Annotated in this window: 53 protein-coding genes (2 of these 53 only partly in view); 23 read left to right on the top strand and 30 right to left on the bottom strand. The window is 69.1% G+C overall.

The features are described from left to right. Nucleotides 1–254: 254 nt before the first annotated feature. The 3 genes from ACFWN2_RS27905 to ACFWN2_RS27895 all read right to left on the bottom strand — a co-directional run bounded on the left by ACFWN2_RS27905 (nucleotide 255) and on the right by ACFWN2_RS27895 (nucleotide 2,482). The gene (locus ACFWN2_RS27905) at nucleotides 255–1,226 is read right to left on the bottom strand and encodes a tetratricopeptide repeat protein (protein ID WP_382432247.1); all 972 of its coding nucleotides are present in this window, start codon (nucleotides 1,224–1,226) and stop codon (nucleotides 255–257) included. Further along, nucleotides 1,223–2,047 (bottom strand): hypothetical protein, encoded by an 825-nt coding sequence (locus ACFWN2_RS27900; protein ID WP_382432245.1) that lies wholly within the window; start codon nucleotides 2,045–2,047, stop codon nucleotides 1,223–1,225. Before ACFWN2_RS27900 ends, ACFWN2_RS27905 begins: the two co-directional genes overlap by 4 nt. A 129-nt stretch (nucleotides 2,048–2,176) precedes the next feature. Beyond that, the gene (locus tag ACFWN2_RS27895; RefSeq protein WP_382432244.1) at nucleotides 2,177–2,482 is read right to left on the bottom strand and encodes an MTH1187 family thiamine-binding protein; all 306 of its coding nucleotides are present in this window, start codon (nucleotides 2,480–2,482) and stop codon (nucleotides 2,177–2,179) included. A 51-nt stretch (nucleotides 2,483–2,533) separates the two neighbouring features. Between ACFWN2_RS27895 and ACFWN2_RS27890 the strand changes: the two genes are divergently transcribed. The 3 genes from ACFWN2_RS27890 to ACFWN2_RS27880 are packed head-to-tail and all read left to right on the top strand — an operon-like array spanning nucleotide 2,534 to nucleotide 5,169. Continuing rightward, entirely contained in the window at nucleotides 2,534–3,031 is a 498-nt protein-coding gene (locus tag ACFWN2_RS27890; protein ID WP_382432242.1) for a MarR family winged helix-turn-helix transcriptional regulator, read from the top strand. A gap of 42 nt (nucleotides 3,032–3,073) precedes the next feature. Then, the gene (locus tag ACFWN2_RS27885; protein ID WP_382432240.1) at nucleotides 3,074–4,129 is read left to right on the top strand and encodes a phosphotransferase; all 1,056 of its coding nucleotides are present in this window, start codon (nucleotides 3,074–3,076) and stop codon (nucleotides 4,127–4,129) included. Then, nucleotides 4,126–5,169 (top strand): phosphotransferase family protein, encoded by a 1,044-nt coding sequence (locus ACFWN2_RS27880; RefSeq protein WP_382432238.1) that lies wholly within the window; start codon nucleotides 4,126–4,128, stop codon nucleotides 5,167–5,169. The genes ACFWN2_RS27885 and ACFWN2_RS27880 overlap by 4 nt, the downstream gene beginning before the upstream one ends. On the opposite strand, the gene ACFWN2_RS27875 is transcribed toward ACFWN2_RS27880, so the two are convergent. The 6 genes from ACFWN2_RS27875 to ACFWN2_RS27850 all read right to left on the bottom strand — a co-directional run bounded on the left by ACFWN2_RS27875 (nucleotide 5,141) and on the right by ACFWN2_RS27850 (nucleotide 12,940). Next, entirely contained in the window at nucleotides 5,141–5,464 is a 324-nt protein-coding gene (locus ACFWN2_RS27875; RefSeq protein WP_382432236.1) for a DUF3817 domain-containing protein, read from the bottom strand. The two genes, ACFWN2_RS27880 and ACFWN2_RS27875, sit on opposite strands and share 29 nt — an antisense overlap. Before the next feature lie 59 nt (nucleotides 5,465–5,523). Continuing rightward, nucleotides 5,524–6,567: an ABC transporter permease gene (locus tag ACFWN2_RS27870; protein ID WP_382432234.1), complete on the bottom strand. Its 1,044-nt coding sequence runs from the start codon at nucleotides 6,565–6,567 to the stop codon at nucleotides 5,524–5,526. After that, nucleotides 6,564–7,475, bottom strand: a complete 912-nt coding sequence (locus ACFWN2_RS27865) for an ABC transporter ATP-binding protein (protein ID WP_382432232.1) — start codon at nucleotides 7,473–7,475, stop codon at nucleotides 6,564–6,566. Before ACFWN2_RS27865 ends, ACFWN2_RS27870 begins: the two co-directional genes overlap by 4 nt. Before the next feature lie 77 nt (nucleotides 7,476–7,552). Continuing rightward, nucleotides 7,553–8,347 carry a hypothetical protein gene (locus tag ACFWN2_RS27860; RefSeq protein ID WP_382432230.1) on the bottom strand — a complete coding sequence of 265 codons (795 nt, stop codon included), beginning with the start codon at nucleotides 8,345–8,347 and terminating at the stop codon, nucleotides 7,553–7,555. Nucleotides 8,348–8,439: 92 nt separating this feature from the next. Next, on the bottom strand, nucleotides 8,440–10,680 hold the full coding sequence (locus ACFWN2_RS27855) for a LuxR C-terminal-related transcriptional regulator (RefSeq protein ID WP_382432228.1): 2,241 nt from the start codon (nucleotides 10,678–10,680) through the stop codon (nucleotides 8,440–8,442). A gap of 28 nt (nucleotides 10,681–10,708) precedes the next feature. Beyond that, nucleotides 10,709–12,940 (bottom strand): GH92 family glycosyl hydrolase, encoded by a 2,232-nt coding sequence (locus tag ACFWN2_RS27850; protein ID WP_382432267.1) that lies wholly within the window; start codon nucleotides 12,938–12,940, stop codon nucleotides 10,709–10,711. Between the two features lie 351 nt (nucleotides 12,941–13,291). On the opposite strand from ACFWN2_RS27850, the gene ACFWN2_RS27845 reads away from it, so the two are divergent. The 8 genes from ACFWN2_RS27845 to ACFWN2_RS27810 all read left to right on the top strand — a co-directional run bounded on the left by ACFWN2_RS27845 (nucleotide 13,292) and on the right by ACFWN2_RS27810 (nucleotide 22,837). Further along, nucleotides 13,292–14,275 carry a LacI family DNA-binding transcriptional regulator gene (locus ACFWN2_RS27845; RefSeq protein WP_382432226.1) on the top strand — a complete coding sequence of 328 codons (984 nt, stop codon included), beginning with the start codon at nucleotides 13,292–13,294 and terminating at the stop codon, nucleotides 14,273–14,275. Between the two features lie 29 nt (nucleotides 14,276–14,304). After that, nucleotides 14,305–15,294, top strand: coding sequence for a class I mannose-6-phosphate isomerase (locus ACFWN2_RS27840; protein ID WP_382432224.1), 990 nt, complete (start codon nucleotides 14,305–14,307; stop codon nucleotides 15,292–15,294). Nucleotides 15,295–15,298: 4 nt separating this feature from the next. Next, nucleotides 15,299–16,063 (top strand): ATP-binding cassette domain-containing protein, encoded by a 765-nt coding sequence (locus ACFWN2_RS27835; RefSeq protein ID WP_382432222.1) that lies wholly within the window; start codon nucleotides 15,299–15,301, stop codon nucleotides 16,061–16,063. After that, complete coding sequence (locus ACFWN2_RS27830) at nucleotides 16,063–17,100, top strand: ABC transporter permease (RefSeq protein ID WP_382432220.1); 1,038 nt, start codon at nucleotides 16,063–16,065, stop codon at nucleotides 17,098–17,100. The genes ACFWN2_RS27835 and ACFWN2_RS27830 overlap by 1 nt, the downstream gene beginning before the upstream one ends. 16 nt (nucleotides 17,101–17,116) lie before the next feature. Further along, on the top strand, nucleotides 17,117–18,091 hold the full coding sequence (locus ACFWN2_RS27825; protein WP_382432218.1) for an ABC transporter substrate-binding protein: 975 nt from the start codon (nucleotides 17,117–17,119) through the stop codon (nucleotides 18,089–18,091). Nucleotides 18,092–18,266: 175 nt separating this feature from the next. Beyond that, the gene (locus ACFWN2_RS27820) at nucleotides 18,267–19,793 is read left to right on the top strand and encodes an alpha/beta hydrolase (RefSeq protein ID WP_382432216.1); all 1,527 of its coding nucleotides are present in this window, start codon (nucleotides 18,267–18,269) and stop codon (nucleotides 19,791–19,793) included. A gap of 15 nt (nucleotides 19,794–19,808) precedes the next feature. Beyond that, nucleotides 19,809–21,323, top strand: coding sequence for an alpha/beta hydrolase (locus tag ACFWN2_RS27815; RefSeq protein WP_382432213.1), 1,515 nt, complete (start codon nucleotides 19,809–19,811; stop codon nucleotides 21,321–21,323). Next, on the top strand, nucleotides 21,320–22,837 hold the full coding sequence (locus tag ACFWN2_RS27810) for an alpha/beta hydrolase (protein WP_382432211.1): 1,518 nt from the start codon (nucleotides 21,320–21,322) through the stop codon (nucleotides 22,835–22,837). The genes ACFWN2_RS27815 and ACFWN2_RS27810 overlap by 4 nt, the downstream gene beginning before the upstream one ends. A gap of 1 nt (nucleotide 22,838) precedes the next feature. Here the strand turns inward: ACFWN2_RS27810 and ACFWN2_RS27805 are convergent, their stop codons facing one another. From ACFWN2_RS27805 to ACFWN2_RS27785, 5 genes are all read right to left on the bottom strand, one after another. Further along, nucleotides 22,839–23,492: a response regulator gene (locus tag ACFWN2_RS27805; RefSeq protein WP_382432209.1), complete on the bottom strand. Its 654-nt coding sequence runs from the start codon at nucleotides 23,490–23,492 to the stop codon at nucleotides 22,839–22,841. Next, nucleotides 23,483–24,994 carry a GAF domain-containing protein gene (locus ACFWN2_RS27800; RefSeq protein ID WP_382432207.1) on the bottom strand — a complete coding sequence of 504 codons (1,512 nt, stop codon included), beginning with the start codon at nucleotides 24,992–24,994 and terminating at the stop codon, nucleotides 23,483–23,485. The genes ACFWN2_RS27805 and ACFWN2_RS27800 overlap by 10 nt, the downstream gene beginning before the upstream one ends. A gap of 407 nt (nucleotides 24,995–25,401) precedes the next feature. Next, nucleotides 25,402–26,010 (bottom strand): hypothetical protein, encoded by a 609-nt coding sequence (locus ACFWN2_RS27795; protein WP_382432205.1) that lies wholly within the window; start codon nucleotides 26,008–26,010, stop codon nucleotides 25,402–25,404. Further along, complete coding sequence (gene meaB, locus ACFWN2_RS27790; RefSeq protein ID WP_382432203.1) at nucleotides 26,007–26,957, bottom strand: methylmalonyl Co-A mutase-associated GTPase MeaB; 951 nt, start codon at nucleotides 26,955–26,957, stop codon at nucleotides 26,007–26,009. Before meaB ends, ACFWN2_RS27795 begins: the two co-directional genes overlap by 4 nt. 9 nt (nucleotides 26,958–26,966) lie before the next feature. Continuing rightward, entirely contained in the window at nucleotides 26,967–28,157 is a 1,191-nt protein-coding gene (locus ACFWN2_RS27785; RefSeq protein WP_382432201.1) for an acetyl-CoA C-acetyltransferase, read from the bottom strand. 125 nt (nucleotides 28,158–28,282) lie between these two features. Between ACFWN2_RS27785 and mce the strand changes: the two genes are divergently transcribed. Then, the gene (mce, locus tag ACFWN2_RS27780; RefSeq protein WP_382432199.1) at nucleotides 28,283–28,723 is read left to right on the top strand and encodes a methylmalonyl-CoA epimerase; all 441 of its coding nucleotides are present in this window, start codon (nucleotides 28,283–28,285) and stop codon (nucleotides 28,721–28,723) included. On the opposite strand, the gene ACFWN2_RS27775 is transcribed toward mce, so the two are convergent. Both ACFWN2_RS27775 and ACFWN2_RS27770 read right to left on the bottom strand, forming a co-directional pair. After that, a complete protein-coding gene (locus ACFWN2_RS27775) occupies nucleotides 28,692–29,252 on the bottom strand; it encodes a TetR/AcrR family transcriptional regulator (protein WP_382432197.1) in 561 nt (186 codons plus the stop codon). The genes mce and ACFWN2_RS27775 overlap by 32 nt on opposite strands. 61 nt (nucleotides 29,253–29,313) lie before the next feature. Next, nucleotides 29,314–29,673 carry an SPW repeat protein gene (locus ACFWN2_RS27770; protein WP_382432195.1) on the bottom strand — a complete coding sequence of 120 codons (360 nt, stop codon included), beginning with the start codon at nucleotides 29,671–29,673 and terminating at the stop codon, nucleotides 29,314–29,316. A gap of 163 nt (nucleotides 29,674–29,836) precedes the next feature. Between ACFWN2_RS27770 and ccrA the strand changes: the two genes are divergently transcribed. The 4 genes from ccrA to ACFWN2_RS27750 all read left to right on the top strand — a co-directional run bounded on the left by ccrA (nucleotide 29,837) and on the right by ACFWN2_RS27750 (nucleotide 33,804). Then, nucleotides 29,837–31,150, top strand: coding sequence for a crotonyl-CoA carboxylase/reductase (gene ccrA, locus ACFWN2_RS27765; RefSeq protein ID WP_382432193.1), 1,314 nt, complete (start codon nucleotides 29,837–29,839; stop codon nucleotides 31,148–31,150). 36 nt (nucleotides 31,151–31,186) lie between these two features. After that, entirely contained in the window at nucleotides 31,187–32,497 is a 1,311-nt protein-coding gene (locus ACFWN2_RS27760) for a chromosome segregation protein (protein WP_382432191.1), read from the top strand. Nucleotides 32,498–32,569: 72 nt separating this feature from the next. Then, complete coding sequence (locus ACFWN2_RS27755) at nucleotides 32,570–33,112, top strand: GNAT family N-acetyltransferase (RefSeq protein WP_382432189.1); 543 nt, start codon at nucleotides 32,570–32,572, stop codon at nucleotides 33,110–33,112. Then, entirely contained in the window at nucleotides 33,112–33,804 is a 693-nt protein-coding gene (locus tag ACFWN2_RS27750; protein WP_382432187.1) for an alpha/beta fold hydrolase, read from the top strand. The genes ACFWN2_RS27755 and ACFWN2_RS27750 overlap by 1 nt, the downstream gene beginning before the upstream one ends. Here ACFWN2_RS27750 and ACFWN2_RS27745 read toward each other — a convergent pair. Beyond that, the gene (locus ACFWN2_RS27745; protein WP_382432185.1) at nucleotides 33,801–34,094 is read right to left on the bottom strand and encodes a hypothetical protein; all 294 of its coding nucleotides are present in this window, start codon (nucleotides 34,092–34,094) and stop codon (nucleotides 33,801–33,803) included. The genes ACFWN2_RS27750 and ACFWN2_RS27745 overlap by 4 nt on opposite strands. Before the next feature lie 33 nt (nucleotides 34,095–34,127). Between ACFWN2_RS27745 and ACFWN2_RS27740 the strand changes: the two genes are divergently transcribed. Beyond that, the gene (locus ACFWN2_RS27740; RefSeq protein ID WP_319987431.1) at nucleotides 34,128–34,334 is read left to right on the top strand and encodes a zinc ribbon domain-containing protein; all 207 of its coding nucleotides are present in this window, start codon (nucleotides 34,128–34,130) and stop codon (nucleotides 34,332–34,334) included. Between the two features lie 6 nt (nucleotides 34,335–34,340). Here the strand turns inward: ACFWN2_RS27740 and ACFWN2_RS27735 are convergent, their stop codons facing one another. The 5 genes from ACFWN2_RS27735 to dhaK form a co-directional block, all read right to left on the bottom strand. Further along, entirely contained in the window at nucleotides 34,341–34,946 is a 606-nt protein-coding gene (locus tag ACFWN2_RS27735; RefSeq protein ID WP_382432182.1) for a DUF3558 family protein, read from the bottom strand. A gap of 44 nt (nucleotides 34,947–34,990) precedes the next feature. Then, entirely contained in the window at nucleotides 34,991–36,766 is a 1,776-nt protein-coding gene (locus tag ACFWN2_RS27730; protein ID WP_382432180.1) for a 3-hydroxyacyl-CoA dehydrogenase family protein, read from the bottom strand. Between the two features lie 586 nt (nucleotides 36,767–37,352). Then, nucleotides 37,353–38,075 (bottom strand): dihydroxyacetone kinase phosphoryl donor subunit DhaM, encoded by a 723-nt coding sequence (dhaM, locus tag ACFWN2_RS27725; RefSeq protein WP_382432178.1) that lies wholly within the window; start codon nucleotides 38,073–38,075, stop codon nucleotides 37,353–37,355. Beyond that, a complete protein-coding gene (dhaL, locus tag ACFWN2_RS27720; RefSeq protein ID WP_382432176.1) occupies nucleotides 38,072–38,698 on the bottom strand; it encodes a dihydroxyacetone kinase subunit DhaL in 627 nt (208 codons plus the stop codon). The genes dhaM and dhaL overlap by 4 nt, the downstream gene beginning before the upstream one ends. Nucleotide 38,699: 1 nt before the next feature. Continuing rightward, nucleotides 38,700–39,692 carry a dihydroxyacetone kinase subunit DhaK gene (dhaK, locus tag ACFWN2_RS27715; protein WP_382432174.1) on the bottom strand — a complete coding sequence of 331 codons (993 nt, stop codon included), beginning with the start codon at nucleotides 39,690–39,692 and terminating at the stop codon, nucleotides 38,700–38,702. Nucleotides 39,693–39,836: 144 nt separating this feature from the next. Here dhaK and ACFWN2_RS27710 point away from each other — a divergent pair, with 144 nt between their 5' ends. After that, entirely contained in the window at nucleotides 39,837–40,829 is a 993-nt protein-coding gene (locus ACFWN2_RS27710; RefSeq protein WP_382432172.1) for an ABC transporter substrate-binding protein, read from the top strand. A gap of 22 nt (nucleotides 40,830–40,851) precedes the next feature. Here ACFWN2_RS27710 and ACFWN2_RS27705 read toward each other — a convergent pair whose 3' ends face one another. From ACFWN2_RS27705 to ACFWN2_RS27690, 4 genes are all read right to left on the bottom strand, one after another. Further along, nucleotides 40,852–42,357 carry an aldehyde dehydrogenase family protein gene (locus ACFWN2_RS27705; RefSeq protein WP_382432170.1) on the bottom strand — a complete coding sequence of 502 codons (1,506 nt, stop codon included), beginning with the start codon at nucleotides 42,355–42,357 and terminating at the stop codon, nucleotides 40,852–40,854. Between the two features lie 74 nt (nucleotides 42,358–42,431). Beyond that, the gene (locus ACFWN2_RS27700) at nucleotides 42,432–43,442 is read right to left on the bottom strand and encodes a DUF3558 family protein (RefSeq protein WP_382432168.1); all 1,011 of its coding nucleotides are present in this window, start codon (nucleotides 43,440–43,442) and stop codon (nucleotides 42,432–42,434) included. A 228-nt stretch (nucleotides 43,443–43,670) separates the two neighbouring features. Then, nucleotides 43,671–43,907 (bottom strand): hypothetical protein, encoded by a 237-nt coding sequence (locus tag ACFWN2_RS27695; protein ID WP_382432166.1) that lies wholly within the window; start codon nucleotides 43,905–43,907, stop codon nucleotides 43,671–43,673. A gap of 11 nt (nucleotides 43,908–43,918) precedes the next feature. Beyond that, nucleotides 43,919–45,610, bottom strand: coding sequence for a sodium:solute symporter family protein (locus ACFWN2_RS27690; protein ID WP_382432165.1), 1,692 nt, complete (start codon nucleotides 45,608–45,610; stop codon nucleotides 43,919–43,921). Between the two features lie 187 nt (nucleotides 45,611–45,797). Between ACFWN2_RS27690 and ACFWN2_RS27685 the strand changes: the two genes are divergently transcribed. Further along, nucleotides 45,798–46,364, top strand: coding sequence for a hypothetical protein (locus ACFWN2_RS27685; RefSeq protein WP_382432163.1), 567 nt, complete (start codon nucleotides 45,798–45,800; stop codon nucleotides 46,362–46,364). Nucleotides 46,365–46,395: 31 nt separating this feature from the next. Here the strand turns inward: ACFWN2_RS27685 and nucS are convergent, their stop codons facing one another. After that, nucleotides 46,396–47,055, bottom strand: a complete 660-nt coding sequence (gene nucS, locus ACFWN2_RS27680) for an endonuclease NucS (RefSeq protein WP_382432161.1) — start codon at nucleotides 47,053–47,055, stop codon at nucleotides 46,396–46,398. A gap of 54 nt (nucleotides 47,056–47,109) precedes the next feature. Here nucS and ACFWN2_RS27675 point away from each other — a divergent pair, with 54 nt between their 5' ends. After that, nucleotides 47,110–47,646: an NUDIX domain-containing protein gene (locus tag ACFWN2_RS27675; RefSeq protein WP_382432159.1), complete on the top strand. Its 537-nt coding sequence runs from the start codon at nucleotides 47,110–47,112 to the stop codon at nucleotides 47,644–47,646. Between the two features lie 11 nt (nucleotides 47,647–47,657). Here the strand turns inward: ACFWN2_RS27675 and ACFWN2_RS27670 are convergent, their stop codons facing one another. Then, on the bottom strand, nucleotides 47,658–48,575 hold the full coding sequence (locus ACFWN2_RS27670; protein WP_382432157.1) for a GlxA family transcriptional regulator: 918 nt from the start codon (nucleotides 48,573–48,575) through the stop codon (nucleotides 47,658–47,660). A gap of 106 nt (nucleotides 48,576–48,681) precedes the next feature. On the opposite strand from ACFWN2_RS27670, the gene ACFWN2_RS27665 reads away from it, so the two are divergent. Both ACFWN2_RS27665 and ACFWN2_RS27660 read left to right on the top strand, forming a co-directional pair. Further along, the gene (locus ACFWN2_RS27665) at nucleotides 48,682–49,260 is read left to right on the top strand and encodes a DJ-1/PfpI family protein (RefSeq protein WP_382432155.1); all 579 of its coding nucleotides are present in this window, start codon (nucleotides 48,682–48,684) and stop codon (nucleotides 49,258–49,260) included. Continuing rightward, nucleotides 49,257–49,664: a hypothetical protein gene (locus tag ACFWN2_RS27660; protein WP_382432153.1), complete on the top strand. Its 408-nt coding sequence runs from the start codon at nucleotides 49,257–49,259 to the stop codon at nucleotides 49,662–49,664. Before ACFWN2_RS27665 ends, ACFWN2_RS27660 begins: the two co-directional genes overlap by 4 nt. On the opposite strand, the gene ACFWN2_RS27655 is transcribed toward ACFWN2_RS27660, so the two are convergent. Beyond that, complete coding sequence (locus tag ACFWN2_RS27655) at nucleotides 49,661–50,359, bottom strand: SDR family oxidoreductase (RefSeq protein ID WP_382432151.1); 699 nt, start codon at nucleotides 50,357–50,359, stop codon at nucleotides 49,661–49,663. The two genes, ACFWN2_RS27660 and ACFWN2_RS27655, sit on opposite strands and share 4 nt — an antisense overlap. A gap of 102 nt (nucleotides 50,360–50,461) precedes the next feature. On the opposite strand from ACFWN2_RS27655, the gene ACFWN2_RS27650 reads away from it, so the two are divergent. Then, a protein-coding gene (locus ACFWN2_RS27650; protein ID WP_382432149.1) for a helix-turn-helix transcriptional regulator crosses the window boundary here: on the top strand, nucleotides 50,462–51,288 show its 5' portion. The gene runs 28 nt beyond the window's last position; only the first 827 of its 855 coding nucleotides appear in the window; the start codon lies at nucleotides 50,462–50,464; its stop codon lies off the right edge, out of view. Continuing rightward, on the bottom strand, nucleotides 51,231–51,288 hold the 3' end of the coding sequence (locus ACFWN2_RS27645; RefSeq protein ID WP_382432147.1) for an enoyl-CoA hydratase-related protein. 701 nt of this gene lie beyond the right edge of the window; 58 of the gene's 759 nt are visible here — the last part of the coding sequence; the start codon falls outside the window, past its right edge — the gene reads right to left on this strand; it ends in the stop codon at nucleotides 51,231–51,233. The genes ACFWN2_RS27650 and ACFWN2_RS27645 overlap by 86 nt on opposite strands.

Raw genomic sequence — 51,288 nt, 5'->3', positions numbered from 1 at the left:
ACTCGACACGCTTTTCGTCGAGTTGACACCCCTACTCACATGTGGCCCGCTCTTGGTGCGGCTCGTGATGGGACCCCACCGCCACCGCAACCTTCAAATCAACGTGCAGCCGCTCTAAGCAACAGGCGTGCCATCAACCTGCCCCCAGCGCTACCCCCATTTCAGATTGCCGGGGTCTGGGGCAGAGCCCCAGGGGAAGCACGCAAGGCAACCAGGCCGCACGCAAAAGGCGACCACGAGAAACAGGCGCGGCGTCAGTAAAGCGCAGAAGCCAACAACCGCCGAGCCGCAGCAACCCGAGGATCATCGGCCGGGAACAACTCGAACAGCCCAACCAAATGGGCCCGAACCCGATCCCGATCATCCCCGTAAACCCGCCGAACGGTGTCAACCAACCGCCGGAAGGCCTCCTCAACCATCTGCCCGGCAACCTGAGCATCAGCAGCGGCCAACTGAGCGTCAATATCTTCAGGCGCCCCATCAGCCTTGGCAATCACCGCAGGATCAACGGCTTCAGCCCGCTCAGCAAACCGAGCCTGCGCCAACCCTTCCTTGGCCAACTCATTGGAAGGCTCAGAAGCAAGAATCTCCGAGTAGAACCCCTGAGCGGCAACGTAGTCGCCAGCCTCAAAGGCCTCCTCAGCAGCAACGATCCGAGGATCCTCAGGCAACTCCTCAACCTCGACAGGCCCCCCGGCCCGAGCCTCCCCGGCCCGAATCCCAGGCAACCGGTCCCGCAACGCATCCAACAACCGAGCAATCCACTGCGACAACTCAGCGTCAGCGATGGGCCCACCAAACGCATCAATCGGCTGACCAGCGGCAACGGCCACAGTCGTGGGCACGGACTGCACCCCGAACGCCTGCCCGATCCGAGGCGCGGTCTCCAGATCGACCCGCGCCAGGATCCAAGAACCACCGGAAGCCGAGGCGAACCGGGTCAGCGACGCGGCCAGTTGCTGCGACTCCGGGCTGTAGGAGGCACCCAGCAGCACCACGACGGGCACCTGCAGGGACTGCTCGACCACGGCCTGGAACGAGGCTTCGGTGACGTCCACGATCCACGGCACCGAGCCGTTGTCGGGCGCGGGGGCTCCGGCAGGGGCGGCGGGCGCGGCTGCGGCGGTGCGAGCGGCGTCGGCTCGGGCCTTCAGGGCGCCCAGGTCGACGGCGCCCGAGAGCGCGGCGGACAGTGCGGCGGTCTTGCGAGGATCAGGCCTTGTCACGTGTTCCATCCTGGCACGGCTAGTTCCCGGACCGGGTCCAGGGCCATCGGGTTGACGCGCATCGCCTCGTTGGCCGAGGCGATGCGTAGAGCGAGCGGTGTCATCAGGTCGATGAACCGCGATGTGCGTTCCGCGCCCAACGCCTCCCACGGTGCGAGAGCGGCCTCGTCGGTCGCTCGTTCCACCGCGGGGAGGTCGCCCGGCAGGTCCGCGACTTCTTCCCACTCTTCGACAGTCCAACCACGCGCGGTTCGCATGTATGCCGGATCGAGGGAATGCTCACGCGCGTAGAGCGCAAGCGCTTGGCACGGGCCCACCCCGGACGCGACCAGTGCGGCCACGTGGCCGTCGCCGCGGGCCTCGCGCAGGATCGTGCAGGCGTGCCAGAGCGCCAGGTGGGGTGGATCGGGCCACGGCAGCGCGCGGTTCGCGGCGGCCAGCGGGCGGCCGGCCAGTGGAGCGGCCAGTGCCGCCTCACGGGCCAGAGCGGCGGCTTCGGCGATCTCGGGGGTGTCGACGGAGCCCAGCAGGCGTCGCAACGCCCCGTCCACGCCCTCCAGCCGGACGTCCAGATAAGAAGACGGCGAAGCCACCTCCCACGCGTCCGGCAGCGCACGGCGGACCATGCGCGGCGCGAAGTTGTAGAAGACCGCCGTGACCAGTTCCGACGACGCGGCGCCCAGGGGTGCTGCGCGCATGCCGAAGTAGCCCATCCAGCAGCCCTTGCAGCCCAGCGCGTCGGTCGCCGCGCGGGATTCGGGCGTGAAGTACGTGACGTCGTGGTAGGGCTCGAACCTCAACCACAGCTGCCTCGCGTCCACGCCCGACACGCTAGCCCAGCCAGGGCCGCCGCACGGGTCCACTCACCGTGGCGGCGTAGAGCGTTCGGCCATCCGAGGAGCGCCTCACGGCGTGTCGGCGAAGTGTCCCCCGATCCGCCGAGGAACGGCTCACGGCGTGTCGGCGAGGTGTTCCTCGATCCGGTCGACCTTGGCCTTCAGCTGGCCGGTGTGGCCGGGCCGGATGTCGGCCTTGAGCACGAGGGACACGCGCGGCGCGGCGGCCTGCACGGCTTCCGTCGCGCGCTTCACGACGTCCATCACCTCGTCCCAGTCGCCTTCCAACAGAGTGAACATCGCGTTGGTCTCGTTGGGCAGGCCGGACTCCCGCACGACCCGGACCGCCTCGGCCACGGCCTTCGCGACGCCTCCCGACGAGTCCGAACCGGACGGAGCAACGCTGAACGCGACAAGCACACGAGCCTCCTGCTGATCCACGAGTTGTACTGACTGGTAGCTTCGTTGCCCATGACACCGCTGCCGTTCGACCCGATCGCCCGCGCGGCCGAGCTGTGGGACGACCGGGTGGGTTCCTCCACGTCGATGGCCGCGGTCACGAGCGTCATGCGCGTCCAGCAAATCATCCAGTCCGCCGTGGACGCAGCCCTCAAGCCGCACGGGCTCACGTTCGCGCGCTACGAGGCGTTGGTGCTCCTCTTCTTCTCGCGCAAGGGCGCGCTGCCGATGCGCGTGATGGGCGAGCGCCTGCAGCTGCACCCGACGAGCGTCACGAACATCGTCGACCGACTGGAGAGCGACGGCCTCGTCCGCCGCACACCGCACCCGACCGACCGCCGCACCACGCTGGTCGAGATCACCGACGCGGGCCTGCAACGCCGTGAGAGCGCGACCGCGGCCGTCATGGACGTCAACCTCGGCCTCAAGGGCCTCACCGACCGCCAGACCGAGCAGCTCACCGACCTGCTCGCGAAGGTGCGCAGGGCCAGCGGCGACTTCGAGGATTAATTCGGTTGGGCGGTCCGGCGGGTCTGTGGCCTGATGGGGCCCATGTCGGATCGACCGGAACGCTCCATCGTCGCGCTCGTCAGCACCCCGGCCGGGTTCACCGGACGCACCGGGGTGATCCCCGTCGAGACCCCCGACTGGAACCACGTCGAACCGGTCAACACCGCCCTGCGCGCCCTGCTGGGCGTGGAGACGAGCGTGCTGCGCCTGCTCTCGGCCGAGGGAGGCTCGGTGCCGTTCGGCGGCGTCGTCACCTACCACGTCGAGGCGCACGACGAGCCGGACCACAGCCTCCTGGAACCCGCTGAGGCACCGGCCCCGGACGCCGAGCACCGGTTGCCGTGGGCACGCCTCGGAGGCCCGTCCGAACTGGTCGGGTGGGCCGACTCGGTGATCACCCGCACCGGCCCGGCCGCGCAGGTCCGCACCTGGAACCTGTCGAGCGTGCACCGCCTCCCCACCGCGAACGGACCGGTGTGGCTCAAGTCGGTGCCGCCGTTCTTCGCCGACGAGGGCATGGTGATCAAGATGGTCGCCGCCCACGACCCCGCGCTCGTGCCCGAGGTGCTGGCGAGCGCACCGCACCGCGTGCTGATGAGCCAGGCAGAGGGCACCAAGTGCTGGCCGGTCACCGCCGAGCACGTCGAGGAGGTCGTGCCGCGCTGGGTCGCCGTCCAGCACGCCCTGGCGGGAGCACCGCGGCTGCGGCCGTCCGCCGTGCCGTTGCCGGACTTCGGCCTGCCCGACACGCTGACCCACGGCGACTTCCACCCCGGCAACTGGCTCAGCAGCGGGGTGCTCATCGACTGGTCCGACGCCGTCTGGGGGCACCCGGCGCTCGACGCGTGCCGGCTCATGGAGTACGCCGAGCCCGAACTGCACGACCTCATCCGTCGCGTGTGGAGCGAGGCCTGGCTGCGCCACCGCCCGGACAGCGAACCCCTGGAGGCGCTGAGGATCGCACCGCGCGCGTCCCGGCTGCACAACGCCGTGAAGTACCAGGAGTTCCTCGACAACATCGAGGAGTCCGAACGGATCTACCACGAGGGCGATCCTCAGATCGAGCTCCGCGAGGCCCTGCGACTGGTGAGCGGATGAGCGAGCGGTCGATCATCGCCCTGGTCAGCGCTCCGAGCGGGTTCGCGGGCCGCACCGACGCGCTGCCGGTCAGCTCGCGCTGGTGGGCCGACGTCGAACCCGTCAACGAGGTGCTGGAACAGCTCCTGGGCGTCCGGACGAGCGTGCTCAGGCTGGTCTCGGTCGAGGGCGGCCGGCGGCCCGGCGGCGGCCTGGTCACCTACCACGTCGAGGCGCACGGCGAGCCGGACCGCACCCACCTCCACCCGGCGGAGGAACCCGCCGCGGACGCCCCGCACCGGCTCCCGTGGGCGCGGCTCGGCGGACCGTCCGAGCTGGTCGCGTGGGCCGACGGGCACGTCGACCGCACCGGCCCCGCCGTCCAGGTGAAGTCGTGGAACCTGTCGAGCGTGCACCGGCTGCCGACCGCGAACGGCTCCGCGTGGCTGAAGACCGTCCCGCCGTTCTTCGCGGACGAGGGCGCGGTGATCGCCGTGGTCGCCGAGCACGACCCCGGCCTGGTGCCACAGGTGATCGCCGAGGGACCGCGCCGGATCCTGCTGGCCGAGGCGCCGGGAACGGCCTGCTGGGACACCGAACCGGACCACATCAGGGAGATCGTGCCGCGCTGGGTGGCCGTGCAGAACGCGCTGGCCGGTGAGCCGCGGGTGAAGCCGTGCGTCGTCCCGATGCCGGACTTCGGACTGCCGGACACCTTGGTGCACGGCGACTTCCACCCCGGCAACTGGTTCGACAGCGGCACGGTCAACGACTGGTCCGACGTCGTCTGGGGCCACCCGGCGCTCGACGTGGGCAGGCTCGTCGAGTTCTGCCGGCCGGAACTGGGCGACCTGATCCGTCAGGTGTGGAGCGAGGCGTGGCTGCGGCACCGGCCGGACAGCCGCCCGATCGAAGCACTCGACACCGCGCGCCGCGCCTCACACCTGCTGGGCGCGGTGCAGTACCAGGAGTTCCTGGACAACATCGAGGACTCCGAGCACGTCTACCACCGCGACGACCCGGCGCGAGAGCTCAGAGCTGCTCGGCGGCAGGTTCGCTGAGGCGGCCGGTCTTCGACGCCCAGCGCTCGAAGAGCACCGTGCCGAACGGCGGGATGCTCGACAGCAGGCCGAGGACGAGCGTCCGCGCGTCCCACTTCAGCGGCTCCTTCGTCATCAGCGTGACGAGGATGAAGCCGACGAAGACGATGCCGTGGATCGGGCCGAAGATCTTCACGCCGATCTCGTTCTGCACGACGACGTACTTGAAGAACATCCCGAGCAGCAGGCCCGCCCAGGAGATGGCCTCGGCCAGGGCGAGGATGCGGAACCGTCCGACCACGCTGGAGAACGTCATGGCTCCCCATCATGAACCGTGACGGGGAGCACACGACCACCGGGCCTGCCGGGTGTGTCCTATTCCTCCCACTTGAAGACGCGGGAGGCGATGAAGCCGACCACGAGCGAGAACCCGACGAGCACGGCCGCCGGCACCGCCAGCGCCTCGATCCCCTTGCCGCGCACCAGCACGTCGAGCATGCCGTCGTTCATGTGCCGCAACGGGAACGCCTTCGAGACGGCCTGCAGCCACGCGGGCGCCTGGTCGACGGGGAAGAACGTGCCGGACAGGAACGCCATGGGCAGCACCACGATGTTCGCGGCGGCCGACGCGGCCTCCTCGGTCTTGGCGAACGCGCCGACCAGCATGCCGAGCGCGAAGAACGCGATGGTTCCCAGCAGCAGCAACGGGATCGCGAGCCACCACGCCCCGGACAGCCGCAACCCGAACACCGGCAGTGACGCGATGCCGATGAAGGTGGCGCCCTGGATCAGCGCGACACCGGCGCTCACGAGGATCCGCGACGACAGCACGGAGGTCGTCGAGATCGGCGCCAGCCGGATGCGCCGCAGCACCTGCTTGCGGCGCCACGACACCAGCGTCAGCGCAGACCCGAACACCGCCGACACCGCCACACCCCACGACAGGATGCCGGGCGTCAGGTACTGGATCGGCTTCAGCGAAGCGTCCTCGACCTTCTCCGCGGCGAACGTGAAGGTCGGCGGCTGACCGGTCGCGGCGAGGTTCGCCTTGTCCACGAACCCGTTGACGATGCCGACGACGGTCGCGGACTGCACCTGGTCGCTCTGCGCGAACCGCAGGTCGAGCTTCTGCCCGCGGACGATCAGCGCGGCGGGCAGGTCACCGTCCTTCACCTTCTGCACGGCGGCGCTCTCGTCGTTGAACGACTCGAACTCCAGCGCGCCGCTCTCGCGCAACGCCGAGACGATCGGGCCGTCGCCGACGAGCGCGATCTTGGTCTTGTCCGTGCCGGCGTCGCGCAGGAGCAGGCCGAAGATCACGAGGAACATCAGCGGAAAGATGAAGGTGAAGAACAGGGTGGCCTTGTCCCGGACGAAACCCTTGAGCATCGCCACCGAGAGCGTCTTGAACGCGGTCATGCTCGGTACTCCCGCCCGGTCAGGTTGAGGAAAACGTCTTCGAGGGTGGCCGTGCGGACCTGCAGCCCGTCGAGCGCACCGCGTTCGGCGAGCGCCGACAGCACGGGAGCGGGACGGCGCGTGGAGATCGTCAGCGACACCTCGTCCTCCTGCGCCTCGTCCACGCCGTCGAGCGCGGCAGCGTCCACAGCGGACAGAAGTCCCTTCTGCAGCGTCACGTGCGTCGGCGCGTCCAGGCCGCGCACCAGCACCGCGGGCCGGTCGAGCGCGAGGATCCGGCCGGTGTCCATGATCGCGACGCGGTCGCAGAGGATCTCGGCCTCGTCGAGGTAGTGGGTGGTGTAGACGATGGTCTTGCCGCGTTCCTGGATGGCGCGCAACACGTCCCAGAGGTTGCGGCGGGCCTGCGGGTCGAGCGCCGCCGTCGGTTCGTCCAGGAACACGATGTCCGGGTCGTGCACGAGCGCGCACGCGATCGAGAGCCGCTGGCGCTGCCCGCCGGAGAGCTTGTTCTCCTGCTCGTTCGCCTTGTCCGCCAGGCCGACCAGCTCCAGCATGTCCGCGGCCGTGCCGGCGCTCACCCCGTAGAGCGCGCCGAACGTCTGCAACTGCTCCTTCGCCGTCAGCTTGTCGAAGAACGACGTCGCCTGCAGCTGAACCCCGATGCGTGGCAACAACTTCACGTTGCGCGGCCACGGGCTCTCACCGAGCAGCAGCACCTCACCGCTGTCGGGCTTGCGCAGCCCCTCGACGATCTCCAGCGTGGTGGTCTTCCCGGCGCCGTTGGGCCCCAGGATGCCGAAGAACTCGCCTTCGGCCACGGTGAACGAGACCCCGTCCACCGCCTTCAGCTCGCCGTAGCTCTTGCGGATGTCCCGCACCACGACCGCGGACCGTTCCTCCGTCATGGCCGAGACGGTAGGTCAGCGGATGATGGTCCGCGTCGCGAAACGACTAAAGTCGCCGCGAAGTCGCGACGAACGCATCAGCCGCCGGCGGCGAGCAACGGGCGAGTGGTGTAGACGTCGTTCAGCCTTCGCAGCGCCGCGGTGAACTGGTCGAACCGGGCGCGCGGAACCGCCGCGCGCACCTCGCCGACCACCTGCCACAGGTACCGGTGCTCCGCCGTCTCCACGACCGGCGCCGGCACCTCGCACGGCACGTCGGCGGCGAACACGAGCGCCACCGCCGCGGCGCGCAGGCACGCGGTCGCGAGCGTCACGCAGTCCTCGACGAGGGTGCGGTCGTCCTCGGCGCGCAGGACTCCGTTGACGGCGAACCGGACGGCCTGCATCAGCGCGAGGTAGAGGCGCTGGCCCGCCAGTGCTCGTTCGAGCGGCAGGTTCTCGGTGCCGCGGGCGGGCGTCACGACGGTCATGCCGACCTGGGGGCGGCGCAGCACGTGGTCGAAGAGGGCGGTGGGGGCCCAGAGCAGGGTGCGCCAGGAGTCCTCGGTGATCGAGGTGCCCATCCTGGCCGCGTTCTCCAGCACGTCGAGGTAGGCGATCAGGACGCCGGACAGGAACACGCCGCCGCGGTCGCCGCCGACCCGTTCGATGCCGAAGCGCTCGTCGACGGGGCATTCCTGCACCCAGTAACCGGGCGACCACTCGATGACACCGCTGCTCGCGAGCACCACCCTGGCAAGTCGTTGGTGCACGGGCGACGCCGAGAGCACCGTGTCGTCCAACCCCATCTGCACGAGCGTGGACGCGGCGTGCTGCAACCCCTCGCGCCGTTGGGGCACGAGGTCGGGGTGCAGCAGGCGGAACGGTTCCACGTCGCCCCCTTCTCGTCGTTCCGACCACGATGAACGGCGAGGGGCGGGAAGTCATCCGGGGGCAGCGCAGCGTTACGTCTCAGTTGGACGCATTACTGCGTTCGGGCCCAGCCGGCGAGCTGTGCCCGAGACGAAAGGTTCAACGTGGTCTTCACGTTGCGCACGTGGGATTCCACAGTTCTGTGCGAAATACCGAGTTTGGCGGCGACCTGCGCGTTCGTCAATCCCTGCGCCACGAGCTCGACGACCATGCGCTGCCGGTCGCTCAGCACCGGGTCCCGCACGATCTCCTTGCCCAGCGCGGTTTCCAGGGCGTGCCGCGCGTCCATCGAACGGCCGGCGGCGAGCGCGCGCTGGAATGCCGCAGGGGAAAGGGATTCCCGCGCGAGGTCCAGTGCGACGGCCATCTTCCGCTTCCACCACGGTTCCGGCGGGACGACCCACGTCGTGCGCATCTGCTGGCAGGCGACCAGAAGCCGCACGCCGAGCTCGTGCCGTCCGGACGCCATGGCGACCAGGCCGCGGCCTTCGATGGACTCGACCGCCGCTCGCGGGGTGTCCGTCGTCATGCCCGCGCTCTCGGCGAACCGGGCGCCCGCGGCCGCCAGATCCCCGCGCTCCAGGGCGATGCAGCCCGACGTGTGCACCGCGATGGCCACGACGTCCTGCCGCGCATGGACTCTGAGCACCGGCAACGCGCTGTCGACGAGGTGGGCGGCCCCGTCCGCGTCACCGTCCACGAGCAACCGCCAACTGAGATTCTGGCTCGACACCGCGACACTCACGCCGTTTCCGTTACGTGCGCCGTACTCGATCGATCGGCGCAACGCCCCTGCGGCGTTCGACGGGTCGCCCACGCCGTCGTAGGCGTGCGCCAGCGTCCGGTAGAGACGGCACATGATCAGGTCCTGCCCGCAGGCCTCCGCCGTCGCGACCGCTTCGAGAGCGTGCTTCACCGCCTCGTCGTGCCGTTCCTCGTGGACCGCCAGGAGGGACGCGTACTCCAGCGCGAGGATCCGGTAGCGGGCGTCGGCGGGCGACTGGTGCAGCACCTGCATCAGCACCGCGCCGGCCTCGGCGAAGTAGCCGCGGTCGAAGCAGACCCGGAGCAGCATCGTGGCGAGCATCAGCCGCCGGTCGTCCCGCGGTGCGACCAAATGGGCGAACACGTACGCCACGTTGTCGTATTCCCGGTGCTGCGCCCGCACCTGTTCGGGCGTCAGGATCGACGAGGTGACACCGGGTTCGCCCTTCTCGCACAGCCACGCGATGATCCGCTCGGCCGTCACCTCGCGCTCGCCGTGCTCTTCGAGCCGCTCCTCCGCGTAGAGCCGGATCGACTCCAGCATCCGGAACCGGCCGTCGTCCTCCCGCACCACCAACGACTTCGCCTGCAACGCCGTGAGCAGCCCGATCACCGTGCGGCCGTGCACGACCTCGGCGATCTCCAGCCCGAACCCGCCCGGCAGCAGCGCGAGCCGCCGGAACAGCTCCTTCTCCTGCGCGGTCAGCAGGTCGTGGCTCCACGTGATCGCCGCGCGCAGGCTGCGGTGCCGCGCCTGCTCGCCGGCGTCGCTCAACAGGTCGAGCCGCTGGTCGAGGTGGTCCGCCAGCTCGTCCGGCGACGACGAGAGCCTCGCGGCCAGCTCCACGGCCAGCGGCAGGCCGTCGAGCCGCGCGCAGAGCGCCTCGATCGTGCTGTGGTCGCCGCGTGACCCTGCGCGTTCGACGAAGAGCCTCGCCGCGTCGGCTCCCATGCCGCGCAACGGGTAGACGGCCTCGCCGATGGACCTCAGCGCCTCCCTGCTGGTGGCGAGGACCTGCACGTGGGGGCAGCGCGACAGCAGGGTGTCGACCACCTCGCAGCACTCCTCGACGAGGTGCTCGCAGTTGTCGACCAGCACCAGGATCCGCCGGTTGTTCAGTTCGTTGACCAGCGTCGTCCGCAACGCGACACCCGCGTGCTGGTACACCCCAACGGCTTCCGCGAAGGCCTGCACGACCTGGTCCGGCCGGCTCAGCCTGCCCAGCTCGACCGTTCGGACCTCGCTCCGCCGGGAACGCCGGGCCAGCTCGACCGCGAGACGCGTCTTGCCGACGCCGGCCGGTCCGGTGAGCGTGAGCATCCTGTGCTTGCGCAGCAACGGAAGCAGCTCGGCGAGCTCGCTCTCCCTGCCGACGAACGCGTCGCCGTAGCCCGGTAACTCCGCGACCACAGTGGACGTACCGGCCGAACGCCGGCGGTAGGCGCGCTGACGGCACGCGTTCGAGCAGTAGCGCGCCCGCGACGGCAGCGGCGCGTACTCCGTGCCACAGCTCGCGCAGGTGCCCATCACAAAAGCGTACGACCGATCCCGCGTCTCAATTGGAAAGTGTGTGGAGGTCGACCTCCAGCGTGGTTCCCGAACGCAGCTCCGCGAGCTCGATCCTGTCCTTGGCCTTTGAGAGCCAGCCGCTCCGAATGCTCTGCACCACCTGCGTCTTCGTGACGTCGGCCTGTTCGGCCTTGATCACCACGTCCTTGCCGTTCTCCAGATGGATGACGGCTTTGGTGAACTTCGGCGCGTGCGGCACGAACTCGCCCGTCCCCGGCACGGCCGGGTACATCCCGAGGGCGCTGAACACGTACCAGGCCGACATGGTGCCGAGGTCGTCGTTGCCGGTGACGCCCGCCGGTCCGTTGACGAACAACGTCTGCGCGGCGCGCACGACCACCGACGTCTTCTCGGGTTTGCCGATGAGCGCGTACATCCACGGCGCGTGCAGATCGGGCTCGTTGTTCGGGTTGTACCTGAACTGGTTGTAGTAGTCGTACGGCCCTACAACCCACTTCTCGCGCACGGTCCGCTTCGGGTCGACGAGCAGGTCCTGGTACGCGAAGAAGTCGTCCAGCCGCGCCTCGGCCGCCGCCTTGCCGCCGAGTGCCGTGAGCAGCCCGGTGATGTCGTGCTGCGCCAGCCACTGGTACTGCCAGGCCGTGCCCTCGTGGAACCCCTCCGGCCCCTGCGGCGTGTACGGGTTGAGCCACGCACCGCCCTGCAGCTTGGGGCGCGGGAATCCGGAGAAGCCACGGTCCGTGACGCTGGAGTCCCAGAGGGTGCGGTGGTTGAGGCCGCGCAGGCGCAGCCGTTCCGCGTCCTCCTTGTGCCCCAGTTCCTCGGCCATGATCGCGAGCGTGGCGTCGGCCAGCGCGTACTCCAGGGTCGCCGACGCGCCGTGGTGCGGGTCGGTGTCCTGCCCCTTCTTGGGGAAGCGCTTGTCGTACTGGACGAACCCGTGCGCGAGGTAGTTCGGGTTGCCGGACCTGCCCTGGAACCTGCTGGCGGCGGGCGGGACGCCGTCCACGTTCTGCAGCAACGCCCGGTACGCCTGCTCCTCGAAGCCCTTGAGGTGACCGAAGCGCCACAGGTCGACCAGGAACGGCGTGACCGGGTCGCCGGTCATGCAGTTGGTCTCCTGGTTCGCGAACGCCCAGCGCGGCAGCCACCCGCCCTGCTCGTGGATCGCCAGCACGCTCCTGCCGATGTCCTGCGACCGCTTGGTGCGGAGCAGCGCGAGGAGCTGGTTGTGCGCGCGGTAGGTGTCCCACAGCGAGTAGTACTCGTAGTAGGTCCAGCCGTCCGCCTGGTGCACCTGGTTGTCGAAGCCGCGGTACCTGCCGTCGGCGTCGCTGCCGGTCAACGGCTGGAGCAGCACGTGGTAGAGCGCGGTGTAGAAGACCGCGCGCTCGTCCCAGTCGTCCGTCTCGATCTCGACGCAGCCCAGCTCCGCGCGCCAGGCGTTCTGCGCCTCGTTGCGGAGGTCGTCGAAGGTCCTGCCCGCGGTCTCGGTCCCGAGGTTGTTCGCGGCACCCTGTTCGTCCACTTGCGACAGTGCGGTCATCGCCGTGACAGGACCGGGGGTGAACGTGACCCAGGCGCCCCTGAGTCCGGCGCCGCCCGCGGAATCCCGTTGTCCCGGCTTGGGTCCCGTGGGACCCCACGTGCCGAACTGCTGGAACGGGCGGTCGAACCTCGTGGTGAAGTGGGTGAGGTACGGGCGGCCGCCGCAGAACGCCTGCGTCTCCACGGTTCCGACGATCGTGCGGTCGTCGACCACGCGGACGGAGCTGGCGCTGACGGGTTCCTTGTCGTTGGCCTGGCCGACGTTGACGAGCAGCGTGCCGTTGACACCGCTGGGGAACGTGTACCGCTCGACGCCGGCCCGCGTGGTCGCGGTGCACTCGACGGTGATGTCGCGGTCCAGCCGGACCTTGTAGTAGCCGGGCTTCCCGATCTCGCCGTCGTGCGTGTACGCGCTGGCGTACCGCTTGTGGTCGAACGTCTGCGGCAGTTGCGTGACCGGCAGGATCGGGACCAGGCCGCCCTGCTCCCAGCAGCCGGCGCCGGACAGGAAGAAGTGGCCGAAGCCGCGGATCTGCTGGTCGTCGTAGCGGTAGCCGGCGTAGTGGGAACCGACCGGACTGCTGTGGGCCTTGCCGAACGGCATGGACGCGCCGGGGAACGTGTTGCCCTCGTCCTTGGTGCCGATGAAGGTGTTGACCGACTCGATGGGATCCAGTGCGTCCACGCTTTTCACCCTAGAGGCGTTCAGGGTTCCCGGCCGAGTGGTCCGGTCGGGTGGTCCGTGTCGAGGAAGAGGGACCGGACCGGGGTGCAACCGCCGCCGCATGCGCACCCCGGCCCGGGGGCCTTCTGCCGGACCAGCGCCGCCCCAGAACCGGCAACGCTGTCCGTCACCAAGAGACTGCGGAGCGCACACGGCCAAGGTCAAGACCGTCGCGATCACTTGTCCAGTTCTGGACATGACGCATCGGAATGGGGCGCCTGAACCGGTGAGGAAAGTGTTGACAAGGACGTAAAGCCGAGGTGAGATACGGCCACTATGACAACGTTGTCCCCCAGCGGGCCCGTAGCCGGTCAGCGCAAGGTACGTCGCGCGACGATGAACGACGTCGCGCGGCTCGCGGGCGTGAGCATCAAGACCGTCTCGCGCGTGGTCAACGACGAGCCGGGTGTGCACCCGTCCACCGCCGAGCGCGTGCTCGCGGCCATCGACCAGCTCGGGTTCCGGCGGAACCTGAGTGCCCGCAACCTGCGCCGGGGTTCGTCCACCGGCACGATCGGGCTGGTGCTGGAGGACGTCGGCAACCCGTTCTACTCCGGCGTGACCCGCGCTGTCGAGGAAATCGCCCGTCTGAGAGGCAGACAGGTGATCTCCGGGTCGTCGGACGAGGACCCCGGTCGTGAACGCGAGCTGGCGCTGGAGTTCTGCTCCCGCAGGGTCGACGGGCTGCTGATCGTGCCCGCCGGGCTGCAGCACAGCTACCTGGTGCCGGAGATGCGCGCCGGAACGCCCGTGGTGTTCCTGGACCGGCCGGCGGGTGACGTCGTGGCCGACACCGTGCTGGTGGACAACATCGGCGGGACGGTCGAGGCCGTCACGCACCTCGCGTCGCATGGGCACCGCCGCATCGCGTTCCTCGGGGACGCGCCGGACATCTTCACCGCCAACGAGCGGCTGCGCGGGTACCGCGAGGGCTGCGTGCGGGCCGGAATCGGCTACCACGACGAGCTCGTGGCGATGGGGCCGCACGACGAGAGCAGCGTCGCGACCACGTTGCAGAGGCTGCAGACCATGCGTGAGCCCGCCACGGCGATCGTGGCCGGCAACAACCGCATCACCGTGTACATCCTGCGCGCGCTCGCGGGGGTCGCGGAACGGCCCGCCCTGGTGGGCTTCGACGACTTCGAACTCGCTGACCTGCTGTCGCCGCCGGTGACCGTGATCGCGCACGACGCGAGCGCGCTCGGCAAGGCGGCCACCGATTTGTTGTTCGCCCGCTTGGACGGCGACAACTCACCACCGCGCCGCGTCGTGCTGCCGGTGCGCTTGGTGCCACGAGGATCCGGGGAGGTCCACGCGTGAGTTCTGGTGTTCTCCACCAGCCTGTCAACTTGCCCGCCAACCAGCCGAAGCAGTTCTACCGCGGCGGTGAGGCGATCGCCGCGCTGCGCGGCGGGACGAGCGGCGACTTCGGCCCCGAGGACTGGGTGGCGTCGACGACCACGCTCTACGGGCGCAGCGATGCCGGGTTGACAACGTTGCCAAACGGCATCCTTCTCCGCGACGCGGTGGCGGCGGACCCGACGGGGTGGCTCGGCGCGGACCACGCGGCGAAGTTCGGCGGCGACACGGCGTTGCTCGTGAAGCTGCTCGACGCCGGCCAGCGCCTGCCCGTGCACTGCCACCCGTCGAACGCCTTCGCGTCGTCGCACCTGAACTGCCGTCACGGCAAGACGGAGGCGTGGATCGTCGTCGGCACGACGGGCCCGAACCCGACCGTCTACATCGGATTCCGCGACGACGTGCCCGCGGACACCGTCTCGGACTGGGTCGCCACGCAGGACACGAAGGCGATGCTCGACGCGCTGAACCCGGTCTGCGTCCGGCCCGGCGACACGGTGTTCGTGCCCGCCGGTGTGCCGCACGCGATCGGCGAGGGCGTGTTCATCGTCGAACTGCAGCAGCCCACCGACTTCTCGGTGACGCTGGAGTGGCAGGGCTTCCTCGCCAACGGCGACATCGGCCACCTCGGCCTCGGCTACGACGTGGCGCTCGACTGCGTCGACCGGCAGGGCTGGAGCGGCAAGCTCGAGCAGCTCGTCCGCCAGACGTCCGAGAAGTGGGCGCCGTCGGTCGACCTCCTCGGCCACGACGCGGATCCGTTCTTCCAGGCCGACCGCCTGCACGTGGAGGGCTCCTTCGCACTGGAGCCGTCGTTCGCCGTGCTGGTCGTGCTGGAGGGCTCCGGCCAGCTCGGTGAGCTGGAGGTGCGCAAGGGCAGCACCGTCGTCGTGCCGCACGCGGCCGGCGAACTCGGCCTGACCGGTGACCTGGTGGCGATCCGCTGCCGCCCGCCCGTTCTGTCCACTGTGGAGGGATGATGCCGTGAGCCAGCCGCTGCTGGAGGCTCGTGATCTCACGAAGAACTACGGCACCGTGGAGGCTCTTCGCGGCGCCTCGTTCACCGCCCACGCCGGCGAGGTCGTGTCGCTCATCGGCGACAACGGCGCCGGCAAGTCCACCCTGGTGAAGTGCCTGTCCGGGGTGGAGCAGCCGACCGGCGGCACGCTCGTGTTCGACGGCGAGCCGCTGGTGCTGAACTCCCCCAACGACGCCCGCGACCTCGGCATCGAGACGGTGTTCCAGGACCTCGCGGTCGCGCCGGACCTCGACCCGGCCGCGAACATGTTCCTGGGCAGGGAGATCCTCAAGCCCGGCCTGCTCGGGTTCCTCGGCGTGCTCGACAAGAAGGCCATGCGCAGGCAGGCGTCCGAGCACTTCACCCGGTTCGGCGCGACGCTGCAGAGCATCGACGTGCCGATCGCCGCGTTGTCCGGTGGTCAGCGCCAGTCCGTCGCGGTCGCCAGGTCGGTGGCGTGGGCGTCGAAGCTCGTGTTCATGGACGAGCCGACGGCCGCACTCGGTGTGGTGCAACGGGAACGCGTGCTGGACGTGATCAAGCGCGTCCGCGACGAGGGCATCGCCGTGGTGCTGATCTCGCACAACATGCCCGAGGTGCTGTCGGTGTCCGACCGCGTCGAGGTGCTGCGCCTCGGCCGCCGGGTGGCCCGGTTCAAGGCCTCGGAGACCAGCGTCGAGGAGCTCGTCGGCGCCATGACCGGCGCGCTGACCCAGGAGGACGCGGCCTGATGACGACCGATGAGAAGACAACGTTGTCAACTCTGCCGGACGAGCAGCGCACGCCGTTGATCAAGCGGCTGACCGGCGCGAACACGCTCTGGATCGGCCTGGTGCTGCTGGTCCTGGTCGCCACGTTCGGCGCGATCCGCCCGGACGCGATCTTCCAGGTGACCACGCTGCAGTTCCTGCTCGCGGAGACCGCGGTGCTGCTGGTGCTGTCGGTCGGCATGACGTTCGTGATCATCACGTCCGGCATCGACCTGTCCGTCGGCTCGGTGCTGGTGTTCGCGAGCGTCTCGTCCGCGATGGCGATGAACTCGGTGTCCGGCGGTGACGCGACGAACGCGGGCTGGGGCGTGATCGGGTTCGGCCTGCTGGTCGCCGTGGTCAGCGGCGCGGCCTGGGGCCTGCTCAACGGCCTGCTGATCTCGCGGGCGAAGATCCCGCCGCTGATCGTGACGCTGGGGTCGTTCGGCGCGGCACAGGGCGCGGCCCTGTTGCTGAACAACGGTTCCAACGTCTCGGGCATCCCGGACAAGTTGAACCGCACCTTCGGTTCGGGCACGTACTTCGGCATCCCGAACATCGTGATCGTGGCCGCCGTCGTCACCGCCCTGGGCGCGCTTCTGCTGTCCACCACGCGGTTCGGCCGCTACACCTACGCCGTCGGGTCGAACGAGGAAGCGGCCCGGCGCGTGGGCATCTCCGTGCGCGGCCACCTGACGAAGGTGTACCTGCTCGCGGGTGTGCTGGCCGGTCTCGCGGGGTTCATGGGCAACGCGTTCTTCCGCGTCGCGGTCGTCACCGGCCACGAGACGGACAACCTGAACGCGATCGCCGCCGTGGTGCTGGGCGGGACGAGCATCTTCGGCGGCATGGGCTCGGTGGTGGGCACGGTGTTCGGCGTGTTCATCCCGGCGGTGCTGGAGAAGGGCCTCGTGATCATCGGGGTCAAGGAGTTCTGGCAGCCGATCGCCGTCGCGATCGTGCTGGTGGCCGCCGTGTGGCTGGACCAGACACGGCGGCGGGCGCGCAACCAACGTTAGGAAAGGTGCTGGACCAATGAAGATCCGCTCCGCAGTGGTTGTCTCGGCCGCCTTCCTGCTCGCCGCGTGTGGCGGGGGCGGGCAGATCGGTGACTCGAACTCGGGCAGTTCGGCCGCGAACAAGAAGCTGGTGCTGATCCCCGGCATCACCGCCGAGCCGTTCTACATCTCGATGCAGTGCGGTTTCGAGGAGGCGGCGAAGGCCGCGGGCTACGAGGTCGACACCCAGGCCCCCGCGAAGTTCGACGCGGCCCAGCAGACCCCGATCGTCACGGGCATCCTCGCGTCCAAGCCGGCCGCCGTCCTGATCGCGCCGACCGACGACAAGGCCATGGCCGGTCCGATGAAGTCGCTCAAGGACGCGGGCATCAAGGTCGTCGAGGTCGACACCAAGCTCCAGGACACCTCGATCGGCGTCTCGTCCATCTCGTCCAACAACGAGCAGGGCGGCAAGCTCGCGGCCGAGACGCTGAACAAGCTCGCGGCGGGCAAGTCCGGTTCGGTGCTGGTGCTCAACACCAAGGCGGGCACGTCGACCACGGACGCGCGCGCCAAGGGCTTCGAGGACGCGATCAAGGCGTTCCCGAACCTCAAGTACATCGGTCAGCAGTACACGGACAACGAGCCCGCCACTGCGGCCTCGAAGGTGACCGCGACCCTGGCCGCGAACCCCGACCTGATCGGCGTGTTCGCGACCAACCTCAACACCGGTGAGGGCGCGGCGACCGGCCTGCGCAACGCGGGCAAGACCGGCGCGGTGAACCTCGTCGGCTTCGACGCGTCGCCGAAGCAGGTGGAGGACCTGAAGGCGGGCACCGTGCAGGCCCTGATCGCGCAGGACCCCGCCACGATCGGCAAGCAGGGCGTCGAGCAGGCCATCGCGGCGATAGACGGCAAGGAGAACAAGCGCGACATCGAGACCGACCTCGTCGCCATCACCAAGGACGACGCGTCGGCCAACGAGAAGTACTTCTACAAGCAGTCCTGCTGATCCGACCAACAACAGGGCCGTCCCTCCGGGGGCGGCCCTGTTGCGTCCGATGACGTACGTCATCGGGGTTTGCCCGCAACGGCGTAAGACGAGAGTCGTACCCGTTCGCCTCCTTAAGGCCGATGCTGCCACCCGCGGAAAGCGGTGAGCTGGGTGGACATTGGAGGGGGCTCGGATGTCACGAAGGAAAATCGCGGCGGCACTCGCCGTCGTCACGGCGTCATCGCTGCTCATCGCACCACAGGCGGTCGCGGATCCGGTTCAGCGGATCCAGTGGCAGAAGTGCTTCGACGCGCCACTGCCGGGATTCCCCGCGGGCGCGGAACGGCTGGAGTGCGGCAGCTTCACGGCGCCGATGGACTGGAACAACCCGCGCAACGGCAAGACGATCACCATCGCCGTCAGCCGGCTCACGCCGAAGAACGGCACGGCGAAGTCCACGGTCTTCACCAACCCCGGCGGTCCCGGCGGCCCCGGCCGCACGATGCCGCTGCTCTACCTCGACCGGCCGAAGCTCAGCGAGAACGCCGAGATCATCGGCATCGACGTGCGCGGCACGGGCGCCAGCAACAACGTCACGTGCGGCGGCTTCAACACCGACGGGCTGGCCGATCCGCGTGATCGCAGCAAGGCCAACCTCGACCTGCTCTACGGCGGCATGGAACTGCTCGCCAAGTTCTGCCAGACCAAGTCCGGCGAGTTCGGCCGGTACGTCTCCACCGACCAGACGGTGAAGGACCTCGACCTGCTGCGCCAGGTGCTCGGCAAGAAGAAGGTCAGCTGGCTCGGCTACTCCGGCGGCAGCTGGATGGGCGCCTACTACGCCACCTACTTCCCGAAGACCCTGGACAGGATCGTGCTCGACTCCAACGTCGACTGGACGCTGCCGTGGCAGCCGATCTTCGACGACTGGGGCATGGCCTTCGAACGCCGGTTCCGCGTCGACTTCCTGCCGTGGGTGGCGAAGTACGACAACGTCTACCACCTGGGCAAGACCGGCGAGGAGGTGCGGCAGTCCTACGAGCGCACCCGCGCCAAGCTGAACGAGCAGCCCGTCACGCGGCCGGAAGGCACGTACAACGGCGTGATCCTCGACTTCCTGCTGCGGGGCACGCTCTACAGCAAGGACAGCTTCGCCGACGGCGCGCAGACGTTCGCGGAACTCGCCGGTGCGGTGCCCGCGCGGATGAACGCGCTGGCCAGCTACCCGGACGCCCAGACGGGCACCGCCTACTCGATCATCTGCAACGACACGCCGTTCCGCGGTGACCGGAGGTACCTGGAGCGCGACGGCGCGCAGGACGGCGCGAAGTGGCCGCTCGTCGGCTACACGCAGATCGCCGGCCCGTGCGCGTTCTGGGACCGGCCGGACATCAAGCTCAAGCAGCCCAACGGGATCGGCGTCGCGCCGACGCTGATGGTGCAGTCGGTGCGCGACCCGGCGACGCCGCTCGAACAGGCGCAGCGGGCACACCGGAACTTCAAGGGCTCCGTGCTGCTCACCGTCGAGGGCGAGGGCGACCACGGCATCTACGGGTTCGGCAACCCGTGCGTGAACGACGTCGTCGAGCGCTACCTCGTCGACGGCGTCACGCCCGCCAAGGACCTCACGTGCCCCGGCGTTCCGCTGCCCGCGCCCGGTCAGAGCGGGCAGAACTCGCTCGCGACGGCACAGCGGCTCGCCACCCAGCTCGGTTGGTAGGAGGGGGAAAAACACATGCACCGCAACCAGATCGCGGCGGCACTCGCCGTCGTCACGGCCACATCGCTGCTCATCGCGCCACCAGCGCAGGCGAGCGGTTTCGCCACCCAGCAGATCGCGTGGCAGCAGTGTTCCAGCGAACCCGGCTTCGAAAGACTGCAGTGCGGCAGCTTCACCGCGCCGATGGACTGGAACAACCCGCGCAACGGCAAGACAGTCACCATCGCCGTCAGCCGCACGGTTCCGTTGAACGGCAAGGCGAAGACCGCCGTCTTCACCAACCCCGGCGGGCCCGGCGGCGAGGGCCGCACGCTGCCGCTGGTCTACCTCGACCGGCCGAAGCTCAGCGAGAACGCGGAGATCTACGGCATCGACGTGCGCGGCACGGGCGCCAGCAGCAACGTCACCTGCGGCGGGTACGACACGCTCGGCTCGGCGGACCCGCGTGACCGCAGCAGGGCGAACCTCGACCTGATCTACGGCGGCATGGAGCTGCAGGCGAAGTTCTGCCAGACCAAGTCCGGCGAGTTCGGCAAGTACGTCACCACCGAGCAGACCGTGAAGGACCTCGACCTGCTGCGCCAGGTGCTGGGGCGCAAGAAGGTCGACTGGCTCGGCTACTCCGGCGGCAGCTGGATGGGCGCCTACTACGCCACCTACTTCCCCAAGACCCTCGACAAGATCGTGCTCGACTCGAACACCGAGTTCACCGGGACATGGCAGTCGGTGTTCGGCGACTTCGGTCTGGGCTTCGAGCGGCGGTTTCGCGTCGACTTCGCGCCGTGGGTCGCCAAGCACGACAACGTCTTCCACCTCGGCAAGACCGGTGAAGAGGTGCGGCAGGCCTACGAGCGGACACGCGCGAAGCTCGCGGAGCAACCCGTCACCCTGCCCGAGGGCACGTACTACCCGGTCACGCTGGACCTGGTGCTCGTCCAGGGCCAGTACAGCAAGTACGCGTTCGACAGCACCGCGCGGAAGCTGGCCGAACTGGCGGGCACGCTGCCGACACCGTTGACGGCGCAGGCGAGCTACCCGGACGCGCAGACCGCCACGCTGCACTCGATCGTCTGCAACGACAACAAGTTCCGCGGAGACCGCAAGTTCCTGGAACGCGACGCCGTGCAGGACGGCGCCAAGTGGCCGTTGCTCGGCTACTACCAGATCATGGGGCCGTGCGCGTACTGGAACCGGCCGGACGTGAACCTCAAGCAGCCCAACGGGATCGGTGTCGCGCCGTCGTTGATGGTGCAGTCCGAACGGGACGCGCCGACGCCGATCGAGGGCGCGAAGAGGGCCCACGCCGGGTTCGCCGGCTCGCGGATGCTGACCGTGAAGGACGAGGGTGACCACGGCATCTACGGGTTCGACAACGCCTGCGTCAACAACGTCGTCGAGCGCTACCTCGTCGACCGCGTGACGCCGTCCGGCGACCTGTCCTGCCCCGGCGTGCCGCTGCCCGAACCGGGTCAGCAGCAGGCAGGTCCGCTGGAGCAGGCGCGTGACCTCGCGGTCAGGCTCGGCTGGTGAGGGCGCACCTGGCCGCGTTCGCAGCCGTCACCGTGGCCACGTCGCTCCTGGTGGTGCCGCAGGCAGCGGCGGGAACGACGTTCGCGAACCAGAAGATCACGTGGCAGAAGTGCAGCGAGGCGCCCGGCTTCGAACGGCTGGAGTGCGGCTCGTTCACCGCGCCGATGGACTGGCACGCCCCTCGCAACGGCAAGACCATCACGATCGCCGTCAGCCGCACGGTTCCGTTGAACGGCAAGGCGAAGACCACCGTCTTCACCAACCCCGGCGGACCGGGCGGCGCCGGGCGCACGTTGCCGCTGATCTACCTGAACCGTCCGAAGCTCAGCGAGAACGCCGAGATCTACGGCATCGACGTGCGCGGAACGGGCGGCAGCGACAACGCCACGTGCGGCGGCTACCAGCACCGGCTCGCCACCGACTGGCGCGACCGGAGCAGGGCGAACCTCGACCTGCTCTACGGCGGCATGGAGCTGCAGGCGAAGTTCTGCCAGACGAAGTCCGGCGAGTTCGGCCGGTACGTCAACACCGAACAGACGGTGCGGGACCTCGACCTGCTGCGTCAGGTGCTGGGCAAGAAGAAGGTCAGCTGGCTCGGGTACTCCGCGGGGAGCTGGATGGGCGCCTACTACGCCACCTACTTCCCGAAGACGCTCGACAGGATCGTGCTCGACTCCAACACCGAGTTCACCGAGTCGTGGCAGAAGGTCTTCGACAACCTGCCGGCGGGATCGGAGCTCCGGTTCCGCGTCGACTTCCTGCCGTGGGTGGCGAAGTACGACAACGTCTTCGGGCTCGGCAAGACCGCGGAGGAGGTGCGCCAGAACTACGAGAAGACGCGCGCACGGCTGGTCGAACAGCCCGTCACGCTGCCGGACGGCACCGTCGTCACGCCGGTCCTGCTGGACGCGCTGATCTTCGCCGGCCTGTACAGCAAGGACTCCTTCGAGGGCACGGCACAGCTGTTCGCCCTGATCGCGGGCACCCTTCCCGTGTCACCGGCCGCCGTCAGGCAGTACCCGGACTCGATCATGGGCACGCAGATGTCGGTGCTGTGCAACGACACCCCGTTCCGCGGGGACCGGAAGTCGTTGGAACGCGAGGGCAACCGGAGCGTCCAGCGCTACTCGCTCGTCGGCGGTTACCAGATCACCGGCCCGTGCGCGTGGTGGGACAGGCCGGAGCTGAACCTCAAGCGCCCCAACGGCAAGGGCGTCGGGTCCGCGTTGATGGTGCAGTCGGTGCGGGATCCCGCGACACCGCTGGCAGGCGCGCAGCGGGCCCACGCCGGGTTCGCGAACTCGCGCATGCTGACCGTGCGGGACGAGGGTGACCACGGCATCTACGGGTTCGGCAACGACTGCGTCGGTGACGTGGTGGAGAGCTACCTCGTCGACGGCGTGGTGCCGTCGAGGGACCTGAGCTGTCCCGGCGTGCCACTGCCGGCACCCGGTGAGAGCACGGGCAACCCGCTCACCAAGGCACGGGAGCTGGCGGCCCAGGCCGGTTGGTGACTCAGAACGTGCCGGGGTGGGTGCGTCTGCGGCGAGCCGCGTACACACCCGCCTCGGTGCGGCGGTCGAACCCGAGCTTGTGCAGCAACGACGACACGTAGTTCTTCACGGTCTTCTCGGCGAGGAACAGGCGGTTCGCGATCTGCCTGTTCGTCATTCCCTCGGCGATGAGGTCGAGGATGCGGCGTTCCTGCGGACTCAGTGCGGCGTAACGAGGATCCTCCTCCGGGCCGCCCCGCAGCCGTTGCAGAACGGTCGCCGTGACACCGGCGTGCAGCAGCGACCCGCCGGAGGCGAGGGTGCGGACGGCGGCGACGAGGTCGTTGCCGGAAACCTCTTTGAGCATGTATCCGGACGCGCCCGCCATGATCGCGCCGAACAGCGCCTCGTCGTCCGAGTAGGACGTGAGCATCAGGCACGCTGGAGCCGGGTCCACCAGACTCCTGATCTCCCGGCACACCGTGACGCCGTCGCCGTCGGGCAGCCGCACGTCGATGATCGCCACGTCCGGTTTGAGCCGCGGTGCCTGGGCGACCGCGGACGTCGCGCTGTCCGCCTGGCCGACGACCTGGATGTCCTCGGCCTGCGCCAGCAACTGGACGAGTCCACGCCGCACGATCTCGTGGTCGTCCACCAACAGCACCGCTATCGCCATCTCGCCTCCTGCAGGACCAGCGGAACGAACCAGGTGATGCTCACCCCCGCACCGGGGATCGAGTCGACGGCGCAGTCGCCGTGGTGGCGCCGCGCCCGAGCCGCCATGTTCGCCAGCCCGCCCGTGTGAGGGGGCACTCCGGCCGGATCGTCAGCCAACGGCAAGCCACCGCCGTCGTCCTTGACCATGAGCTCAAGACTCGACACGGTGCGATCGACGCTCACGGCGACAGCGACGTGCGTAGCTCCCGCGTGGCGCACGACGTTCGTGAGCGCCTCTCGCAGCGTGGCGAGCAGATCGGGCCTGACCACGTCCGGCACGACGGTGTCCAACGGCCCTTCGAGCGACACGTCCGGCTCGAACCCGAGCAGCCGCGCGGACTCGTGCACCGCGTTGAGCAGCTGCCCGCGCAGGCTCGCGCTCCCGGACGGCGGTTCCTGCAGGGAGAAGATGGTGCGGCGGATCTCGCGGATCGTGTGGTCGACCTCCTCCACGAACCCGCTGATCCGTTCGACGACCTGCGGCTTGACGATCATCCCCGTCAGCCCCTGCAACCCCAGGCCCAGCCCGAACAGCCGCTGGATGACCAGGTCGTGCAGGTCCCGCGCGATGCGGTCGCGGTCCTCCAGCACGGCGAGTCGTTCGGTGTCGCCGCGCGCCCGCGTGAACTCCAGCACCAGCGCGGCCTGCGCGGCGAACGCCTCGATCAGGTCGGGGTCGTCGAAGCTGGGCTCGTTCTCAGGCCGCGCCACGATCAGCACACCGATCGTCCGTTCACCCACCCTCAGCGGCACGACCGCGCACGGCCCCGGCACTGCGGGCACCTTGCCCTCGTCGTGGCACTCGCCGAGGCCTGACTCGTAGACCCGGTAGGTGACGGTGCCCTCCTTCGGCACCCGCATCCCCTCGGCGTCGTACCGGCCGCCGTCGGTCACCTCGATGACCAGGTCCCCGTTGTGGTCGGGCAGGACGACGGCGGCGAAGTTCGCGTTGGCGGTACGGCGCGCCGTCTTCGCCACGAGGTAGAGCGCGTCACGGCCGTTCGTGCCCAGCAGCAGCCTGGTCGTCACGTCGGCGGCGGCCCGCAGCCACGCCTCGCGCTTGCGCGTCTGCTCGTACCGGTCGAGGTGCCCGACGGCGCTGCCCGCTGCCGTGGCCAGCGCGGTGAGGATGTCGCGGTCCTGGCTGGTGAACTCGGCCTTCCCGCTCAGGAAGAGGTTGCCGAACGTCTCGTCCTGCACCTTGATCGGCGCGCCCAGGAAGTCGGCGGGACCGATCGAGCGCGGGTCACCGGAGGTGATCTGGACCTGGCCGTCGTGCTGCGCGGTGAACTCCGCCAGCTCCTTGTGACCGTTGATCACGGCCAACGCTCCGTAAGGGGCCTCGATCAGGTCGCAGGCGGACTCAACGACGTGCCGTAGGAGGTCCGGCAGGGTGTCGTCCTCGGCGAACGACAGCACAACGTCCAGCACCCGCTGTTCTGTGCTCACGTTGCCGCCCACGGCTTCACCCCTTGGAGGGATAGAAGTGCACCGCACGAACGACTGAGGGTAACTCCCCTGAGTAGTCAAGGGGGAGACCATCACTGCAAACAGTGAACTTTGGGACTACTGAGAGTAGAGGGGTGTCTTAGTTGGGCGATGTGACGCTCAGTGCAGGCCGTGTCGAGCCGGTGCGGGTCATCGCCGCTTCGCGACGATCGCGATTGGGGCTTGACTTCGGGGCCCTTGCGAGGCCTTTCTCGGCCTAATAAAAGCCGGGCATGTGAAGCCCGGCCGAGTGGTCAAGTTTAAGGCCTCGCACCCGAAGTCAAGCCCCAATCGCCGTCGGGGTTGAGCCATCACCGCTGATCAGAGCCCGACGAGATAGGGACGCCTCGGCTTCGCCATCGCGTTGGGCGATGTGACGCTCAGTGCAGGCCGACGCTGAACCCCTCGTCGATCACCCCGCGGTAGATCTGCGGCGCGAACGTCCGCAGCCCGTGGTCGATCGGCCCGATGAACCCGGCCGAGTCCCCGAGCGGCAGCCGGTACCCGTTCTGCACCCGGTGGAACTCCCACAGCGGTTCCATCGTCGGGTGCGCGGGCCGGAACTGGTGGGGATCACGCGGGTGCAGGTCCACGCGCACCAGCGTCCGCCGCACCAGCGCGTCGGCGAGCTGGACGGCGCGTTCCTGGGTGCGGGAGATCGAGATCGCGCCCAGCTCCTGCCAGCCGACCGCCCACGGCATGCCCTGCGGGTCGTCGAGGCGGATGCCGCCCTGCTCGATGACGAGCTTGCGAGGGCGGGAGATCGTCTTCCACCTCACCACGGCCATCACGCCGATGCCCGTGAACGCGATGCCGATGACGGCCGCGATGCTGCCGCCCACCGGTTCACCGTCCATGAACGCCGTGACCGCGCCCACCAGCGCGAGGATGCCGAGGACGCCGGCGACCGAGCCGCCGATGAGAACTTTGCGGGTGTCGCTCTTGCCGAGGTCCAGGACGACGGGCTGAGGCGCTCCCCAAGCAGTCATGACCGCAGGTTACCGCTGATCAACAAGTCCGCGGCGGCGAACGGGTCGAGCTCGCCGGAGACCACGCGCCGCGCGAGGTCGTCCACCGGGCCGAAGCGGGTGCGGACCCGTTCCACGGCGATCGCCTCGATCTCGGCGCCCGCACGACGCAGGCGGCGTTCGAGCAACTCGCCGTGCGCGGTCATCCACGAGTGGTGTTCGGCGATCGCCTCGACGACGCGGTCGAGGCCTTCCTGGCGTGCGGCCACCGTTTTCACGACAGGTGGGCGCCAGGCCGGTCCTGAGCGGTCGCGGCGGCCCAGGGAGATCATGTACTTGAGGTCGCGCGCGGTCTGGTCGGCGCCGTCGCGGTCCGCCTTGTTGACGACGAAGACGTCGGCGATCTCCAGGATGCCCGCCTTCGCGGCCTGGATGCCGTCGCCCATGCCCGGCGCGAGCAGCACGATCGTCGTGTCGGCGAGGGCGACGATCTCCACCTCGGACTGACCCACGCCGACCGTTTCCACGAGGACCACGTCGAAGCCGGCGGCGTCGAGCACGCGCAACGCCTGCGGGGTCGCCCAGGAGAGGCCGCCGAGGTGGCCGCGGGTGGCCATCGAGCGGATGAAGACGCCGGGATCGGTCGCGTGGTCGCCCATGCGCACGCGGTCGCCCAGCAGTGCGCCGCCGGAGAACGGGCTGGACGGGTCGACGGCGATGACCGCGACGCGCTTGCCCTCGGCGCGGAAGGCGCGCACGAGGGCGTTGGTGGAGGTCGACTTGCCCACGCCGGGTGCGCCGGTCAAGCCGATGACCTGGGCGTTGCCGGTGTGCGGGGCGAGCGCCGCCGCGACTTCGGGCAACGACGAACTCGCCTGTTCCACCAGGGAGATCAGCCTGGCGACCGCGCGCGGCTCGCCGTCACGCGCGCGGTCGACCAGTCCTGTTACGTCAACAGCTGTGCCCACTGGCGCAGACTAGGCCTTGGCGGGCACGCGGATGATCAGCGCGTCGCCCTGACCACCACCACCGCACAGCGCCGCGGCACCCACGCCGCCGCCACGCCGCTGCAGCTCCAGAGCGAGGTGCAGGGCGATGCGGGCGCCGGACATGCCGATCGGGTGGCCCAGCGCGATGGCGCCGCCGTTGACGTTGACCTTGTCCTCGGAGATCCCGAGCTGACGGGACGACACGATGCCGACCGCCGCGAACGCCTCGTTGATCTCGATGAGGTCGAGGGAGGCGGGGTCGATGCCCTCCTTGGCGCAGGCGGCCTTGATGGCGTTGGACGGCTGCTCGTGCAGCGAGGCGTCCGGGCCCGCGACGACGCCGTGGGCGCCGATCTCCGCGATCCACTCCAGGCCCAGTTCCTCGGCCTTCGCCTTGCTCATCACGACCACGGCCGCCGCGCCGTCGGAGATCTGCGACGCCGAGCCCGCGGTGATGGTGCCGTCCGCGGCGAACGCCGGGCGCAGCTTGCCGAGCGAGTCGGCGGTGGTGTCGGCGCGCACGCCCTCGTCCGTGCTGAACAGGACCGGGTCGCCCTTGCGCTGCGGGATCGAGACCGGCGCGATCTCGGCGTCGAAGACACCGTTCCCGGCGGCCTTCGCGGCGAGCTGGTGCGACCGCGCGGAGAACGCGTCCTGCTCCTCGCGCGTCACGCCGTAGCGGCCGTTGTACTTCTCGGTCGACACGCCCATCGCGACCTGGTCGAACGCGCAGAACAAGCCGTCGTGCGCCATGTGGTCCTGCATCGTCACGTCGCCGTACTTGAACCCGCCGCGCGACTTCGGCAGCAGGTGCGGCGCCTGCGTCATCGACTCCTGGCCACCGGCCACGACGACGTCGAACTCGCCCGCGCGGATCAGCTGGTCGGCCAGGGCGATCGCGTCGATGCCGGACAGGCACACCTTGTTGATGGTGAGCGCCGGCACGTTCATCGGGATGCCCGCGGCGACGGCGGCCTGGCGGGCGGGGATCTGGCCGGCGCCGGCGGTGAGGACCTGACCCATGATCACGTACTGCACCTGCTCGGGGGCGACGCCCGCGCGTTCCAGTGCCGCCTTGATCGCGACGCCACCCAGCTGGGCGCCCGAGAAGTCCTTGAGCGATCCCAGCAGTCGGCCCATCGGGGTGCGCGCCCCGGCGACGATCACGGAACCGGACACAACTGCCTCCATTGGAAGAGCGAACGGTCGTTAACTAGGCACCATACCGGCGGCTACCGGGCGGTAATCGTGTGAGACCCCGCACAGCGGCACCTGCACCGATCACGTGGATACCCTTCCCCACCATGAACGCAGAACTCACTCGATTCGTGACCGCGATCGACCACGTCGGCATCGCGGTGCCTGATCTCGACGCGGCCATCGCGTTCTACCGCGACAACTTCGGCCTCGAAGTGGCGCACGAGGAGGTCAACGAGGAGCAGGGCGTGCGCGAGGCCATGCTGCACGCGCCCGGCGACCACGGCGGCACCGCGATCCAGCTGCTGGCGCCGCTGAACGAGGACTCGACGATCGCCAAGTTCATCGGCCGCTCCGGCCCCGGCCTGCAGCAGCTGGCCTACCGGGTGTCCGATGTGGACCTCGCGGCGGACGCGCTGCGGGCGAAGGGCCTGCGCCTGCTCTACGACGCGGCCAAGCGCGGCACGTCCGACAGCCGGGTGAACTTCGTGCACCCCAAGGACGCGGGCGGCGTGCTCATCGAGCTGGTCGAGCCTGCAAAGCGGTAGCCACGAACGCCAGTTCGCGGTCGATCGGGTCGTCCTCGTCGCTGTGCCGCGCCACCGAGTGCCGGTAGCTCACGGCCAGCGCGAGGAGGGCCGCGGCCGCCTCGACGTCCTTGATCGCGACGGCCGCGCCGCCCGCGGCGAGGATGACCTGCTTGATCTGCGCGGCGACGTTGTCGTAGCGCGCCCTCATGGCGTCGCGGACGGCCGTGTGCGTGTCCGCCTCACGCCACAACAGATGTGAGAGCAGCGGCGAGGCGTTCAGGCGTGCGTCGAGTGCCGCGACGAGCCTTCTCAGCGACTCCGCGATGTCCCCAGCGACGACGACCCTGCGGTGGTCGACCGTGCTGTCGGGCAGGCGCGCGACCAGTGCGGCGAGCAGGTCGTGCTTGCGGTTGAAGTAGTAGTGCACCAGGCCCTTGGGCACGCCGGCGCGTTCGGCGATCCGCGAGGTCGGGGTGGCGTCGAAGCCTCCGTCGGCGAACAGCTCCTCGGCCGCGGCCAGGATGCGCTCCTTGGCCGAATCCTCCACGCGTCTCCTCCACGGGTGTGTGGGCCCGGGACGTTTCCCAGGCCCACAGGTTTGCGATCGATCAGTGCGGTTGAGCCGCGCTGGAGTGCGCCGCGTTCGCGGCGGGCATCGCCAGCGCTCCCGCGGCCACGGTGAGCACACCGCCGACCCAGGAGACCCACGAGGCCGCCATCAGGTCGCTGTAGCTCATCACCCACGGAGAGATGAACAGCAGTGCTCCGAGCACCATCTGCACGTACTCCCCGTAGATCATCGCGGGCCGTGCGAGCTCGACGAGCCCGTCGATCGCGATGAGCGCGCCGAGCACGATCATCGTCCACATGGCCGCGTTCGAGGTGTCCACGACGAGCGGAGACAGCAGCACCAGCACGCCGATCGCCACCTCGGCCCAGTCCTGCCACCTGGTCCACGCCTTGGTCATCTCCACCACCTCCCTTTCTCGGACACCCTCGATGCTCCTCCTTGGTTGGCCGCCCGGTCAACTCTTCCGAGTGGAATCCCTCACAAGCGGGATTCTGAATCGGTTACTCCTGAGTAACCTCCGGCAACCTGCGACTATCCCTCACTAGGGAAGGAATGCCGCCGTGCAGAAGATCCTTGACGCGATCCTGGCCGACGAGCTGGACGCGATCGGTTCCTTGGACGTTCCGGAGAGCTATCGGGGCGTGACCGTGCACGCGGACGAGGCCGACATGTTCTCAGGCCTTGAGACGCGGGACAAAGACCCGCGCAAGTCGCTGCACGTCGACGAGGTCGCGACGCCGGAACTGGGTCCGGGTGAGGCGCTGGTCGCCGTCATGGCGTCCGCGATCAACTACAACACCGTGTGGACCTCGATCTTCGAGCCGGTGTCGACGTTCGGGTTCCTGCGCAAGCTGGGCGGCCGGCACGACCTGCCGTACCACGTCGTGGGATCGGACCTGGCCGGTGTCGTCGTGCGCGTCGGTCCCGGCGTCACCGCGTGGAAGCCGGGCGACCGCGTCGTGGCGCACTGCCTGGACGTGCCGCTGGAGGCGCCGGACGGGCACAACGACACGATGCTCGACCCGCAGCAGCGGATCTGGGGCTTCGAGACGAACTTCGGCGGCCTCGCGGACCTGGCCCTGGTGAAGTCGAACCAGCTGATGCCGATGCCGCGCCACCTCACGTGGGAGGAGGCGGCCTCGCCCGGTCTCGTGAACTCCACCGCGTACCGCCAGCTCGTGTCGACCAACGGCGCGAACATGAAGCAGGGCGACACGGTCCTGATCTGGGGCGCGTCCGGCGGCCTCGGCTCGTACGCCACGCAGTTCGCGCTGAACGGTGGCGCGACGCCCGTCTGCGTCGTCTCGTCGCCGGAGAAGGCCGAGATCGTTCGTTCCATGGGCGCCGAACTGATCATCGATCGTTCGGCGGAGGGCTACAAGTTCTGGAAGAACGAGCACGAGCAGGACCCGCGGGAGTGGAAGCGGTTCGGCGCGAAGATCCGCGAGCTGACCGGCGGCGAGGACCCGGACATCGTGTTCGAGCACCCCGGCCGTGAGACGTTCGGCGCGTCGGTGTTCGTGGCGCGCAAGGGCGGCAAGATCGTGACGTGCGCCTCGACCTCCGGGTACATGCACCAGTACGACAACCGCTACCTCTGGATGAACCTCAAGCACATCCTGTCGTCCCACTTCGCGAACTACCGCGAGGCGTGGGAGGCGAACCGCTTGATCGCCAAGGGAAAGATCCACCCGACGGTGTCCAAGGTGTACTCAATGGACGAAACGGGCCAGGCAGCGCACGACGTGCACCGCAACGCGCACCAGGGCAAGGTCGGCGTGCTCTGCCTTGCGCCGGAAGAAGGTCTTGGTGTGCTCGATCACGAACTGCGCGCGAAGCACCTCACAGCTATCAATCGATTCCGGGGTGTGTGACCTTCCGGGGTTACCCGAACGGGTAGCGTGAGGGGCATGGGCCTCGCCGACGACCGTGACCTCGTCCCACTGGGATCCGGCTTCGACATCGTCAAGCGCGGTTACGACCGCGCCCAGGTCGAGGATCATCTCGAACGCCTCGACTCGGACCTGCGGCTGCTGGCCGCGGACCGCGATGCCGCCGTGTCCCAGACGTCCGATCTGGCGCGCCAGTTGGAAGCCGCACGCTCGGAGATCACCGAGATGCGCAACCAGGTGGAGCGCCTGTCGCTGCCGCCGACGACCCTGGAGGGGCTCTCCGAGCGCCTCCAGCGCATGCTGCGGCTGGCGCAGGACGAGGCGAACGAGATCAAGGCCCGTGCCGAAGCGGAGGGCGGGCACATCCGCGCCAAGGCCGAGGCCGACGCGGGTGTGCTGCGCCAGCGCTACGAGAAGCTGATCGCCGAGCTCGACGACCGCCGCGGCTCGATGGAGTCCGAGCACAAGGGCGTCCTCGAAACGGCCCGCAACGAGGCCGAGAAGATCGTCTCCGAGGCCGAGTCCGCCGCCCGCAAGATCGCCGACGAGTCCGAGCAGCGCCGCGTGACCGTCGAGGAGGACTTCGAGATCGCGATGGCGGCCCGCCGCTCCGAGGCCATGGCCACGCTCGCCACCCAGGAGGCCACCTCGAAGGGCGAGGCGGACCGCCGAGTCCGCGAGGCCGCCGAGGAGGCGACCCGAGTCCGCGCGGCCATCGCGCAGGAGCAGACCACCTCGAAGGCCGACGCCGAACGCCGCGTGCGCGAGGCCACCGAAGAGGCGAACCGCCGCCGCCACGACTCGGTCACCGAGGCCACCGCCCGCATCCAGGAGGCGACCGACGAGTCGAACCGCCGCGTGCGCGAGGCCACCGAGGAGGCCAACCGCCGCACCACGGCGGCCACGCAGCGCGTCGACCAGCTCCGCAACCTCCGCAACCGCCTGTCGCACCAGCTCCACAACGTGCGGACGGCACTGCAGGAGGTCGTGCCGCTGCTCGACCCGGTGGACGAGGAGAAGCCTCCGGCGCAGGGTGCTCCGGCGCAGGCTCCTGGTGCGGCTCAGCCCGCCAAGCCGCAGCCCGCCCAGGCCCCAGTCGCTCAGTCCCAGCCCGTTCAGCCGCAGCCCGCCCAGGCCGTTCCGCAGGCGCCGGCCGCGCCCCAGGCTCCCGCTCCGGCACAGCCCGCCGCTCCGCAAGCCGCTCCGGCCCCGGCCAAGCCGCAGGCTCCCGCGCAGGCCGCGCCGAACAGGCCCGTTCAGAACGAGGCGGCGCAGCTCGACGGCCCCACCGCCAAGCTGGCGCGCCCGCAGACCGCCAAGAAGTCCTGACACCGCGAGCTCACACAGGGGTCCCCCGGCCAGGGGGACCCCTGATCTGTCACACCATCTTGGGGGAACAGGATGTTCGTGAAACCGCTCGGCGCGGACGCCGAGCTCAGGCCGTTGGAACCGTGGCAGGCCGAGGAGTTCTTCGCGCACATGGAGCGCGGGCGCGAGTTCATCGGGCAGCACATCGGGTTCGCGGACGCCGCCAAGGACCTGGAGAGCGCGCGCAAGCTCCTGCAGGGCTACGCGGAGAAGGCCGCGAACGACACCGGACGGATCTTCGGGATCTGGCTCGACGACAAGCTCGTCGGCGGCGTGTTGTTCCGCGTGATGGACATTCCGCAGGGGCGCGCGGAGGTCGGTTGCTGGCTGGAGCCCTCCGCGACCGGCAAGGGGTTGATCACGCGGGCGTCGAAGGTCCTGATCGACTGGGCGATTCGCGAGCGCGGCGTGCATCGGGTTGAGTGGCTGGTGTCGTCGGCGAACGCGCCCAGCATCGCGGTCGCGCGGCGGCTCGGGATGAGCAGGGACGGGGTGCTGCGCTCGTACTTCCTGTACCGCGGGGTCCGCCAGGACCTCGAGGTGTGGTCGGTGCTGGCACCGGAGTGGGAGAGCTGATGGACGACCTGGTGCTGCTGCACGCCTTTCCGCTCGACGCGCGGATGTGGGACGTGCCGGGCGCGCTGACGCCGTCGTTGCGCGGCCACGGCGAACCCGACCTCGACACCGTCGCGTCCCAGGTCCTCGCCGTGCTGGACGAACGCGGGCTGGACAGCGTCGTGCTAGGCGGTTGCTCGATGGGCGGCTACGTCGCGATGGCGCTCCTCAGGCGTGCGCCGGAACGCGTCAAGGGCCTGGTCTTCGTCGACACCAAGCACACCGCGGACGCGCCGGAAGCGGTCGAGAACCGGCACGCCATGGCGGACCGCGTCGAACGCGAGGGCGTCGGCGAGTGGCTGGCGGACGCGATGCTGCCGAACCTGCTGGGCCCGGACGCCTCGGACACAGCGCGGGCGCTGGTGCGCACCATGATCCTCGACCAGCGCGCCGAGGACGTGGCGTGGTGGCAGCGGGCGATGGCGAAGCGACCGGACTCGACGGACGTGCTGGAGTCGCTGGACGTCCCGTCGCTGGTGCTCGTCGGCGAACACGACAAGCTCACACCGCCCGACGTGGCCGCGAAGCTCGCCGTGACGCTCAACCACTCCACGAGCGAGCGCATCGAGAACGCGGGGCACCTGCCACCAGTCGAGCAGCCGGACGAGTTCCGCGCGCGGCTCGAACGGTGGCGCGTGCAGGTAGGCCTCTAGCGGCGGCGCGCGGTCGGTCCACGCCGGCCGCGCGAGTCCCAGCACGCCTGGTGCCAGTGACGGCGTTCCTCGACCGAGCCGGTCTCCTCGGCGGGCCACGCCACGACGTGCGCGACGCCGGGGCGGATCTCGTGGTCGCAGCCGGGGCAGCGGTAGGTCTTCTGCGCCTGCGCGCCCGAGATGGCGCGGACCAGCCAGTCGCCGTCGGGGCCCGACTCGGCGCGTGCCCAGCCGACGCCACCGCCGAGGGGTCGGTGGTCTTCCGGCTTGGGACTGTTACGACGAGGCACGGCCACACGGTAATGCGCTCGTAGAATCGGTCCGTGCCGACCTACGAGTTCCGTTGCCGAACCTGCGACGACACCTTCGACGTGCAGCGCCCGATGAGCGAGTCGTCCTCGCCGGCGTCGTGCCCGGAAGGCCATCCCGACACGGTGAAACTGCTGTCCATGGCCGGTATCGGCGGCACGCAGCAGGCCGCGCCCGGCGGTGGTGGCGGCGGGTGCTGCGGTGGCGGCTGCTGCGGCTGAGCCGAGCTAGGCCGTCTCGCGGTCGACCATCACCTCGGCGACCTTGCGGGCCTGGTCGCAGACGCTGCCGTACTTGCCGCTCGAGTCGATGACGATGATGCCGAGCCCGCCACCGTTGTAGGGCATGGCCACGACGCACGACGGTTCGACGTCCGGCTCGTCGGAGCGGTCGAGGTACGAGACCTTGTGCTCCTTCACGTCCCACTCACCGGTGGTGCGCTCGATGGTGATCTGCTTGGCCTCGCGGAACCGCAGCGAGACGCCGACCTCGACGTCGTCGACCTTGGTCGTCCAGCGGCAGGACTCCTCGAACGTGGAGTCGTAGTTGATCTGCGTGGGCGGCGTCTCGGCCTTGCCTCCGGGGTAGGGCAGGTCCGTCCACTTGAGCTTGGCGCAGACGGGCGTGACCTCGCCGTCGATCGGCGCGTTCTCCGGGTCCTCCGACGCGCTCGGGTCCGTGCCGGGGTCGGTGCTCGGGTCGGTGGAGCCCTCCTGGTCGAACGGGGAGGTGACGTCGAGCGGTTTCTGCGCGACAGGACTGCCCTCAACGGTCGCCCGCGCACAGCCGGACGCGAGGACGAGGACAGCCAACAGGAGCACCAGTCGACGCATGGCCACCACCATGCCAGACGCGACATGGTGCCCCTGTGAGCGGCTCACGAGTAGTCGCGGAAGCCCTTGCCGGTCTTGCGGCCGAGCCGACCGGCCGTGACCAGGTGCTCCAGCAGCGGCGCCGGCGCGAACCCGGGCTCGCGGAACTCGTTGTAGAGGGTGCGCTGGATCGCCAGCGACACGTCCAGCCCCACGACGTCGAGCAGCGCGAACGGTCCCATCGGCAGCCCGCAGCCGACCTTCATGGCGTTGTCGATGTCGTCGGCCTCGGCGTAGTGGGCCTCCAGCATCCGCACCGCGTCGTTGAGATACGGGAAGAGCAGCGCGTTCACGATGAACCCGGCCACGTCCCCGCAGTGCACGGGGTGCTTGCCGAGGTCGAGGCAGATCCGGCGGGCCGTGGCGACCACGTCGGCGCCCGTGGAGATCGTCTCGACGACCTCGACCAGCTTCATGACCTGCGCGGGGTTGAAGAAGTGCAGCCCCACGACGTCCGCGGGCCTGCTAGTGGCCGCCGCGACCTCGATGACGGGCAACGACGACGTGGTCGTCGCGAGCACGGCGCCGGGCTTGCACACCTCGTCGAGCGCCGCGAAGACCTCCTTCTTGATCCCGATCTCCTCGGCCACCGCCTCGACGACCAGGTCGCAGTCGGCCAGCTCCACGAACTCCACGGCGGGCGAGATCCGCTGCAAGGTCGCGTCGCGGTCCTGCTCCGACAGCTTGCCCTTGCTCACCGCGCGCTCCAGCGACTTGCGCACCGCGCCGATCGCCTTCTCGGCCTTGTCTCGGGTGCGAGCCCGCAGCACCACGTCGTACCCGCGCTTGGCGAACACCTCGGCGATGCCCGTGGCCATCGTGCCCGTCCCGATGACACCGACCCGCTGAACGTCACGAGCCTGCACACCACTGTCCACTTCGGACGGCGTGTGCACGTCCTCGACGACAACCGGCGAGTCAGGCCCGTCGTAGCTGTAGAAGCCACGCCCGGACTTCCTGCCGAGCAACCCGGCAGTGATCATCTGCTTCAGCAACGGCGCCGGCGAGTGCAACCGGTTGCGCGACTGGTGGTACATCGTGTCGAGGATCTCGTACGCTGTGTCCAGACCGATGAGGTCAAGCAGCGCCAACGGTCCCATCGGGTAACCACACCCGTACCGCATGGCAGCGTCGAGGTCCTCACGCGTCGCGTACTTGGCCTCCAGCATCTTGACCGCGTGGTTGAGGTACGGGAACAACAACGCGTTGGCGATGAACCCCGCCCGGTCCCCGATCACGACGGGCGACTTGCCCAGCCGCTCGGCGAACGCGACCACGTCGGCGATCACGTCCGGCTCCGTGACGACCGTGCGCACGACCTCGACCAGCTTGAGGACCTGCGTGGGGTTGAAGAAGTGCAGCCCGACGACCTTGCCGGGCCGCCCGGTGTGCACGCCGATCTCGGTGATCGACAACGACGACGTGTTCGACGCGATGATCGCCTCGGGCTTCAGCACCCCGTCGAGCTGCTTGAAGATCCCGGCCTTGAGCCCGACGTTCTCCGGCACGGCCTCGATGACGAGGTCGCAGTCCCCCAAGCTCTGAAGGTCGAGGCTCGTGCTGATCCTCGCGTGGAGCGCCGCACTCTCGTCCGCGGTCAGTTTCTCGCGCTGCACGGCCCGCGTGGTCGAGTGCTCGAGGTGCCCGAGGCCGCGCTCGACCCCGGCCGCGTCGACCTCCACCACCTTGACCACGAGCCCGGTACGCGCGAGTACTTCCACGATGCCCGCGCCCATGGTTCCGAAGCCGACGACTCCGACGGTGTTGATCTCGCGCGCCACTGCAGACCTCCCTGCGGGGTAAAGCGTGGGCTACCAAGGAGTAACTTGCGGGCGACTATGCCACTCCCGGCGCTGGTGAGCGTGGTGAGCTTCGCCATCGGGATCGAAACAGTGATCGGTTTAGGGGTGGGGTGGGGGCGGGGTTTTGGCTGTTCAACCCGTGTGGGGGAATTCGGGGTTGGGCCATGTGAGGCTGGGGTGGGCGGCTGTGGGCTGAGGTAGTCGCGCATGAGTGCGGGCGCGAGGCGCGGGGAGCCTAGAGCGAGGCGTGCGGGGAGCCAGGTGCGAGGCGTGCGGGAGCCGGGTTCGGGGCTCGGGGCTGTGGAGCAGCGAGAAAGCCGACTGTGAGCGGTGGCTTACGGGCGCAGTGGCGGATGCGGTGGGCGGCAAGCGGCAGACAGGTGCCGAGCGCAAGTGCCCCCGCGCGCTTCCTTGTCACGCAACGATTGAAACGCGACTTCGGTTCCCCGTTGTCCACAGGTTCGCGCCCCGAACGTTTCCGCAGATCAGTGCCTCGCAGCCTGTGGACAACTCCGCAAATCCTCCAACCGAACGACAACTCCACGAACCGAACCAGACTCCCGCGCTAGTCGTCGAAGCCTCGCTCGGCCAGCTCCTCGATGCGGCGCACCGCCTCCTCCGCGTCCTTGCCCGTGGCCACCACGGTGATCGACTTGCCGCCTGGCGCGCTCAGGCCCATGAGGGCGAGCACGCTGGCCGCGTTCGCCTCCTCTGAGCCGTAGCGGACCACCACGTCGGCGTCCAGTTCGGCGACTGTGCGGGCCAGCAGTGCGGCGGGGCGGGCGTGCAGGCCCACCTCGTTGGTCAGCAGCACTTCCGCTGACACCGCACCCCCTGACACCGCGCCCTGCACGAGGTGCAGGGCTGGGCGGTTCGGGGTGGCTGTTGGGGCCTCGTTCGAGGCTCCTTCGGCGGCTGCTGCCACGTCGGCCAGGCCCGCGCCTCCCTGGGCCGTTACGGCGGCGGCCACCGCGCCTTCCACCAGGGGTGCGTCGACCACTGCGTAGCGGGTCGGGTCGTCTGCCGATTCGACGGCCATCTCCGCTGTCATCTTGGCGCTGCCGAGGTCGTAGAGCACGACGACGCCGGCGCCTGAGTCTGCGTCTGCCAGGGCCTCTACCACCGCGCCGTAGTCGGTGCCGAGGCCTCCTTCCTCGGTGCCGCCGACCGGCTGGACCGTGACGTCCGGGGCCATCTGGGCCGCCAGCTCTGCCACGCCGTTGGCGAGCATGTCGCTGTGCGAGACGACCACCAGGCCCACGCGGCTGGTGTCCGCTGCCGCCGTCATGCCTTGGCCGCCGTGTCCGCGAAGGCGCGCAGTATGAGCGATGTCGAGCGGGCGCCCGGGTCCATGTGGCCCGCGCTGCGCTCGCCGAGGTACGAGGCTCGGCCCTTGCGCGCGACCATCGGCACCGTTGAGGCGGCGCCTTCCGCTGCGGCGTCGGCTGCCGCGGACAGTGTTGCCGCCACTGAGCCGTCGGCTGCCGCGGCCGCTGTGACGGCCGGGGTCAGGGCGTCGACCATCGTCTTGTCGCCCACTGCTGCCTTGCCTCGCGCTATCACGCCGTCGAGTGCTGCCTGTAGCGCTCGGGCGATTGTCGGGGTGTCTAGTTCTTCGGCGTCGCCGACTGCGGCTGACGCGCGTAGGAAGGCGGTGCCGTACAACGGGCCTGCCGCGCCACCCACCGTCGAGATCAGCGTGGTGGCCACTAGCTTCAGCACCTTGGCCGGCGTGTCCGGTGGCTCGGCGTCCAAACGGGACAGCACGGCGGTGAAGCCTCGCCTCATGTTCTCGCCGTGGTCCGCGTCGCCGATCGCCTGGTCGAGGCGCACCAGTTCGTCGCGGTGTTCCTGGACGACGGCCGCGGCGGCTCGCAGGGCCGCCACGACGTCCGCTGCCGTGCACCCCACCTCAGACTCCCCACCGCAGTGCGGGCGTGTGGACCGGCGCGTCCCACAGTTCGACCATCTCGTCGTCGAGACGAAGCAGCGAAAGACTCATGCCCTGCATCTCCAGGCTCGTGATGTACGGGCCGACCAGCCTGCGTTCCACGGTGATCCCCCGATCCGCCAGCAGCTGTTCCGCGATGCCGTGCGCCAAGTACAGCTCAAGCAGCGGTGTCCCGCCCATCCCGTTCGTGAACAGCAGCACCCGGTCACCCGACGAGAACGGCAGGTCCTCCAGGATCGGTTCGAGCAACGCCGACACCATCTCGGACGCCGTGCCCGCCGCGACCTTCTGCCTGCCCGGCTCGCCGTGGATGCCGATGCCGATCTCCATCTCGCCGTCCGCCAGTTCGAACGACGGCGACCCCACGTGCGGCACCGTGCACGCGGTCAGCGCCAGGCCCATCGACCGCACCGACGCGATCACCCGCAACGCCAACGCCTCGCACGCGGCCAGGTCGTCGCCGCGTTCGGCCGCCGCGCCCACGATCTTCTCCAGCAGCACCGTGCCGCCGACGCCACGACGGCCCGCCGTGTACAGCGAGTCCTTCACCGCCACGTCGTCGTCGATCACGACCGACCTGACCTCCGACTCCGCGAGCTCGGCGGCCATCTCGAAGTTCAGCACGTCGCCCGTGTAGTTCTTCACGATCAGCAACGCCCCCGCGCCACCGTCGGTGCGGGAGATCGCGTCGACCACCTGGTCCGACGTCGGCGACGTGAACACGGGGCCAGGACAGGCCGCGTCGAGCATGCCGCGCCCGACGAACCCGCCGTGCAGCGGTTCGTGGCCGGAACCCCCGCCGGAGATGAGCGCGACCTTGCCCTGTGCGGGCCCACCGGCGCGCACGATGACCGCTGGGTCGTGGTGCACGGCGAGCAGGTCGGAGTGGGCTGCCTGCATCCCTCGCAGCGCGTCCTGCACCACGGTTTCCGGATCATTGATGATCTTCTTCATCGAACAGCCCTCCCGATCGGCGGTGACCGTGTTCCTTCTTACTCCGGGGGTCTGACACTCGGAACTGGCAAAGGTCCCCGCTACCGTTAGCCTGCCCTAACAACAGCTGGTCAACATCACGTTCCGTAGTGGAGGAACAACGTCGTGTCGAAGAGAGCAGCGCTGCTCGTCGCAGTCGCACTGATCCTGACCGCCTGCTCCAGCACGCCGGACAAACCGACCGTCGCCCAGGGCGGCGAGGACTTCGGCAAGGCGAACGAGCTGAGCAACGGTTTCGGCACGACCCAGAAGCCCGGCGAGTTCCCCCGCACCATCAAGCACGCGATGGGTGAGACCAAGCTCGAGAAGAAACCCGAACGGGTGATCGTGCTCGACACGGGCGAGCTCGACAACGTCGTGGCGCTCGGCATCAAGCCCGTCGGCATCGCCTACACCGACGGCTCCCCGACCATGCCGTCCTACATCGGCGACAAGGGCGGCACGCCGGAGAACGTCGGCACCACCAACAACCTCAACCTCGAAGCGATCACCAAGCTGAACCCGGACCTGATCCTGGGTTCGCAGCTGCGCGCCGAGGCCCTCTACCCGAAGCTCGCGGCGATCGCGCCGACGGTGTTCAGCGTGCGTCCCGGCTACGTGTGGAAGGAGAACTTCCTCCTCAACGCCGCCGCGCTCGACCGCCAGGCCGACGCCGCGAAGATGCTGGAGGACTACACGACCAAGGCGACGGAGACCGGCAACGCCATCGAGAAGAAGCTCGGCGTCCGCCCGGCGGTGACGGCGCTGCGCTTCATGCCCGGCCGCATCCGCTTGTACGCCAAGAAGTCCTTCATCGGCACGATCCTGATCGACGCCAAGATCGGGCAGCCGAGCCCGTCCCAGGTGGACGACCTGGCCGCCGAGGTCAGCGCGGAGCAGATCAGCAAGGCCGACGGCGACTTCATCCTCTACTCCACCTACGGCGACCCGGCCAAGACCGCGGAGGCGTCGGTGCTCGGCGGTCCGTTGTGGACCGGCCTGAACGCCGTGAAGGCGGGCAAGGCCAAGCCGGTCCTGGACGAGACCTACTTCCTCGGCCTGGGTGTGCTGGCCGCGAACGTGGTGCTCGACGACATGAAGACGCAGCTCGGCGCCTGAGGCCCTAAGCCGTGGACGCTCTTCAGCGACCGAAGAGCGTCCGCGCGAGGCGCAGCATCTGCTTGCCCGCCATGGAAGACCTGTCGAACGTCGCCATGTTGATCAGCGACTTGAACTTCAGCTTCGTCACGGCCTTGGCGTAGGCGAACTCGCGCAGCCCGTCCTCGCCGTGGATGCGCCCGAACCCGGAGTCGCCGACCCCGCCGAACGGCAGTCCGGGAATCGCCGCGTAGGTCAGCACGGAGTTGACCGACACCATCCCGACCCTCAGCTCGGCGGCCAGTTCCTCACCGCGCGACTTCGAGAACACGGCGGCGCCCAGCCCGTACTTCGACCGGTTGGCGAGCCGCACGCCCTCCAGCGCGTTCGGCACCCGGTTGATCACCACGGTCGGCCCGAAGGTCTCCTCGGTGACCGCCAGCGAGTCCTCCGGCACGTCCGTCAGCACCACCGGCTCGACGTACGGCGGCCTGATCGACTCCGGTCCGCCCACCAGCGCCTTGCCGCCGCGGTCCAGCGCGTCCTGGACGTGCTCGCGGATGATCTCCACCTGCGACGGCATCGTGATCGGCCCGAGGTTCGCGTTCGGTTCGCCGCCCGGCTTGAGCTTGCGGGCGCGCTTCACCACGATCTCGGTGAACTCGTCGGCGACCTCCTCCGCCACGTAGATCCGCTCGACGCCCGCGCACGTCTGGCCGGCGTTCGACACCGCGCCCCAGATCGCGGCCTCGGCGGCGGCGGTCAGGTCGGCGTCCGAGTCGACGATCAGGGCGTCCTTGCCACCGCACTCGACCAGCACCGGCGTCAACGAGGTGGCGGCCGCGGCCATGACCTTCTTGCCGGTGCGGGTGGAGCCGGTGAACGCGATCTTGTCGACCCCTGCGGCGACGAGCGCGGCGCCGGTCTCGCCGAAGCCGGTGACCACCTGGAACACCGAGTGCTCCGGCACCGCCTCGGTGAACGTGGAGGCGAGGAACGTGCCGACGCCCGGCGTGAATTCGGAGGGCTTGAACACCACGGCGTTGCCTGCCGCCAACGCGTAAGAGATGGAACCCATCGGCGTGTGCGCGGGGTAGTTCCACGGCCCGATGACGCCGATGACGCCCAACGGCCGGTACTCCAGCGACGCGCTGTGGTTGAACATCAGCATGCCCGGCGACACCCGGCGCTTGCCGAGCACCCGGCTCGCGTTGCGCGACGCCCAATGCAGGTGGTCCATCACCAGCGCGACCTCGACGCGGGAGTCGTCCGCGGGCTTGCCCGTCTCCGAGCTGATCAACGCGATGAACTCGTCCGAGCGCTGCGAGAGGATCCTGCGCCACGCGTCGAGCTTGGTCCTGCGGCCCTCGAACCCGAGCCCTGCCCACCACGCGGCGGCCTCGCGCGCGGACGCCACGGCGTCCTCGACCTCCGCGGCCGTGTGGATCGGGTGGTGCGCGACGACCTCACCCGTGCGCGGGTCCAGTGATGCGAACCGCCGCTGCTCGCCATCGGCCGACAGCGCGCTGCCTGAAGCGGTCTGCGTCATGGAACCCTCCCGTACTCGCCAGTAACCTCGACACTAACGCGTACTCGAAGAACTTTCAGCCCCCGCCCGGCCCGTCAGGGTTGGGGCAGGGCGGGAAGAACCGCCTTGGCGAACGCCTGCGCCGCCTGGCAACGGTCCAGTTCCTTCTCCTTCGAGGCCGCGACGATGAACTCCACGATCTCACCCGCGTCGGCCTGGTCCTTCGTCCGGACCACCACGAGCTCGCACGTGGGGAACGAGCCGTCCTTGAACGCCTGGTAGCCCTTCACGCCGCCACCGATGTCGGTCTCGACCGACTTGGTGTCGAACTTGCCGTCCTTGGGGATGCGCGCGGTCTTGAACTCGATCTGCATCTGCGCGCTCTGCCCCGTCCACGAGCACTGGTGCAGGCCGAACGGCAGCGCACGCGGCGAGGCGCCGAGCACGGGCGCGAGAGTGGCCTTGTCGACGATCGCGCACGGGTCGACCTCGACCGGCGACCCCTTCGGCGGGCTGTACTTCTGCGGGTTGCCCCTGAGCTTGCGCACCGCGCCTTCCAGCACCGTGCGTCCCGGTTCGCACGCCTCGGTGCCGCCGGTACCGGTGCTCACCTGGATGCGCACGGCCTGTGCGGGGCTCTCCTGCGTCACGGCCGAGATGAAGCACGAACTGTTGCTCAGCTTCTGCTCGCCGCTCTTCAGGCCCGCGATCTCCTTCGTCGCGTTCTTCACCTCGGTGGACGTCAGCGAGTAGCCGATGTCCACCGTGATGTTGAGCGTCTTGCCGCCCTTGTCCTTCATGTAGTTGGAGCAGCGCGTGTACGAGCTGCTCGTGTACCTCGACGGCGTGCCGACCACCTGCAGCACGTCCTTGTCGATCAACGCGCACGGGTTGATCAGCCGCAGCCGCTCCGCCGCGAACGACGGGTCGACCGGCTTGCCCGTCTGCGCGGACGGCTTGGTCGACGGATCGGTCGAGGTCGCCTCCGCGCCCGCCTGCACGGTGCGGCGCGGCGAGTTGGTCTTGGCAAGACCCGGCCCGGTGGCGCAGCCGGCCATCAGCATCGCAGCGGCGGCGACCACGGCGGTGGCACGAAAACGAGGCACGACGTGCACGGTAGCGACCTTTGCGTGCGTTCGTGGGCGGTACCCCGACCTTGCACCGTGGTCCATGTCACCCAGAGCTACGGGAACGATTCAGAAGATCAACGCGCTGTACAGGGTGAAGACCCCGAGAGAAGGAGAACCGTGCGAAACCGAATTCGCCGCGCATTCAACTGGCTCGACGCGTGGACGATCGAGGCCTTCAACCCTGTTTACCCTGGTCGTCCCCAGTCATAGCTCCTTGAGCGGCTCTTTTTCCGTGTCCGCGAACTGAGGCCGCAGCGTCGCCCACGCGGCGAACACCGCCGCCAGCACCACCATGGCGATGCCGGCCCACAGGTTGATGTTGACCCCTTCGGCCTTCTTCAGGTCCTCGTCGGTCGTGAAACCGAACCCGATGACGACCAGTACAACGCCGTACAGGCCGAAGAGGAAAGCGATGATCAGTCGCAGGTCGAACAACCTCATGGCAGCCTCCCTCAGGCGAAGATGAAGTAGAGAACGGTGGTCAGGGCCAGCACTCCGCCACCGAGCAGGGCGGGCGAGCGGTACCAGCCCGCGTCCTCACCGGTGGTGCCGTGCGCCCTGTCCTCCTTGGGCGTCAGGCTGTAGACCAGCCCGCCGAGCTCGCTGTCCGGCTTCGGCCGCGTGACGAGGCTGACCGCGAAGCTCACGACGATGTCGACCACGAACGCGAGACCCGCGCCGAGGAAGCTCGCGCCCTGACCCGGCAGCTGCAGCAGCTCGATGCCGAACGAGGGCTCCGAGATCGCGTAGATGAAGATCGCCGTGAACGTACCGGCGAGCAGACCGACCCAGCCCGCGGTCGGCGTCATCCGCTTCCAGAACATGCCGAGGATGAACGTCGCGAACAGCGGCGCGTTGAAGAACGAGAACAGCGCCTGGATGTAGTCCATGATGTTGGACCCGCCGAGCGACGCCGCGATGAACGCCGTGCCGATCGCGAGAACGCACGCGCCGACCGTGGCGAGACGTCCGACGCGCAGGTAGTACTCGTCCGGCCGGTCCTTCTTGACGTAGTCCTGCCACAGGTCGTACGTGAAGACGGTGTTGAACGAGCTGACGTTCGCCGCGACACCCGCCATGAAGCTGGCCAGCAGACCCGTGATCGCGATGCCGAGGATGCCGTTGGGCAGCAGGTCGCGCATCAGCAGCGGCAGCACGTTGTTGTAGACCACGCCGCTGCTCGTGTCACCGGCCTTGAGCTGCGCCATCTCCGGCACGATCACCGCGGCGATGATGCCGGGGATGATGATGATCGCCGGGATCAACGCCTTCGGGTACGCGCCGATGATCGGCGTGCGCTTGGCCGCGGACATCGACTTGGCGCTCATCGCGCGCTGCACCTCGGCGAAGTTCGTCGTCCAGTAACCGAACGACAGCACGAAGCCAAGACCGAACACCAACCCGATGACACTCCACACGGGGTGGTCGATGCCGGTGAGTTCCGTCGCGGGCCAGGCACTGAGCTGCTCCTGGTCCGTCACCTTCTCGACGAGTCCCTGCCAGCCGCCGACCTTGATCAGGCCGACGATCGTCAACGGCGCCAGCGCGGCCACGATGACGAAGAACTGCAGCACCTCGTTGTAGATGGCGGCGGACAGGCCACCGAGCGTCGTGTACGCGAGCACCACGAGCGCCGCGACGCAGATCGACACCGGCAACGGCCAGCCGAGCAGCGCGTCGATGATCACCGCGAGCGCGAACAGGTTGATGCCCGCGATCAGGATCTGCGCGACGGCGAAGCTGATGGCGTTGACGAGGTGAGCCGGTTTGCCGAACCGGCGGCGCATGAACTCGGGAACGCTGCGCACCTTGGAGCCGTAGTAGAACGGCATCATCACCAGACCGAGGAACACCATCGCGGGGATGGCGCCGATCCAGTAGTAGTGCACGGTCGCCATGCCGTACTGCGCGCCGTTGGCCGTCATGCCCATGAGCTCGAGCGCGCCGAGGTTCGCGGAGATGAACGCGAGCCCGGTGACCCACGCCGGCAGCGACCGCCCGGACAGCAGGAAGTCGAGGCTGGAGGAGACGGATCGCCGCGCCATCACGCCGATGCCGAGCACAACAACGAAATAGACCAGCAGCAACGCGTAGTCGATCGGTCCCGCGTCGAGCCGCAGGTCCGCCTCGGCCAAGATCGACACCGTCCACCTCCCAAGACTTCGAACAAAGTCGAACAGAAAAGACCAGGAGAGGACATTACTCCAGGTGCAGCGGGACTTACCCGGTGTTGATGATCACCAAACCACGGGGTTTGAACCGACGCTCGCTGAAGTGAGCAGGCGGGGAAACCGGGTGCGCGAACGTGCCCTCAGGCCCAACACTGGCGCGGTGACCGATCACGCCACCGCCTACCTCGACGCACTGCCTCGCGAGCGCTACGAGGAGGTCTGCGCCAACCTTCGCGACGAGGGTTCGACCTTCGCCTCGACCAAGTTGCGCATCGCCGACCCCGATCTGAGCCGGCGTCAGGGCTACGAGATCGTCGAGGCGCTGAGCGAACGGCTGGGCGTGGTCTCGAACTGCAGCAAGTGCCACGGCTCTGTCGCGCGGCTGCGCGACGGGTACGGGTACGGCCCGCTGTGCGACGACTGCGCGGCGCGGACCGCCGTGTGGGAGTGCCCGGGCTGCGGCAGCACGATCGACGGCTACGTCGAGCGCGCCGGCGACACCTGCAGGTCGTGCGAGGCCCGGCCGGAGTGGGAGGCCCTGCCGCAGGAGGTGCGCGACGAGATCGGGGCGATGGTCGACGCGGGCAGGGGCGTTCTGTCGATCTACCGGCTCATGGAACTGGACGGCCACACGCGCCGCAGCATCGACTACATGCGCATGGTGTCGTACCGCATGAGTCTGCGCGACGGCCTTGGTCGCGGGTGGCGTCTCAGCGTGGAGCTCTGATCGCGAACGGCCCCCCGCTCGACCAAGCGACTCAGAACAGCCGGAACTCGTCCGGCTCGATCCCGCGCAACGCGTCGTAGTCCAGCACCACGCACCGGATCCCGCGGTCCTCCGCCAGCACGCGGGCCTGCGGCTTGATCTGCTGCGCCGCGAACACACCGGCGACCGGCGCCAGCAGCGGATCCCGGTTCAGCAGTTCCAGGTACCTGGTCAGCTGCTCGACGCCGTCGATCTCACCGCGCCGCTTGATCTCCACGGCAACCGAGCCGCCGGCGGAGTCGCGGCACATCAGGTCGACCGGGCCGATCGGGGTCGGGAACTCGCGGCGCACCAGCGACCAGCCCTCGCCCAGCGTGGTGACGTGTTCGGCGAGGAGCTTCTGCAGGTCGGCTTCGACGCCGTCCTTCTGCAGGCCCGGCTCCGGGCCGAGCTCGTGCTTGGAGTCCTGCAGGACCTCTTCGAGGGTGATGATCAGCTTCTCCCCCGCCTTGTTCTGCACCGTCCAGATGTCCGGGTCCTCGATCAGCCAGCAGGGCGGGCTCATCCAGTTCAACGGCTTGTACGCGCGGTCGTCCGAGTGGATCGACACCGAACCGTCGGCCTTGATGAGCAACAGGCGCTGGGCCATGGGCAGATGGGCGGTGAGTCGGCCTACGTAGTCGACCTGGCAGCGAGCGATGACAAGACGCACCGCGACAGGCTACGGGGTGCGTCCGGAATCCGGTCGTTAGGTACGGTCCGTGGCGTGGAAAGCCTCGGCACCCGTCAGGTGTACGCAAACCCGTGGATGACCGTTCGCGAGGACGAGATCCAGCGCGCGGACGGTTCGAGCGGCATCTACGGCGTGGTCGACAAGCCCGACTTCGCGCTGATCATCCCGCTCGACGGCGAGCGTGTGCGGCTCGTCGAGCAGTTCCGCTACCCGATCGGCCTGCGCCGCTGGGAGTTCCCCCAGGGCACCGCGCCGGACCGCGCCGATTCCAACCCGTTGCAGCTCGCCACCCGCGAGTTGCGCGAGGAGACCGGGCTGCGGGCCGGGCGGATGATCGAGCTCGGGCTGCTCGACGTCGCGCCCGGCATGTCGTCGCAGCGCGGTCGCGTGTTCCTCGCCACCCAGCTCACAGAGGGCTTCCACGAGCGGGAGCACGAGGAGCAGGACATGCGGTCGCGGTGGTTCCCGCGCGCCGAGTTCGAGGCGATGATCTCCAAGGGCGAGATCACCGACGCCCAGTCGATCGCCGCGTACACGCTCCTGCTGCTGCACGAACACTCGCAGCCCTAGTCTCGGCAGCCCTAGCGCTGGAACGCCGCCCGGTAGCTCTGCGGTGAGGTGCCGGCGATCCGCTTGAACCTGTCGCGGAACGCCGTGGCCGAGCCGAACCCGACCCTGCTCGCGATCAGCTCGACGGGGTCCTTCGTCGTCTCCAGCAGGTGCTGCGCCTGGCGGACGCGCGCCCGGTGCAGCCACTGCAACGGCGTCGTCCCGGTCTGCTCGCGGAACCGCCGGTTCAGCGTGCGCGTGCTCATCCCGGCCTGCCGCGCGAGGTCCTCCAGCGTCAGGTCGCGCGCCGCGTTGCCCTCCATCCACAGCAGCAACGGTTCGAGCTCCGCGCCCTGGGGCGCCGCGGGCGGCGTCACGATGAACTGCGCCTGCCCGCCTTCGCGTTCCAGCGGCATCACGGCGAAGCGCGCCGCGTCGGCCGCCACCGCCGACCCGTGGTCGCGCCGGATCATGTGCAGGCACAGGTCCAGCCCCGCCGCGGCGCCGGCGGACGTGAGGAACTGGCCGTTGTCGACGTAGAGCACGTCCGGATCGACTTCCAGGGCCGGAAACCGCTCGGCCAGCTCCTCTGCCCCGAGCCAGTGCGTGGTGACGCGGAGCCCGTCCAGCAACCCGGTCTCCGCGAACACGAACGCGCCCGTGCAGATCGACGCGATCCGGGCACCGCGCGCCGCGGCCTTGCGCAGCGCCTCGATCAACGGCCTCGGCACGACCATCCGCGGGTCGTGGCCCGGCAGCACAATTGTGTCCACTTCGGACAGCAACTCCAGGCCGTGCGGGACCTTGATCTCGAAACAGCCCGCGTCGACCGTCCTCTTCGGACCGCAGACGCGCACCCGGTAACGCCCGACCCAGTTGAACGCGTCGACCGGCGTCGCGAAGTCGAACGGGACCACGCTGTCCATCGCTACCACTGCCACCTCGTGCACGTCCACCACCGTAGCTGGCGAGAATCCGTTGGAACATGGCATTCCAGCCAGTTCTCGACGGGATCCGGCCCTCCTACGGTTTTGATCACCGATTCGAGGAGACGCAGTGAAAGCTCAACTGGTGTTGTTCGACGGCTTCGACCCGTTGGACGTGATCGGCCCGTACGAAACGCTGACCGCGGGCGGGATCCAGGCCGAACTGGTGACCGCCGAGGGTCCGCGCGAGGTCCCGGCGGGCATGAACCTGCTGTCCCTGAAGGCGACCTCCAAGCTTGATCCGCACACCGACCTGATCGTCGTGCCCGGCGCGGCCGCCGCCGGAGAGGACGAGATCTTCGCCCTGCTCAGCGCGGGTGCAGTCACGCTCGGACCCGCGCTCAAGGACACGAACGCGATCATCGCGACCGTGTGCGGCGGCTCGCTGCTGCTGGCCATCGCCGGTCTGATCAAGGGCCGCAACGCCACCACGAACCACCTCGGCCTGCACGCGCTGGAGTCCATGGGCGTGAACGCGATCCGCGCGCGGATCGTCGACGACGGCGACCTCGTCACCGCGGCCGGCGTCACCTCCGGCGTCGACCTCGGTCTGCACCTGCTCGAACGCCTGGCGGGCGCACCGAAGGCGCTGGAGGTCGAGGAGCTGTTCGCCCACGAGCGGCGCGGCACCGCGTGGAGGGCCGCGTGAGCAAGCTCTTCCTCTCGCTGCACGTGCTGGCGGCCATCATCGCCATCGGACCGGTGACGGTGGCCGCCAGCATGTTCCCGAAGGCGGTGACCACGGCCGGCAACCCCGAGCTGCTGCACCGGATCTGCCGCGTCTACGCGCTCATCGGCATCTCGGTGCCGGTCTTCGGGTTCGCGACGGCCGGCGTGATGGGCGTGACCGGACACCCCTGGGTGATCGTGTCGATCGCGCTCACCACCGCCGCCGCGTTCCTGCTGGCGCTCAGGATCCTGCCCGGCCAGGAGAAGGCGTTGAAGACCAAGGACATCAAGCACCTGGCCATGTACACGGGGATCTTCAACCTGTTGTGGGCCACTGTGACGGTGCTGATGATCCTCCGGCCGGGCTCGACGACCGGCGCCTAGCGCGTCGCCACCGGCCGCACCACGACCTCGTTGACGTCGACCTCCGCCGGCTGCGAGATCGCGTACGCGATGGCGTCACCGATCGCGGACGCGGGCAGCGCGTTCTTGCGGTACTCCACCATGAACGACGCCGCGTGGTCCTCGGTGATGGTGTCCGCGAGCTCGGACTCCGTGACACCGGGCGAGATCACGGTGACGCGCAGGTCGTCGCGCTCCTGCCGCAGCCCTTCGGACAACGCCCACACCGCGTACTTGGTCGCGCAGTACACTGCGGCCGTCGGCGTGACCAGGTGCGCGCCGACCGAGGCGACGTTCACGACGTGCCCTCCCTGGGTGAAGAGAGGCAGCACGGCGGCGATGCCGTTCAGCACGCCCTTGATGTTCACGTCCACCATGCGGTCCCACTCGTCGACCTTCAACGAGTCCATGAGGGACAACGGCATCACGCCCGCGTTGTTCACCAGCACGTCGACACGCCCGTGCTCGGCGACCGCGCCATCCACAAAGGACTGGAAGGACTCGCGCGAGGTCACGTCCAACGGCGCGTAGGAGGCACCGATCTCGGTCGCCAACGCCTTCAACCGGTCCTCACGCCGTGCGCCCAGGAACACCTTGTGCCCCGCCTTGGCCAGAACGCGGGCCGTGGCCTCGCCGATACCGCTGGAAGCTCCACTGATCAGAACGACTTTGCTCATGGCCACAACACTCGGCGCCCAACCCGGTATGGACCAGGACACCTTCTCCCTAGGTGCGGCACACCCAGGCAGAGCACCACCACAGCGCCTACGCTCGAAACCATGCTCGGCGAGTTCCTGAAAGCACACCGCGCCCGCGTCAACCCCCAGGACGCGGGCCTGCCGAGTCACACCCAGCGCAAGGTCAAGGGCCTGCGGCGCGAGGAGGTCGCGGTGCTCGCGGGGGTGAGCGCCGACTACTACGCCCGCCTCGAACAGGGCCGCGAGACCAACCCGTCGGCGCAGGTCCTCGACGCCCTCAGCCGCGCGCTGCAGCTCGACACCGACTCCCGCGCGCACCTGCACCGCCTCGCCGGCGTCGTGGCGGACGAGGGCCACACGACCGACAAGGTCAGTCCTGAACTGCGGCAGCTCATCAGCGGCATGCACGACATGCCGGCGTTCGTGATGAGCTCCTACCTCGACGTGCTCGCCACGAACGCGCTGGCCGACGCCCTGTACGAACCGTTCACGCCCGCCGACAACCTGGCCAGGATGGCGTTCCTCGACCCGGCCGCCACGAGCTTCTACCCGCGGTGGAACTGGGTCGCGCAGAGCACGGTCGGGAACCTGCGGCTGACGGCCGACCCGAACTCGGCCCGGCTGGGGCGGATGGTCGCGGAGCTCAGCCGGAACCCGGTGTTCGAGGAGCTGTGGGAGAACCACGAGGTGCGCGGGAAGACCCAGGACGCCAAGGAGTTCGCGCACCCCGCGGTCGGTCCGGTCAAGCTGAGGTACCACTCGTTCGACGTGCGCGAGGCACCCGGCCAGTTCCTCGTGATCTACCAGGCCGAGCCGGGACCGAACGCCGACGCGCTGAAGCTCCTCGCGACTAGTCGGGCCACACGGGAGGCCGCTTCTCCAGGAACGACGCCCGTCCCTCTTTGGCT

Origin of the sequence: Lentzea sp. NPDC058436 (assembly GCF_042721515.1) — a bacterium.
Lineage (GTDB): Bacteria > Actinomycetota > Actinomycetes > Mycobacteriales > Pseudonocardiaceae > Lentzea.
The sequence above is the reverse complement of the archived record's forward strand: the minus strand, read 5'-3'. Positions and strand labels throughout refer to the sequence as shown.

What these genes read in the sequence shown, in the direction of transcription:
- ACFWN2_RS27820 (WP_382432216.1), top strand. Translation starts at nt 18,267, where the DNA reads ATGTCACGAAGGAAAATCGCGGCGGCACTCGCCGTCGTCACGGCGTCA.
- ACFWN2_RS27875 (WP_382432236.1), bottom strand. Translation starts at nt 5,464, where the DNA reads ATGACGTTCTCCAGCGTGGTCGGACGGTTCCGCATCCTCGCCCTGGCC.
- ACFWN2_RS27735 (WP_382432182.1), bottom strand. Translation starts at nt 34,946, where the DNA reads ATGCGTCGACTGGTGCTCCTGTTGGCTGTCCTCGTCCTCGCGTCCGGC.
- mce (WP_382432199.1), top strand. Translation starts at nt 28,283, where the DNA reads ATGAACGCAGAACTCACTCGATTCGTGACCGCGATCGACCACGTCGGC.
- ACFWN2_RS27880 (WP_382432238.1), top strand. Translation starts at nt 4,126, where the DNA reads ATGAGCGAGCGGTCGATCATCGCCCTGGTCAGCGCTCCGAGCGGGTTC.
- ACFWN2_RS27770 (WP_382432195.1), bottom strand. Translation starts at nt 29,673, where the DNA reads ATGACCAAGGCGTGGACCAGGTGGCAGGACTGGGCCGAGGTGGCGATC.
- ACFWN2_RS27655 (WP_382432151.1), bottom strand. Translation starts at nt 50,359, where the DNA reads ATGAGCAAAGTCGTTCTGATCAGTGGAGCTTCCAGCGGTATCGGCGAG.
- ACFWN2_RS27870 (WP_382432234.1), bottom strand. Translation starts at nt 6,567, where the DNA reads ATGACCGCGTTCAAGACGCTCTCGGTGGCGATGCTCAAGGGTTTCGTC.
- ACFWN2_RS27760 (WP_382432191.1), top strand. Translation starts at nt 31,187, where the DNA reads ATGGGCCTCGCCGACGACCGTGACCTCGTCCCACTGGGATCCGGCTTC.
- dhaM (WP_382432178.1), bottom strand. Translation starts at nt 38,075, where the DNA reads ATGACGGCGGCAGCGGACACCAGCCGCGTGGGCCTGGTGGTCGTCTCG.
- ACFWN2_RS27865 (WP_382432232.1), bottom strand. Translation starts at nt 7,475, where the DNA reads ATGACGGAGGAACGGTCCGCGGTCGTGGTGCGGGACATCCGCAAGAGC.
- ACFWN2_RS27855 (WP_382432228.1), bottom strand. Translation starts at nt 10,680, where the DNA reads ATGGGCACCTGCGCGAGCTGTGGCACGGAGTACGCGCCGCTGCCGTCG.
- dhaK (WP_382432174.1), bottom strand. Translation starts at nt 39,692, where the DNA reads ATGAAGAAGATCATCAATGATCCGGAAACCGTGGTGCAGGACGCGCTG.
- ACFWN2_RS27750 (WP_382432187.1), top strand. Translation starts at nt 33,112, where the DNA reads ATGGACGACCTGGTGCTGCTGCACGCCTTTCCGCTCGACGCGCGGATG.
- ACFWN2_RS27805 (WP_382432209.1), bottom strand. Translation starts at nt 23,492, where the DNA reads ATGGCGATAGCGGTGCTGTTGGTGGACGACCACGAGATCGTGCGGCGT.
- ACFWN2_RS27825 (WP_382432218.1), top strand. Translation starts at nt 17,117, where the DNA reads ATGAAGATCCGCTCCGCAGTGGTTGTCTCGGCCGCCTTCCTGCTCGCC.
- ACFWN2_RS27795 (WP_382432205.1), bottom strand. Translation starts at nt 26,010, where the DNA reads ATGACTGCTTGGGGAGCGCCTCAGCCCGTCGTCCTGGACCTCGGCAAG.
- ACFWN2_RS27885 (WP_382432240.1), top strand. Translation starts at nt 3,074, where the DNA reads ATGTCGGATCGACCGGAACGCTCCATCGTCGCGCTCGTCAGCACCCCG.
- ACFWN2_RS27845 (WP_382432226.1), top strand. Translation starts at nt 13,292, where the DNA reads ATGAACGACGTCGCGCGGCTCGCGGGCGTGAGCATCAAGACCGTCTCG.
- ACFWN2_RS27755 (WP_382432189.1), top strand. Translation starts at nt 32,570, where the DNA reads ATGTTCGTGAAACCGCTCGGCGCGGACGCCGAGCTCAGGCCGTTGGAA.
- ACFWN2_RS27830 (WP_382432220.1), top strand. Translation starts at nt 16,063, where the DNA reads ATGACGACCGATGAGAAGACAACGTTGTCAACTCTGCCGGACGAGCAG.
- ACFWN2_RS27890 (WP_382432242.1), top strand. Translation starts at nt 2,534, where the DNA reads ATGACACCGCTGCCGTTCGACCCGATCGCCCGCGCGGCCGAGCTGTGG.
- ACFWN2_RS27695 (WP_382432166.1), bottom strand. Translation starts at nt 43,907, where the DNA reads ATGAGGTTGTTCGACCTGCGACTGATCATCGCTTTCCTCTTCGGCCTG.
- ACFWN2_RS27815 (WP_382432213.1), top strand. Translation starts at nt 19,809, where the DNA reads ATGCACCGCAACCAGATCGCGGCGGCACTCGCCGTCGTCACGGCCACA.
- ACFWN2_RS27705 (WP_382432170.1), bottom strand. Translation starts at nt 42,357, where the DNA reads ATGACGCAGACCGCTTCAGGCAGCGCGCTGTCGGCCGATGGCGAGCAG.